At 28.9% G+C, this 57671-nt stretch carries 62 protein-coding genes and 1 pseudogene (1 of these 63 running past the window's edge); 22 read left to right on the top strand and 41 right to left on the bottom strand.

The genetic code is table 11. The features are described 5' to 3' along the window. From EYW44_RS17990 to EYW44_RS17975, 4 genes are all read left to right on the top strand, one after another. Positions 1-489, top strand: partial view of a Crp/Fnr family transcriptional regulator gene (locus tag EYW44_RS17990; protein WP_132725887.1) — the 3' portion only. It extends 72 nt beyond the left edge of the window; only the last 489 of its 561 coding nucleotides appear in the window; its start codon lies beyond the left edge, outside the window; the stop codon is at positions 487-489. A 6-nt stretch (positions 490-495) separates the two neighbouring features. Continuing rightward, positions 496-819 carry a hypothetical protein gene (locus EYW44_RS17985; protein ID WP_132725884.1) on the top strand — a complete coding sequence of 108 codons (324 nt, stop codon included), beginning with the start codon at positions 496-498 and terminating at the stop codon, positions 817-819. 20 nt (positions 820-839) lie between these two features. Continuing rightward, a complete protein-coding gene (locus tag EYW44_RS17980; protein ID WP_132725882.1) occupies positions 840-1475 on the top strand; it encodes a transglutaminase-like domain-containing protein in 636 nt (211 codons plus the stop codon). 93 nt (positions 1476-1568) lie between these two features. After that, positions 1569-3932 carry a hypothetical protein gene (locus tag EYW44_RS17975; RefSeq protein WP_132725879.1) on the top strand — a complete coding sequence of 788 codons (2364 nt, stop codon included), beginning with the start codon at positions 1569-1571 and terminating at the stop codon, positions 3930-3932. Between the two features lie 70 nt (positions 3933-4002). Here the strand turns inward: EYW44_RS17975 and lysS are convergent, their stop codons facing one another. Together lysS and EYW44_RS17965 are read right to left on the bottom strand one after the other, a co-directional pair. Next, on the bottom strand, positions 4003-5697 hold the full coding sequence (lysS, locus tag EYW44_RS17970) for a lysine--tRNA ligase (RefSeq protein ID WP_132725876.1): 1695 nt from the start codon (positions 5695-5697) through the stop codon (positions 4003-4005). A gap of 316 nt (positions 5698-6013) precedes the next feature. Next, the gene (locus EYW44_RS17965; protein WP_132725873.1) at positions 6014-6502 is read right to left on the bottom strand and encodes a DUF456 domain-containing protein; all 489 of its coding nucleotides are present in this window, start codon (positions 6500-6502) and stop codon (positions 6014-6016) included. Between the two features lie 169 nt (positions 6503-6671). On the opposite strand from EYW44_RS17965, the gene EYW44_RS17960 reads away from it, so the two are divergent. The 6 genes from EYW44_RS17960 (at position 6672) to EYW44_RS17935 (ending at position 12316) form a co-directional block, all read left to right on the top strand. Further along, positions 6672-7040, top strand: coding sequence for a BlaI/MecI/CopY family transcriptional regulator (locus EYW44_RS17960; RefSeq protein WP_132725870.1), 369 nt, complete (start codon positions 6672-6674; stop codon positions 7038-7040). A 5-nt stretch (positions 7041-7045) separates the two neighbouring features. Continuing rightward, complete coding sequence (locus EYW44_RS17955; RefSeq protein WP_132725867.1) at positions 7046-8362, top strand: M56 family metallopeptidase; 1317 nt, start codon at positions 7046-7048, stop codon at positions 8360-8362. A gap of 4 nt (positions 8363-8366) precedes the next feature. Beyond that, positions 8367-9680: a M56 family metallopeptidase gene (locus EYW44_RS17950; protein WP_132725864.1), complete on the top strand. Its 1314-nt coding sequence runs from the start codon at positions 8367-8369 to the stop codon at positions 9678-9680. Beyond that, a complete protein-coding gene (locus tag EYW44_RS17945; protein WP_132725861.1) occupies positions 9680-10552 on the top strand; it encodes a DUF4350 domain-containing protein in 873 nt (290 codons plus the stop codon). Before EYW44_RS17950 ends, EYW44_RS17945 begins: the two co-directional genes overlap by 1 nt. A gap of 5 nt (positions 10553-10557) precedes the next feature. Then, the gene (locus tag EYW44_RS17940; RefSeq protein ID WP_132725858.1) at positions 10558-11808 is read left to right on the top strand and encodes a tetratricopeptide repeat protein; all 1251 of its coding nucleotides are present in this window, start codon (positions 10558-10560) and stop codon (positions 11806-11808) included. Between the two features lie 64 nt (positions 11809-11872). After that, positions 11873-12316 carry a hypothetical protein gene (locus tag EYW44_RS17935; protein WP_132725856.1) on the top strand — a complete coding sequence of 148 codons (444 nt, stop codon included), beginning with the start codon at positions 11873-11875 and terminating at the stop codon, positions 12314-12316. Positions 12317-12583: 267 nt separating this feature from the next. Here EYW44_RS17935 and EYW44_RS17930 read toward each other — a convergent pair whose 3' ends face one another. Further along, entirely contained in the window at positions 12584-13117 is a 534-nt protein-coding gene (locus EYW44_RS17930; protein WP_132725853.1) for a hypothetical protein, read from the bottom strand. Between the two features lie 180 nt (positions 13118-13297). Between EYW44_RS17930 and EYW44_RS17925 the strand changes: the two genes are divergently transcribed. From EYW44_RS17925 to EYW44_RS17910, 4 genes are all read left to right on the top strand, one after another. Then, positions 13298-14413, top strand: a complete 1116-nt coding sequence (locus tag EYW44_RS17925) for a hypothetical protein (protein WP_132725850.1) — start codon at positions 13298-13300, stop codon at positions 14411-14413. A 110-nt stretch (positions 14414-14523) separates the two neighbouring features. Next, on the top strand, positions 14524-15348 hold the full coding sequence (locus EYW44_RS17920; RefSeq protein ID WP_132725847.1) for a mechanosensitive ion channel family protein: 825 nt from the start codon (positions 14524-14526) through the stop codon (positions 15346-15348). Positions 15349-15423: 75 nt separating this feature from the next. Further along, a complete protein-coding gene (locus EYW44_RS17915) occupies positions 15424-16104 on the top strand; it encodes a DUF547 domain-containing protein (protein ID WP_132725844.1) in 681 nt (226 codons plus the stop codon). A gap of 195 nt (positions 16105-16299) precedes the next feature. After that, positions 16300-17346 (top strand): FG-GAP repeat domain-containing protein, encoded by a 1047-nt coding sequence (locus EYW44_RS17910; RefSeq protein WP_165872267.1) that lies wholly within the window; start codon positions 16300-16302, stop codon positions 17344-17346. 70 nt (positions 17347-17416) lie between these two features. Here the strand turns inward: EYW44_RS17910 and EYW44_RS17905 are convergent, their stop codons facing one another. The 10 genes from EYW44_RS17905 to EYW44_RS17860 form a co-directional block, all read right to left on the bottom strand. Then, positions 17417-18124: a YqjF family protein gene (locus tag EYW44_RS17905; RefSeq protein WP_132725838.1), complete on the bottom strand. Its 708-nt coding sequence runs from the start codon at positions 18122-18124 to the stop codon at positions 17417-17419. Continuing rightward, entirely contained in the window at positions 18121-18510 is a 390-nt protein-coding gene (locus EYW44_RS17900; protein ID WP_132725835.1) for a hypothetical protein, read from the bottom strand. Before EYW44_RS17900 ends, EYW44_RS17905 begins: the two co-directional genes overlap by 4 nt. A gap of 3 nt (positions 18511-18513) precedes the next feature. Continuing rightward, positions 18514-18984 (bottom strand): SRPBCC family protein, encoded by a 471-nt coding sequence (locus tag EYW44_RS17895; RefSeq protein WP_132725832.1) that lies wholly within the window; start codon positions 18982-18984, stop codon positions 18514-18516. Between the two features lie 92 nt (positions 18985-19076). Then, on the bottom strand, positions 19077-19973 hold the full coding sequence (locus EYW44_RS17890) for a TIGR01777 family oxidoreductase (protein WP_132725829.1): 897 nt from the start codon (positions 19971-19973) through the stop codon (positions 19077-19079). Between the two features lie 77 nt (positions 19974-20050). After that, positions 20051-20875, bottom strand: a complete 825-nt coding sequence (locus EYW44_RS17885; RefSeq protein WP_132725826.1) for a hypothetical protein — start codon at positions 20873-20875, stop codon at positions 20051-20053. A 63-nt stretch (positions 20876-20938) separates the two neighbouring features. Continuing rightward, the gene (locus tag EYW44_RS17880; RefSeq protein WP_132725823.1) at positions 20939-21337 is read right to left on the bottom strand and encodes a hypothetical protein; all 399 of its coding nucleotides are present in this window, start codon (positions 21335-21337) and stop codon (positions 20939-20941) included. A 2-nt stretch (positions 21338-21339) separates the two neighbouring features. Then, positions 21340-21684 carry a hypothetical protein gene (locus EYW44_RS17875; RefSeq protein ID WP_132725821.1) on the bottom strand — a complete coding sequence of 115 codons (345 nt, stop codon included), beginning with the start codon at positions 21682-21684 and terminating at the stop codon, positions 21340-21342. Positions 21685-21728: 44 nt separating this feature from the next. Further along, the gene (locus EYW44_RS17870; RefSeq protein WP_132725818.1) at positions 21729-22085 is read right to left on the bottom strand and encodes a hypothetical protein; all 357 of its coding nucleotides are present in this window, start codon (positions 22083-22085) and stop codon (positions 21729-21731) included. A 38-nt stretch (positions 22086-22123) separates the two neighbouring features. After that, a complete protein-coding gene (locus tag EYW44_RS17865; protein ID WP_132725815.1) occupies positions 22124-22630 on the bottom strand; it encodes a GbsR/MarR family transcriptional regulator in 507 nt (168 codons plus the stop codon). Between the two features lie 55 nt (positions 22631-22685). Continuing rightward, positions 22686-23072: a hypothetical protein gene (locus tag EYW44_RS17860; RefSeq protein WP_132725813.1), complete on the bottom strand. Its 387-nt coding sequence runs from the start codon at positions 23070-23072 to the stop codon at positions 22686-22688. A gap of 203 nt (positions 23073-23275) precedes the next feature. On the opposite strand from EYW44_RS17860, the gene EYW44_RS17855 reads away from it, so the two are divergent. Continuing rightward, the gene (locus EYW44_RS17855; RefSeq protein ID WP_132725810.1) at positions 23276-23758 is read left to right on the top strand and encodes an RNA polymerase sigma factor; all 483 of its coding nucleotides are present in this window, start codon (positions 23276-23278) and stop codon (positions 23756-23758) included. Next, entirely contained in the window at positions 23742-24362 is a 621-nt protein-coding gene (locus EYW44_RS17850) for a hypothetical protein (protein ID WP_132725807.1), read from the top strand. The genes EYW44_RS17855 and EYW44_RS17850 overlap by 17 nt, the downstream gene beginning before the upstream one ends. 50 nt (positions 24363-24412) lie before the next feature. Here EYW44_RS17850 and EYW44_RS17845 read toward each other — a convergent pair whose 3' ends face one another. The 7 genes from EYW44_RS17845 to EYW44_RS17815 all read right to left on the bottom strand — a co-directional run bounded on the left by EYW44_RS17845 (position 24413) and on the right by EYW44_RS17815 (position 31724). Further along, a complete protein-coding gene (locus EYW44_RS17845; protein ID WP_132725805.1) occupies positions 24413-25669 on the bottom strand; it encodes a hypothetical protein in 1257 nt (418 codons plus the stop codon). 182 nt (positions 25670-25851) lie between these two features. Further along, positions 25852-27957, bottom strand: a complete 2106-nt coding sequence (gene recQ / locus EYW44_RS17840) for a DNA helicase RecQ (protein WP_132725802.1) — start codon at positions 27955-27957, stop codon at positions 25852-25854. Positions 27958-28017: 60 nt separating this feature from the next. Continuing rightward, the gene (locus EYW44_RS17835) at positions 28018-28851 is read right to left on the bottom strand and encodes a hypothetical protein (RefSeq protein WP_132725799.1); all 834 of its coding nucleotides are present in this window, start codon (positions 28849-28851) and stop codon (positions 28018-28020) included. A gap of 44 nt (positions 28852-28895) precedes the next feature. Beyond that, entirely contained in the window at positions 28896-29867 is a 972-nt protein-coding gene (locus EYW44_RS17830; RefSeq protein ID WP_132725796.1) for a type I phosphomannose isomerase catalytic subunit, read from the bottom strand. 143 nt (positions 29868-30010) lie between these two features. Continuing rightward, positions 30011-30565 carry a TlpA family protein disulfide reductase gene (locus EYW44_RS17825; RefSeq protein ID WP_132725793.1) on the bottom strand — a complete coding sequence of 185 codons (555 nt, stop codon included), beginning with the start codon at positions 30563-30565 and terminating at the stop codon, positions 30011-30013. Positions 30566-30675: 110 nt separating this feature from the next. After that, positions 30676-31341: a metallophosphoesterase family protein gene (locus EYW44_RS17820; RefSeq protein WP_132725790.1), complete on the bottom strand. Its 666-nt coding sequence runs from the start codon at positions 31339-31341 to the stop codon at positions 30676-30678. Between the two features lie 41 nt (positions 31342-31382). Continuing rightward, positions 31383-31724: a hypothetical protein gene (locus tag EYW44_RS17815; protein ID WP_132725787.1), complete on the bottom strand. Its 342-nt coding sequence runs from the start codon at positions 31722-31724 to the stop codon at positions 31383-31385. A 144-nt stretch (positions 31725-31868) separates the two neighbouring features. Between EYW44_RS17815 and EYW44_RS17810 the strand changes: the two genes are divergently transcribed. Next, entirely contained in the window at positions 31869-32528 is a 660-nt protein-coding gene (locus EYW44_RS17810) for a DsbA family oxidoreductase (RefSeq protein WP_132725784.1), read from the top strand. Positions 32529-32612: 84 nt separating this feature from the next. Here the strand turns inward: EYW44_RS17810 and EYW44_RS17805 are convergent, their stop codons facing one another. The 12 genes from EYW44_RS17805 to EYW44_RS17750 all read right to left on the bottom strand — a co-directional run bounded on the left by EYW44_RS17805 (position 32613) and on the right by EYW44_RS17750 (position 44375). Then, on the bottom strand, positions 32613-33875 hold the full coding sequence (locus EYW44_RS17805; RefSeq protein WP_165872266.1) for a DoxX family protein: 1263 nt from the start codon (positions 33873-33875) through the stop codon (positions 32613-32615). Between the two features lie 4 nt (positions 33876-33879). Then, positions 33880-34650, bottom strand: a complete 771-nt coding sequence (trpA, locus tag EYW44_RS17800) for a tryptophan synthase subunit alpha (protein WP_132725779.1) — start codon at positions 34648-34650, stop codon at positions 33880-33882. Between the two features lie 152 nt (positions 34651-34802). Further along, entirely contained in the window at positions 34803-35981 is a 1179-nt protein-coding gene (gene trpB, locus EYW44_RS17795; RefSeq protein WP_132725776.1) for a tryptophan synthase subunit beta, read from the bottom strand. A gap of 37 nt (positions 35982-36018) precedes the next feature. Then, on the bottom strand, positions 36019-36795 hold the full coding sequence (locus tag EYW44_RS17790; RefSeq protein ID WP_132725773.1) for a hypothetical protein: 777 nt from the start codon (positions 36793-36795) through the stop codon (positions 36019-36021). Positions 36796-36842: 47 nt separating this feature from the next. Then, on the bottom strand, positions 36843-37490 hold the full coding sequence (locus tag EYW44_RS17785; protein ID WP_243643694.1) for a phosphoribosylanthranilate isomerase: 648 nt from the start codon (positions 37488-37490) through the stop codon (positions 36843-36845). Then, positions 37487-37996 carry a hypothetical protein gene (locus tag EYW44_RS17780; protein ID WP_132725770.1) on the bottom strand — a complete coding sequence of 170 codons (510 nt, stop codon included), beginning with the start codon at positions 37994-37996 and terminating at the stop codon, positions 37487-37489. Before EYW44_RS17780 ends, EYW44_RS17785 begins: the two co-directional genes overlap by 4 nt. Before the next feature lie 13 nt (positions 37997-38009). Further along, positions 38010-38798 carry an indole-3-glycerol phosphate synthase TrpC gene (trpC, locus tag EYW44_RS17775; protein WP_132725767.1) on the bottom strand — a complete coding sequence of 263 codons (789 nt, stop codon included), beginning with the start codon at positions 38796-38798 and terminating at the stop codon, positions 38010-38012. Between the two features lie 71 nt (positions 38799-38869). After that, positions 38870-39229, bottom strand: coding sequence for a four helix bundle protein (locus EYW44_RS17770; protein WP_132725764.1), 360 nt, complete (start codon positions 39227-39229; stop codon positions 38870-38872). Positions 39230-39366: 137 nt separating this feature from the next. Further along, positions 39367-40353 carry an anthranilate phosphoribosyltransferase gene (gene trpD / locus EYW44_RS17765; protein ID WP_132725761.1) on the bottom strand — a complete coding sequence of 329 codons (987 nt, stop codon included), beginning with the start codon at positions 40351-40353 and terminating at the stop codon, positions 39367-39369. 83 nt (positions 40354-40436) lie between these two features. Beyond that, positions 40437-41018, bottom strand: a complete 582-nt coding sequence (locus tag EYW44_RS17760; RefSeq protein WP_132725758.1) for an anthranilate synthase component II — start codon at positions 41016-41018, stop codon at positions 40437-40439. 74 nt (positions 41019-41092) lie between these two features. Next, positions 41093-42484, bottom strand: a complete 1392-nt coding sequence (locus tag EYW44_RS17755) for an anthranilate synthase component I family protein (protein ID WP_132725755.1) — start codon at positions 42482-42484, stop codon at positions 41093-41095. Between the two features lie 187 nt (positions 42485-42671). Then, on the bottom strand, positions 42672-44375 hold the full coding sequence (locus EYW44_RS17750) for a glycoside hydrolase family 9 protein (RefSeq protein ID WP_132725752.1): 1704 nt from the start codon (positions 44373-44375) through the stop codon (positions 42672-42674). A 234-nt stretch (positions 44376-44609) separates the two neighbouring features. Between EYW44_RS17750 and asnB the strand changes: the two genes are divergently transcribed. Next, complete coding sequence (gene asnB, locus EYW44_RS17745) at positions 44610-46271, top strand: asparagine synthase B (protein WP_132725749.1); 1662 nt, start codon at positions 44610-44612, stop codon at positions 46269-46271. 197 nt (positions 46272-46468) lie between these two features. On the opposite strand, the gene EYW44_RS17740 is transcribed toward asnB, so the two are convergent. Next, the gene (locus EYW44_RS17740; protein ID WP_132725746.1) at positions 46469-46834 is read right to left on the bottom strand and encodes a DUF3127 domain-containing protein; all 366 of its coding nucleotides are present in this window, start codon (positions 46832-46834) and stop codon (positions 46469-46471) included. Positions 46835-46843: 9 nt separating this feature from the next. After that, complete coding sequence (locus EYW44_RS17735; RefSeq protein WP_132725743.1) at positions 46844-47704, bottom strand: flavin reductase family protein; 861 nt, start codon at positions 47702-47704, stop codon at positions 46844-46846. 88 nt (positions 47705-47792) lie between these two features. Between EYW44_RS17735 and EYW44_RS17730 the strand changes: the two genes are divergently transcribed. After that, positions 47793-48938 carry a sensor histidine kinase gene (locus EYW44_RS17730; RefSeq protein WP_132725740.1) on the top strand — a complete coding sequence of 382 codons (1146 nt, stop codon included), beginning with the start codon at positions 47793-47795 and terminating at the stop codon, positions 48936-48938. A 91-nt stretch (positions 48939-49029) separates the two neighbouring features. On the opposite strand, the gene EYW44_RS17725 is transcribed toward EYW44_RS17730, so the two are convergent. Both EYW44_RS17725 and greA read right to left on the bottom strand, forming a co-directional pair. Beyond that, positions 49030-49422: an HIT family protein gene (locus tag EYW44_RS17725; protein ID WP_132725737.1), complete on the bottom strand. Its 393-nt coding sequence runs from the start codon at positions 49420-49422 to the stop codon at positions 49030-49032. An 88-nt stretch (positions 49423-49510) separates the two neighbouring features. Continuing rightward, positions 49511-49984, bottom strand: coding sequence for a transcription elongation factor GreA (gene greA, locus EYW44_RS17720; RefSeq protein ID WP_132725734.1), 474 nt, complete (start codon positions 49982-49984; stop codon positions 49511-49513). 218 nt (positions 49985-50202) lie between these two features. On the opposite strand from greA, the gene EYW44_RS17715 reads away from it, so the two are divergent. From EYW44_RS17715 to purE, 3 genes are all read left to right on the top strand, one after another. After that, the gene (locus tag EYW44_RS17715; protein WP_132725731.1) at positions 50203-50610 is read left to right on the top strand and encodes a Rieske (2Fe-2S) protein; all 408 of its coding nucleotides are present in this window, start codon (positions 50203-50205) and stop codon (positions 50608-50610) included. Between the two features lie 109 nt (positions 50611-50719). Further along, positions 50720-51877, top strand: a complete 1158-nt coding sequence (locus EYW44_RS17710; RefSeq protein ID WP_132725729.1) for a 5-(carboxyamino)imidazole ribonucleotide synthase — start codon at positions 50720-50722, stop codon at positions 51875-51877. A 214-nt stretch (positions 51878-52091) separates the two neighbouring features. Then, complete coding sequence (gene purE / locus EYW44_RS17705) at positions 52092-52571, top strand: 5-(carboxyamino)imidazole ribonucleotide mutase (RefSeq protein ID WP_132725727.1); 480 nt, start codon at positions 52092-52094, stop codon at positions 52569-52571. Positions 52572-52609: 38 nt separating this feature from the next. Here the strand turns inward: purE and EYW44_RS17700 are convergent, their stop codons facing one another. The 5 genes and pseudogenes from EYW44_RS17700 to EYW44_RS22805 all read right to left on the bottom strand — a co-directional run. Beyond that, a complete protein-coding gene (locus tag EYW44_RS17700; protein WP_132725724.1) occupies positions 52610-53446 on the bottom strand; it encodes a hypothetical protein in 837 nt (278 codons plus the stop codon). 57 nt (positions 53447-53503) lie between these two features. After that, complete coding sequence (locus EYW44_RS17695; protein ID WP_165872265.1) at positions 53504-55051, bottom strand: DUF5018 domain-containing protein; 1548 nt, start codon at positions 55049-55051, stop codon at positions 53504-53506. A 187-nt stretch (positions 55052-55238) separates the two neighbouring features. Next, a complete protein-coding gene (locus EYW44_RS17690) occupies positions 55239-56801 on the bottom strand; it encodes a DUF5018 domain-containing protein (RefSeq protein WP_165872264.1) in 1563 nt (520 codons plus the stop codon). A gap of 58 nt (positions 56802-56859) precedes the next feature. After that, the gene (locus tag EYW44_RS17685) at positions 56860-57480 is read right to left on the bottom strand and encodes a Crp/Fnr family transcriptional regulator (protein WP_132725717.1); all 621 of its coding nucleotides are present in this window, start codon (positions 57478-57480) and stop codon (positions 56860-56862) included. 75 nt (positions 57481-57555) lie between these two features. Next, positions 57556-57671 (bottom strand): annotated as a pseudogene (locus tag EYW44_RS22805) (IS5/IS1182 family transposase); the annotation flags it as partial.

Here is a 57671-nt window from a genome sequence, read left to right as displayed (position 1 = left end):
GTGGCAATTCCTATGACTTTTAAAAAAGGAGAAATAATGCATCATTCAAACACTATTTGTAAACATTTTTATTTGTTATTAGATGGTGTAGCCCGTGTTTTTTATTACAGAGACGGAAAAGATGTAACCGTTCATATTGCTCAAGAACAAGAAAGTATTACTGCTATAGACAGCTTTATTCAGCGAAAAAAAAGTAAATACAGTATAGAAGCTATGGAAAACATAGAGTGTATTGCTATTTCTAGAAATGATATTGAAGAATTGTCTGCTAAAAGTCATCAATTTGAACACTTTGGTAGGTTATTTTTAGAAAAGATTTATATCGATTTAGCTGAGCGTTTAGATAGTTTATTACTACATACTTCTCATGAACGTTATGAAGATTTGCTTCAAAAAAAACCTGAACTTTTTCAACGTGTGCCTGCAAAACATTTAGCTTCTTTTTTAGGCATGACTCCTGAAACATTTAGTAGAATTAGAGGGAAATAAGGTATTATGAATAAAATAGTCTTATTATTTTACCTTATATTGTTATGTGCTAGTTGTTCACCAAATACAAAAACAGAAAAGTTTTCTACTGAAAAATGGAAATCTGGTTCGCAATTAGAACGAGGAAACATGGTTACTGATTTGGTAGAAAACAATGTCTTAATTGGTAAAAGCAAAATAGAAGTTACTAACCTTTTAGGTATTCCAAAAGATAGTTCAAAAACCAACTACTTATATTTAGTTGATTTTGGATATATGACTCCTTTCTACCTTGATATTGAATTTGATTCTACTACTAAAAAAGTACAAAAGGTTATTTTAAATGACTGATGCAACTTAATACTTAAATTATGGATTATTTATCTGCAACTTATTTTTTTGATTATGAAAGTGATGAAATTCAACAGCTAATCTCAAATTATAAAGATTCTTCATTATCTAAAAAAGAACAGGCTGTAGCTTTGTACTTAAAAATTCGTGATTCATGGAGATATAATCCTTACAACTTAAGTTTATCTAAAGAAAATTATAAAGCAAGTACAATTGCTAAAAAGCCTACAGGACATTGTGTTGAAAAATCGATTTTACTTATTGCTTGTTTACGTGCTTTAAATATTCCTGCCCGTCTTCATTTAGGCAAAGTAAAAAATCATATTGCTGTTGAACGATTGATTGAAAAATTTGGCACCAATGAATTAACACCACATGGAATGGTTCAAATTTATTTGAATGGTCAATGGTTAAAAGCTTCGCCTGCTTTTAATGCTGCTTTGTGTAAAATGTGTAAAGTGGCTCCTTTAGCCTTTGATGGCGAAAACAATTCTTTTTTGCAAAAATTTAATGATGAAGGAAACCTTTTTATGGAATATATTGATGATTATGGGTATTTTGAAGACGTTCCGGTAGACTTTATGATTGCTAATGTAAAAGAACATTACCCACATATTTTTATTACAAAAGATAATACTACCGAGTTTAAGCTTTAATTGGATACAAATACCAAAAGTTTCCTAACGAATAAATATTGAGGTACTTCTATTTGTTATGAATAAAGTAATTTGGTTAAAATTTTAATTCAAATGAAAAAGATCAAAACATTCTACTTAAACTTCATTGTACTTACACTAGTTTTTATTCAGAATAGTTTCTCTCAAACTGAAATTAAAGACACTGTATATTACGATAAGCATTGGAAAGTTTCCACTAAAGACCAACATGCTTTTTACAGACCATTACCTTTAAAAAAGGTAAAAAACCTTTCATTAATAATTGATTTCCATAAAAACGGAAATATGCAAATGCAAGGTTATGCTTACACAGATTCATTAAAAGTTTTTGTGGGAGATGTTTATTGGTACAACAAAGATGGTTTTGATACTTCTCACGAACAAAATTTCAACCTAACTAATCTACCTTTAAAATATTACCACCATAATGGTACTCTTTGGAAAACGATTACCTATAAAAATGGCGTGAAAAATGGTAAAATTGATCTTTTAAACAATAAAGGTAATTTGATATTATCTGAAAATTACAACAATGGATTTACCTCAAATAATACCATTGGTAGTTTTGAAAGAAAGTATTATTCAGGAAAAAGCTCTTTAAAACCAAAAAGACCTTATTCTACTAGTTTCTTAAAAAAAACGTATTGGATGAACAGTGGTAACATTGCCAAAACTGTAGACTATGCTAATAAAAAAATCACAGAGGTTCATTTATACAACCAAAGTAGTAAATTGATTCAAAAGTTATACAAAAGAGATTTTATAGATGACAAACAAGTAAATGGTAAACATTATAAGTATAAGACTAAAAATGGTTTTGTTACTGAATTAGACTCTGTTAATGGAAATAGTCAGACTAGTAAAATAATACATTTAAACAACATCAATCTAATAGGCACTGATAAAAATGGTACTCTTGAATTTTATCAAAAAAAAGGAACTGATGCATACTTAGAAATAAACCACAACTTACTATACAATCCTTCAACTCCTTTAAAATCATTTTGGTCTTATCGTAACGTTAATAGAAGTTATTCTTTAGAAACTGTCACAAAATATTCTGATCAAATTATTAGGGTCAGTGATATTAAATCGCAAACAGTAGAAAGTTTATTGAAATCCATTTCAAAAAAAGAATGGAGTAATGACTATTCAGAATCTCAATCTTACTCTAAAAATAGGGTAAAACATAAAATAATTTTCAAACAATTTAATTCAGATTTTTTTGTTCATCTTGATTTGAATTTTAAAAAAGTTAATCATGGCGGATTTGGATCCTCATACACCTACAAAGATGACGACTTGAAAAAATGGCGTGTAGAAAATGCTAACTTTTATACTATAAATGTGTTACTTATCAATAATGAAAAACCAATATTGATGTTAAGCTATGAAGACGAAATAGCATATTATATCATCCCTACAAAAAAAGGACTTGTTGTAAATTTCAACAGAGAAAACAACGCTACAGAAAATGTTAACTCTAAGCTAAGTAATGATATTTTAAAACAGTTAATACAATACTCCAATGCTACTATTTTTTATGGTATAACATCTCAAAACGAAAAAAAGTATATCACAAATTCTTTTAATGAAATAGTCATCAATAAAGCCTACGATTATATTGAAAGAAACAATGCTTACATCATCTGTAGAAATAAAAATGATATCGATATTTACAACTCTAAATTAGAAAAACTTCCTATTCCTAATATTAGACAAGTTTACTACGACAGAGGTAATTTGCAAATATTAGCGAATAACAATGTCTCTTTTATTGATGTTTTAGGAAACAATACTGAAAAACAACAAATATCATATTTATTTTGCGGCACAGTTGGCTATACCGATTTTAATATTGTAACTGAAAAAACAGCTAGTAAAAAGCTTGTGAATGCTATAAAAATAACCAATGGCGAATTTGGTCATAAACCTATGGAAAACAATATATTACTTCTTGAAAATTTAGACCATAAATACGACATCACTTTTCTTAATAAAACAAAATCTGAAGGCTATAATGGTAATAGTAGTTTTGTTGATGGTTATCAAAACAGAACAAATTTGTTAGTTGTAAAAAGAAGAAAAAAAGTTGGCTTGTTCTCTTATAGTCATGATGTAAAATTCAACTATTTAGATAAAGAAACTCCTAAAGAGGATGCATTATTAATTCCTGAAATTATAGACATTAATGCTCCAAAATATGGAAAAGCTATAGCTAAAGAATTACTACCTGTACAATATGATGAAATTGAATTAAGAGAACCTTTAATAATTGTAAAAAAGGATGACAAATATGGAATTTATTCTTTTAAAACAGTACTTAAATACAAAACACTAGGTAAAGTTAATACTAACTTTATGTCTTATGAAGCTTTAACTGGTGAAAAAGGCTGGATAGATGTTCGAACTTTGAAAGAGTATCCGAATAAATAAGAGATAAATGTATTTAAAACAAAAACAGGTTGTCAAATGACAACCTGTTTTTGTTTATGTATTCTGATAACTATACTATTTCTACAAATAATCCTTCATCAGTTTTAGAAACCTTTGCTAAATTATTTTTAGTTAAACCTTTGATAGTTTTATCCCATTTCTTGTTACTTAATCCTGACTGAGATTTTAATGCATTTAAATCAATTTTCTCAGCTTTTTCAATTAATGCTAATAAAGCTTTCTCTTCATCATTTAAAGCTACAGAAGGCGCTTGTCTTTCTGGTTTCATTTGAGGGAAGAATAATACTTCTTGAATTGATGGATTGTTTGTTAAATACATAATTAAACGATCCATTCCAATACCTAATCCTGAAGTTGGAGGCATACCATACTCTAAAGCTCGTAAGAAATCTTGATCAATAAACATTGCTTCATCATCTCCTCTGTCAGCTAATTTTAACTGTGCTTCAAAACGCTCTCTTTGATCAATTGGGTCATTTAACTCAGAATATGCATTGGCAATTTCTTTACCACATACCATTAATTCGAAACGCTCTGTTAATTCAGGATTATCTCTGTGCTCTTTACATAAAGGAGACATTTCTTTTGGATAATCTGTAATGAAAGTTGGTTGTATGTAGTTTCCTTCACACTTTTCACCAAAAATCTCGTCAATTAACTTTCCTTTACCCATGGTTTTATCAACCTCTATCCCCATACCTTTAGCAGCTTCAAACAACTCCTCTTCAGATTTACCATTAATATCGAAACCTGTAAAGTGTTTGATAGAATCAGCCATTGTTACACGTGCATATGGAGCTTTAAAATCAACTTCATGCTCGCCAAAAGTAGCTTTCGTTGTTCCGTTTACAGCAATAGCACAATGCTCTAATAACTTTTCTGTAAACTCCATCATCCAATTGTAATCCTTATAGGCTACATAAATTTCCATTGCTGTAAATTCAGGATTATGAGTTCTATCCATTCCTTCGTTACGGAAGTTTTTAGAAAACTCATAAACACCATCAAAACCACCAACGATTAATCTTTTTAAATATAATTCGTTAGCAATACGCATATATAATGGAATATCTAATGAATTATGATGCGTAATAAAAGGTCTTGCTGCTGCTCCTCCAGGAATTGGTTGTAAAATTGGTGTTTCAACTTCAAAGTAACCAGCATCGTTAAAAAACTGACGCATAGCATTGAATAATTTTGTTCTTTTAACAAATACCTCTTTTACATTTGGATTTACTACTAAATCAGCATATCTCTGACGGTAACGCATTTCTGGATCTGTAAATGCATCGAATACATTACCTTCTTTATCTGTTTTTGGTAATGGTAATGGTTTTAAAGCTTTACTTAATAACTTAAAGTCTTTAACCATTACGGTAGTTTCACCAACTTGAGTTTTGAATAACTCTCCCTCAATTCCAATGAAATCTCCAAAATCTAATAATTTTTTAAATAAGTCATTGTACTTCATTTTGTCTTCTCCAGGACAAATTTCATCACGATTGAAGTACACCTGAATTCTACCTTCACTATCTTGCAATTCTGCGAACGAAGCTTTTCCTTGTACTTTCTTAGACATTAATCTACCAGCAATAATAACCTTTTCACCTTCCTTATAGTTCTGTTTAATCTTTTTCGAATTAGAATTTAAAGGAAATAAGTCTGCTGGATATGGATTAATCCCTAGCTCACGTAATTTTGCAAGCTTTTCTCTACGTACAATTTCTTGTTCTGATAATTGCATTACTATTTTGTTTAAGTGATTTAAATTAAAGGCGCAAAGATACGATCTATTACATAACTAGACAATGAAGTATATTTTAAATACACTACTGAATTTATATTTTTTTAAAGAAAATGAGAAAAAAACCAAAAAAAATTTGGTGAGTTGTTTTTAAAGCGTATATTTGCAGGCTGCTTTTTATGAAAGCAGCGTTTAGTTGTGTTGTTGGCAAGAAATTGCCAAAGGTTTTGTTAACCAATGGAAAGCTTCCCAAAAATGGGTTGCTTTTTTTTTACCTATTTTTTGCGAAAATATATCTTTTTCTTAACATATACAACTAAAGAACCGTAATCAGATCCATTATAAATAAAATAAAGTACAATATAGCTGTAGAAAATTTAATGAAGGTTGACGTTAAAAACCCAATAAACGCTCCAAATGAAGCTTTTAGCGCTCTATTTATATCTTCACTATCATACAACAACTCCCCTACCAACGCACCTGAAAAAGCACCAATTACAATACCAAAAGGAATTGGAGACAATAATCCTACTATTAAGCCTATGGTGGTTCCGTAAGCTCCATATTTTGAACCTCCAAACTTTTTAGCTCCGATGGTTGGTATAAAATAATCTAAAATAAAAATGAAAACTGCAACAAACAATGTAACTCCTAAATACATCCAGTTTTCAGCAATAGGCGATGTTAATTGAATTAATAATAATCCTACCCAACTTGTAATAGGCCCCGGTAATACAGGTAAAAAAGATCCTACAATTCCCAAGCAAACAAACACAAAACCTAAAACTGTTAAAAATACATCCATCTTTTTAATACTTAATTTATAAATGGAAAATGAAATTTTTTCTTTTCCTCTTCTTCTCTACTTATTAAGACGCTCAAAAGTTCAAAATGTTACTTTTTAACTAAAAAATTAGTTTAAACTAATTTTTTAGTTATATTTGTAACCATAACAGATTCAATATAAAAAGTCTATGAATAAACAATTAACAAAAGCAGAAGAACAAATAATGCAAGTTTTATGGGAACTAGAAGAAGCTTCTGTGAAAGAAGTTATAGAAAAATTACCCATACCAAAACCTGCTTACAATACAGTATCAACAATCATCAGAATTTTAGAAACGAAAGAATTTGTAGCTCACAAACCTAAAGGTAGGGGCTACGTGTATTATCCTATTATTCCAAAATCTGATTACAGCAATCAGAGTTTACATAAATTAATGAATGGATATTTTGGCGGCTCTTTTAAAAATATGGTTTCTTTTTTTATGAAAGAGAACAAAATGGATATAAATGAATTAGAAAGTATTATGAGGGAGGTAAATAAAAGTGAAAAAAAATAATTGCTATGATTTTTTATATTTTACAAGTCGTTTTATTTCAAGTTTTATTTTTACTTGTATATGATATTGCTCTTAGTAAAGAAACGTTCTTTACTAAAAACAGGTTGTATTTATTAAGTACTACGGTTACCTCTTTTTTTATTCCTCTTTTTAAAATTGAAACATTAAATGAAGTCGTTTCTCAAGAATATACTGTTTTACTACCTGAAATAGTATTATCTCCTCAAAAGGTTATCGAAAAAACGAGTTGGTACCAATCCATCAATTATGTAGAAGTTTTATTCGTTTTGGGTATGATGCTTTTTGCTGCTATTTTTTTTATCAGACTTTTTAAGTTGATTCGTTTAATTCACAATCACAAAAAGAGTTCTTACAAATCTTACACACTAGTTTTACTACCTAAAAACACAAAAGCTTTTTCTTTTTTCAATTATGTTTTTATTGGAGAAGAACTTACTGGAGAAAAGAAAAACAATATTATTAAACATGAACTAGTTCACTGTAAACAAAAGCACACGTTAGACTTACTTTTATTTGAATTATTAAAAATTGTAATGTGGTTCAATCCTATGATTTGGATTTTTCAGAAAAGAATTTCACTAGTTCACGAATTTATTTCTGATGAAGTTGTGAGTAAATCTTCAGAAAAAAACAATTATATCAATAATTTATTATCCGAAATATTTCAGGTTGAAAACATATCTTTTGTTAATCAATTTTATAAAAAATCGCTAATAAGAAAAAGAATTACCATGATTACTAAAAAAAGATCTAAGCAAATTAAAAATCTTAAATATTTTTTATTAGCTCCAATAGTTGTTATTATGTTATTTTATACTTCTTGCTCAAATAATCAAAAAAGTAACATCGTAGTAACGTCTTATTCAAAAGAAGACTCCTTTACATATAACGATAACAGACTTATGTGGCCATCTACCCCGTTCTACAACATAAACATTAAAAATAAATATGCTTTATATGACGTTCCTCTTTCTATGACTGGTGTTATTCCGACATATCCTGGTTGTGAAGAAGGTGATAGAGATTGTTTTAATAATAAAATAAAAGAGTTTGTAATTGAAAACTTTGATTTTGATTTACTTACAAAGAGTAAACCTCACAATGAAGTTTATGTTCATTTTACAATAACTAAAAAAGGGACTGTTAAAAACATTAAAACAAAAACTGAATTTCCTGAGATAGAAAAACATGCTATTGAGGTGTTAAAAAAATTACCTCGAATGAAACCAGCTATAAAAAAAGGAAAAATAGTAGAAATTTCATACTATTTGCCATTGATGTACAAAATTAAAAAAACATAAAATTATGCTTACTTATGTTTTACAAGTCGTTTTATTTCAAGTTTTATTTTTACTTGTATATGATATTGCTCTTAGTAAAGAAACGTTCTTTACTAAAAACAGGTTGTATTTATTAAGTACTACGGTTACCTCTTTTTTTATTCCTCTTTTTAAAATTGAAACATTAAATGAAGTCGTTTCTCAAGAATATACTGTTTTACTACCTGAAATAGTATTATCTCCTCAAAAGGTTATCGAAAAAACGAGTTGGTATCAATCCATTAATTATGTAAAAGTTTTTTTCGTTTTGGGTATGATACTTTTTGCTATTATTTTTTTTATCAGACTTTTTAAGTTGATTCGTTTAATTTATAATCACAAAAAGAGTTCTTACGAATCTTACACATTAGTTTTACTACCTAAAAATGCTAAAGCTTTTTCTTTTTTCAATTACATTTTTATTGGAGAAGAACTTACTGGAGAAAAGAAAAACAATGTTATTAAACATGAATTAGTTCACTGTAAACAAAAGCACACTTTAGACTTACTTTTATTTGAAATATTAAAAATTGTAATGTGGTTCAATCCTATGATTTGGATTCTACAAAAGAGAATTTCACTAGTCCATGAGTTTATTTCTGATGAAGTTGTGAGTAAATCTTCAGAAAAAAACAATTACATCAATAATTTATTATCCGAAATATTTCAGGTTGAAAACATATCATTTGTCAACCAATTTTATAAAAAATCGCTAATAAAAAGAAGAATTACCATGATTACTAAAAACAGATCTAAACAAATTAAAAATCTTAAATACTTGTTACTAGTTCCTGTTATGGTTAGCATGTTATTTTATACTTCTTGCTCTAATAATCAAAAAAGTAATGTAGCTGCATCTTTTACAAAGAACCTTTTCATTGACTATACCGCTAATTTAAATGATATGAAGGAAGATTTACCTCATTATAAAATCAACATTAAAAACAAATATGCTCTAAACGATGTACCCCTTTCTATGACCGGTATTTTCCCAACATATCCTGGATGTGAGGAAGGTGATAGAGCTTGTTTTAATAATAAAATAAAAGAGTTTGTAATTGAAAATTTCGATTTTGATTTACTCGTAAAATACGATTCTTATCATGAAATTTATGTTCATTTTACTGTAAACAAACAAGGAAATATTGAAAATGTTAGAACAAATACAAATTATCCTGAGTTAGATAAACATGCGGTAAATGTTGTAAAAAGATTACCAAAAATGAAACCAGCAATAAAAAATGGAAAAGCTGTTTCAGTGTATTATTCATTACCTGTAATGTATAGAATCAAACAATAATGAGATTAATTTTAATTACACTATTAATAAGTTCTGCTGTGTTTTCTCAGCAAATACCAGATACTTTATATCAACCTAAAGTTGAAAAGAAATACAATTCAACTATTTATGTAGATCATGCACATCGTAATTTTCATCGAATTGATAATCGTTTTTTACCTTTTGCAAAAGTATTGAGAAATGCTGGATACAATGTTAAGGCATCTAAACATAAGTTTTCAAACACTTATTTAAAGACTATTAAAACCTTGGTTATTTCTAATGCCCTATCAGAAAACAGTCGTCCTCCATTTGTTATACCAACACCAAGTGCCTTTACAGATGAAGAAATAAAAAACATCACAAAATGGGTAGCTAAAGGTGGGCATTTATTTTTAATTGCTGATCATATGCCTTTTGCAGGAGCTAGTGAAAAACTTGCCAAAGCTTTTGGTTTTACTTTTTATGACAGCTTTTTGTTTGATGAAAATAGAGGTGGAATTATTGACTATACAATAAATGAAAATACTTTAGAAAATCACGAAGTAACTAACAACATCCAGAAAATAGTTTCTTTTACTGGACAAGCATTTAAAACTCCTGAAAAAGCAATTTCCATTTTAAAACCTAAAGAAAAATATATTATACACTTACCTGACACTATGTGGCGATTTTCAGAAAAAACAAAACGATTATCTGCAAAAGGTTTATCTCAAGGAGCAATTATGCAGTTTAAAAAAGGAAAAGTAGCAATATTTGGAGAAGCAGGAATGTTTACTGCTCAACTAGCAGGACCCAATCAATTTAAAGTAGGAATGAACTCACCTGATGCTACTGAAAATTATAAATTGTTACTTAACATTGTTAGTTGGTTGACTAAAGAAGAAAAATAAAATACATGAACATAAAAATTTTAACTATTGTTTTTGCAATGGTAATTACACAGATTAATGCTCAAAACAACATTGTATCAATAGATAGTTTAATAAAAACAGGAAGGTATAAACAAGCATTATCTATATTGGATAAATCAGAAGAAACATTTAAGAGTAACAGTAAAATTGCTATAATATATGAAGCCATAGATAATCATAAAAAAGCATCAGAATTTTATAAAAAAGCGCTTACGTTTAAAGATGATTATCGTACAAAAATTAAGTTAGGTAAATCATTAATAAAACAACAAAAGATAAAAGAAGCGATTACTTTATTTGAAGAGGTTTCGGTACAAGATGAAAATAATTTATTTGTAAAATATATGTTAGGAAAACTGTATTTACAACGTAAAAAAGCTAAAAAAGCCAAAATTATTTTCAATGAATTAATTAAGAAAGATCTTAGAAATGCCAATTATCACTATCAATTAGGTTTAGCAAATATGCTTCTAGGAGAAAAAAATAAGAGAATAGATAACTTTTTAGCTGCGTATGATTCAGATAAAACACATTTTAAAGCTATAGAGAAACTAGCTAGAGTTTACACAAAATTAAGAGATAAAGATTCCGCAAGGTTATTTACAGAAAAAGGGTTGTATTTAAACCCCAATCACATTAATTTAAATAGATTAAAAATTAATGCCTTGTATCTAGAAAAAAAATATAAGCAGAGTATTCTTCTGTTAAATAGAATAGATTCTTTAGCTCCCAAAGAACATTATACAAATAAGATGTTAGCTAAATGTTATTATCAATTAAAAGACTATGAAAAAGCTGCAAAGTATTTTTCTATTGCTACTAAGTTAGATTATGAAGACTTTAAGAGTCATCGTTATTTAGGAGATATCTATTATGAACAAGATAAGACACAAAAAGCAATGTACAGCTATTTTTTGTCGACTTATGTAGGTAAAAAAACAAGAGATAAAGGATATATGGGCTTGGCAAAAGTGTATTCAAGAATGAAACTACCAAAGCGTGTAATTGAACAATATAAATTAGCAATAAAGGAAAATAGAAAAAATCACTTAGCATTATATGAATTAGCTAGAATATCAGAAAACTTTTATAAAGATAAAAAAATAGCATATAATCTGTTTACTAAATATATAGCGCAATTTGAAGGTAAGGATAAAGATATAGATGCTTTTGTAAAAAATAGGTTAAATGCAATAAAAAAAGAATACTTCTTAAAAGGAGAACCTCTAAAATAGAACTATTTTTTATATTTTCACTTTGTAATTTTTTGATAAGGTGATTTATAGGATTATTTGTTTATTGGTAGTAATACTTGTTTATACATCGTGTAAACAAGTTTCTAGTACAAAAGCAACTCCTGTAAAAGATACTATTGTTGATTTTTCATCTGTAGATGAATCACCTACTTTTAAAGAATGTGAATCATTATTGGGCAATGCAAAAACCAATTGCTTTAGAACCAACATGAGAAAAACATTTACAAAAGCCTTAAAAAAATATACCATCTCATCTAGAGAATCTTTAGAAGAAACTATACTAGTAACATTGGTTATAGATAAAGAAGGCAAAATGTATGTAAAAAATGTTGATGCATCAGAATTACTAAAAAGTCTATTACCTCAAATAGATACTATTTTAGAGCATACAACAGAAGAATTCCCTAATTTATTTCCAGCTACTAAAAGAGGAATTCCTGTAACAACACAGTACACTTTACCTATAAATATAAAAACAAAGGAATAAAAACTTATTCCTTTGTTTAATTTTAATTTTTTAATTCCTTTCAGTACAAATATTGAGTTTTATAAAAAACTAGTACAAAGGCAAATAATAACATCACGTTTTTTGTTGTTTTGATTCTCATTTTTAGTCAATTTACATTATTGAGATCGCAAAACTACAACGCTTCTTTGCCTAAATTCACCGTTAAAAAATGGAGAGTTTCATGGTAATTTCCCCTTTAATTTTAAGTCTTTTTCTTTTTACCATACGAATACTTTCACCTTGTTGTTAACTTAAAACCCAAACCAACAACACTACCATTAAAGGAAAGAAAAACACACACTCTGCAATAAACAACCAAAAAATAAAAATTAAAAAATTGAATTGAGTAGGCTTCTTTTTTAAAACTAACTTTCTAACCTCTTCTAATGGTAATTTTAAAAGTTCCTCTTTACTAATATCTAAGTCAATAATTCCATTATACTTTAAACCTGTTTTATAACCTCTAATCATTTCTTTCGGATAATTCAAAAAACTAAATCCTGCTGCCCAAAAAGCCATAATATTAATCGGAAAATGCTTCCATATTCCTGTAGCAATTTCCCAACCCGCTATAAAACTTTCTCCTTTCCATGAAATATCACAGTCGAATAAAACATGTTGAATATCATGAATGTATACTACCTTTTTTCTAAAATCAGAATTTGGTAGCTTTAATGAGAATAATCGAAATTTCAGAATAAAAAAATCTTGATTTTCACCACCGTCAGTATCTAAATTATTATTGTTATAAAATTGTTGTAATTTTTCAGAGACAATCATACTTACTATTTGTTTTTAACAAAGCTACAGTGCGATTTCTATTTAAATCTTGACAATTATCAAGAAAACTACAACGAATAATAGTTGTTATGATTTTATAGAAGAAATAAAATATAATTTTGCTTTCACAAATCCGTTTATAGTGGATTCAAAAACTATAAGAAATAGAAGAAACTAAACATGAAAACAATATATTATATAATTACAGCTTCACTCCTATTTATTTTAACAGCCTGTGGAGAAGATGACAAAAAACAATCAGAAAAAAGCATCTTAAAGCACAAAGTCAATAGTGGAAAAGAAACTATTGTAAAAATAAAGAACACCTTTGAAAACGAAGAGTTAGATACTTCTAGTATTATTGAAAAACTTCAAAAACAAGCTGAAGACTACAGTATAAAACCAGTAAGTTATTTTAAATATGTTACTGCTGAAAATGGTCTTTTATACAGAGAGGCTCCTGGTGGTAAAAAACAGCAAAAATTTTCATTTGCTACAAAAGTAGAAGTGGTTGCTGAGACTAATAAAGAAATGGCAGTTACTGATAAAGGTGAAGAAATTATTGGTAAATGGGTAGCTGTAAAAAAGGATGAATTTTCTGAAGAAATTGTTTTTGTTTTCGATGGTTTTTTAGGTGATTTAGAAGATATAGACAGAGAAAAGGTTATTAAAAAATCGCCTATTGCTTTTGAAAAAGTTTCTCAAAGAGGAATTATATTACCTGGTACACACTCTATTTACAATAAAAAATTGAAAAAAATAAGTCAGTTAACTGTTGACAAAATTGGTAGTGTTTATGTTGTTGAAAAAACAATGTATAAGAGACCTGAACAAAAAGGAAAAGATTATTGTGATTGGGCTAATTATGTAGAAGTAGTATATGGTAGGGATAAGTTTATCTTATTTGGAAAAAACATTTTAAAAGTATTACACAGTAAAGAAGCTAAATTCGCTAATAGAGAGATCGATTTTTTAGTGGCTAAAAATTACACCACCTCTGCTAACGATGAAAGCGGTAAAACTTTTTGTAATGATTTTAATGATATTATTATTAAAGAAAAAAATAATTATCAGTACATACAACATCAACCATTTGATGGCGAAGAAAACAAAGGAAAAAAAGTTTTAATGAACGATGGAAGTATCTCTGAAAAAATATCTCATGTTCAGGTAGAAAATGATGCTATAATTATTCAAGTTAATCAAAATTTTCAAGGAAGTATGAGTACTTACCAATTAAATATTTTTGAAAATAATGGTTGGAAATTTACTCAATCAACTACTCAAAACAAATAAGACCTATTAAATTAACTTAATACCAAAAACTTAAAATATGTTTTAGAAAATTGTCTGATTAAATTTTACGTATTATCTTTCTTTTAATTTTATTTCCTATTCAATTAAATATGAAAAATATAGACATTCAAAACATTATCAGTTTAATTCAACAAAAAGCTATTATTTATGTTCCTAAATTATTGTTAGGCGGACTTATTTTATGGCTTGGTATGAAATTAATTAAACGATTGGTTGTTGTATTAGCTAAAGTGATGGAAAAAGCAGGCTTTGATGATACTATTCGCCCTTTTTTAATTTCAATGATCAATTTTGTTTTAAAGGGAGCTTTATTACTAACTATTGCATCTATTTTAGGAGTAAATTTATCTAGTTTAGTAGCACTTTTAGCAGCAGTTGGTTTTGCTATTGGTATGGCTTTACAGGGAAGTTTAGGGAATTTTGCTTCTGGAATTCTTATTTTAACATTAAAACCATACAAATCTGGTGATTGGATTCAAGTAGAAGAGAAATTTGGTAAGGTAGAAGAAATTGGAATTTTTAGTACCAATATTGTATCTCCTGGTCATAAAACATTAATTATTCCAAATTCAAAAATTACTGATGGAGTCGTAACTAACTTTTCAAAAAAAGGTATGGTTCGTTTAGAAATTAATGCAACAATGCCTTATGCAGAAAGTTTTCCTCGTGTAAAAAAAATAATACAAAATGCTATAGCTAAAATTGATAATATTTTAGAGGAACCTACAACTGAAATTGGTATTGAAAACTTCGATTCTCATAGCATAGAACTAAGCATTCGTCCATATGTACACCCTGAAGACTTTTGGCAAGTTACTTTCGATACTCATGAAGTTATAAAAAAAGCATTTAGCGACCACAAAATACAGGTAGCTTATTCTGAAGGTGTTGAACTCGGAAGTATTGGCGAATAAAAAAAAATATTTTTTTGTAAGGAATCGAAAAGACTACGTCTAAATTGACATTTGACTGTCAATTTTTAATGTTTAATGTATCTTTTCGATAATCTTTCTAAATTACTTTTACTTTCTGTTAAAGAGCAAAAGCCTACGGATAAAATTCAAACGGAAATTTCGAAAATACCTTTAAAAAAACTTAAAGAAAAACTAAACAACGATACTGAAAAAAAGACTTTTTGGATCAATTTATACAATGCTTATTTTCTAATTTTAAGAACAGAATTAAACCTTACTAAACCTAAAATATATACCGAAAAGGTTATTACAATTGCTAATCATAATTTTAGTTTAGACGATATAGAACATGGTATTTTAAGAAAGTATCGTTATAAATATTCATTGGGATATTTTCCTAACTTTTTTACTCGAAAATTAATTAAAGAACTTGCTGTTTCTAAAATAGATTATCGTATTCATTTTGCTCTTAACTGTGGCGCAAAAAGTTGTCCTCCAATTGTTTTTTATAATTCAGAAAAAATTGCACTTCAATTAGATGATGTTACTCAATCTTTTCTTGAATTTGAAACAGATTTCGATCATTCAAAAAAAGAAGTGTATACAACTATGTTATTTAAATGGTTTTTAGGTGATTTTGGTGGAACAAAAGGCATTAAAAAAATATATCAACAGCAATTAAAAAAAGACATTTCTGATTATAAAATTAAGTTTAAACCTTATTCTTGGGAAGAAAACTTAAATAACTTCATATAATCATTTAATAATACTTACGTAACAAGACTTCGTTGTTTTATTTATTCTTTGAAAGCTAAAAATAAATGCTAAATAATTATGATTTTATCATTGTTTTAGAGTTAATTTTTATTCAAATCTCGCACTACGTTTATAAGGTCATATTTATTTTTTATATTTATGAGATAATTAACCATTTACTAAAAATCAATTATGATGAAAATTTTTAAATCAAAAATTAATTTAACAAAAACTCTTGTTGTAGGGTTGCTATGTTTAACTTCTTGTACTCAAGAATCTGTTATTGAAAAAGACATTGAAACAAGCACTGCAAAAGAAGAAAACACTTTGCAAAGAGCTGCTAATGGAAATCTTAATTTAGTAGTTAGAAACAATAGTTCTGAATTACTTTTCTATCCTTTTAGGAATAATACATTCTACAATAATGGTGGTGGTGTAAGAGTTGGACATAATTGGAATTTTACGCACTACTTTCCTGCTGACTGGAATGGTGACGGAAATACTGATTTAATTGTTAGAACTTCTAACGGTGATTTACTTTTTTACCCTTTCGTAAACAATACTTTTTACAATAACGGCGGTGGTATTAGAGTAGGTCATAATTGGAACTTTACGCACTATTTTGCTGCGGATTTCACAGGTGACGGTACTCCTGATTTAGTTGTTAGAAAATCTAATGGTGATTTATTATTATATCCTTTTAAAAATAATACATTCTACAATAACGGTGGTGGTGTAAGAGTTGGACACAACTGGAACTTTACTCATTACTTTCCTGCTGACTGGAATGGTGATGGTACAGCGGACTTAGTCGTTAGAAATGCTAATGGTGATTTATTACTGTATCCTTTTAGAAATAATACATTTTACAATAACGGTGGTGGTGTTAGAGTTGGACATAACTGGAATTTTACGCACTACTTTCCTGCTGACTGGGATGGTAATGGTACTCCTGATTTAGTTGTTAGAAAGTCTAATGGTGATTTATTATTATACCCTTTTAGAAATAACACATTCTATAATAACGGTGGTGGTGTAAGAGTTGGACACAACTGGAACTTTACAGATTATTTTCCTGCTGATTGGAATAGAGATGGTACGGCTGATTTAGTTGTTAGAAAATCTAATGGAGATTTATTATTTTACCCTTTTAGAAATAATACATTCTACAATAACGGTGGTGGTGTAAGAGTTGGACATAACTGGAACTTTACTCATTACTTTACTGTAGAAACTAGATAAGCATACTTATTTATACTGTATATAACAAACCAGAAGTAACCACTTTACTTCTGGTTTGTTGCTTTTATTCTTATAAATTACTTTTTCCTTCTACTGAAATTTCTGCCCCTTCTAACAACATAACTGAACTTGGTTCAATAGAATTTAAAAACTCAAAATTATCTCCATACGTTTCTTTAAAATCAATTTTCATATTGAAATTATTTATTGGATAATATTGCCATCTAGGATGTCTTACTTCATATTCTGTTGTTTTCTTTTCTGATTCTTTTGCATAGCCCCAATAATGTTCAGAAATAAATTCTATAACAGAGTTCTCTTCGATATTTGTTGGTATATTTTCAGCAATTACCTCAATTGAATTCCAATTGTTGTTTTTCTTCCACTTATACACCACTTCTAATTCATTCTCTTTTTCTTTCCAAAGATGCTGCATCGGTAATGTTTCGTAATTTTCATTATAAACAGTATTAGCTACAAAAGTAATCGCTGGCTTTGGCACTATTTCTTTTATAAAAACCACACCTCGCTTTACTTCACTTGCTGTTTTTCTTTTTACATAAAATCGGAGGTTTACTTCTTCAAAATTAATATGAAATGGAATTTTAACTCCTAATAACTTCGTGTTTTTAAACATAAAACCTACCACGCTAACATAACAAACATCTTCAAAAAAATCGAGTTCTGTTCCTTTTGGTACATATGGCTGAAGTACTACAGGTTTTACAGCATAGTTTACCATCACTAATTTTCTCCATTCTGCTTTTAAAAAACTCATACTTTTTGTTTTTCTAATTTATAAACTTGTTCAACTATATAGGTAAAAAAGAAAGCTAAAATAATAGGTATCATAAAAAATAAATACTCTAAAATATCTGTTTTAAAAGATATATAATCCGAAGAAAAACCAAAAATCATTCCTACTAAAAAATAAAGCAATACCATTTTTATATAAAACCTTATTCTTTTTAACCATTTTTCTTCAGTTATAAAACTCAAATTTATTCCAGCTAAAAATTGAAAAGCCCCTAAAACAATTGATAACATTAAACTCCAAAATAATAGCAATTCTTCTTTAAATAAGAATCCATATAAGAACAATCCAAAAGTTAATAGTATTAAAACTCTATTAACCCAAGTTGTTATTAAAACACCTTTTATCATTTTTTACAGTATTTCTCTCCACTTATCAGACTCTGCATACTCTTTGATTGTTTTATTTCTTAGCTTTAAAAAATTAGTCATATACTTTTCTAAAAAAAGAAAATCTACAAACTTACCTATAAAACCAAGTGGCGAATGATATTCCATTACATCCACCAATGTTGTAATATTATTTTTGAACGAAAAAAAATGTTCATGTTTAAAACTTTTAAACGCTCCTGAAAGCATTATATCGGCAAAATAATCTGAATCTCTGCAACCTGTTACTTTTGATGTAAAATTTTGATACACTCCTAAATACTTTGCTCTCCAAGTTACTGTTTCGTTTAAATTAATTAATCCTTCAGTTTTACCTGCAATCGCTTTTTCATTAGTGCTTTCTGTTGAAATTTTATGTAAATCGATACTTCTTGATAAATCAAAAACTAACTTTTTAGCTGCTTTTATTTTGGTAAATAATACAATTGTTGGCATAATTTTACTTTTTAAGTTTATTATTCATCAGGGGAATGAAGCGGGAATATATTTGTCGTAAACACACTCATTTTCTTTCTCCATTCTTATTATTATTGGATACTAAACTCTTTGAACGTTTTAGTATCAAACTCAAAGCCTAAATCCAATAATTTTTCTGGATATACATTTCTACTTTTTAATAATAACTCTGTTTCTGTTCCTATTATTTTTGCTCCTATTTTTAACATCCATTTGGTGGCACTTAATCCAAACGGTGCTTTAATTTTTTTTCTTAATTCTTTTTGAAACTCTTTATTTCTAATCGGATTTGGCACACATATATTATACACACCAGATTTTTTAGTCATTAAAAAATCAATTGCTTTTATATAATCTTTTTCTGTTATCCAACTTATAAATTGATTCCCTTTTCCTTGCTTTCCTCCTAATCCAAGTTTTGTCATTTTTTTCATAATTGGAAAAGCGCCTCCGTTACTTCCCAATACAATAGAAGTTCTTGTTATTATTTTTTTTGTTTTTGAAAACTCATAATTATTAAACACTTCTTCCCATTTCTTACATACATCCATAGAAAAATCAATTCCTATTTCTCCTTTTTCTTCGGTCATCTGTACATCTTCAGAATGCCTGTATATCGTCGCTGAAGAAGACTGGATAAAAACTTTCGGCGGAAACGCTAGTTCTTGAACAATTTCACATAACAAAGCTGTACTTTGCAATCTGCTTTGATAAATTTCTTCTTTATTTTCTTTAGTATATCTACAATTAACCGATTTTCCCGTTAGATTAATTAATACATCTGTATGTTCTAATAAAGAAGTCCAATATCCTTTTGTTTTTCCGTTCCATTGTAAATAGTGAACGTTTCCTGAATTTAACTTTTGTTTTCTTGTTAAAATATATATTTGATTCTTCTTTTCTTTCTTATAATAATTGGTTAGCAATTCTCCCAAATATCCAGTTCCTCCTGCGATGACTATTTTCATAATATTTATTTTTAAATTACGAATTTTCTTAACTCTCTATTCTTGGTTCTCTTCACTGTATTCTGTTTTTTATTTCATTAAATACCAAATAATAATACTAGCAATACAATGATTCTATACAACACCCAGGTGTATGATAAGTAACTTGGTAACTCTAACAATTTCACTCTTCGTTTATGCTCAAAAAACATCAACGAAACAATTCCAAAAAATGAAATGATAATAAATGTTTGAGACAAAGGAATTATCATATTTAATAACTGTAATTGAAATAATCCAATACATCCTATTAATGAAATTGTCATTAAATTTCCTGCATAGTTCATGATTGTTTTAGCATCTTTCTTCAGTAAAAACAAACTCTGAAATATTATTTGAGCTGCAGCAATAAACAACTCTGTTTGAAAACTTGTTTTAGGTAAATCACTAATCAAATTAGAAAAACTAAAAAGACTATACCCTGTTATAAATACTGAAATAAGTATAAATAATAATCTGTAGGTTAAATTAAAGCTAGGTACACACGTTAATTCTTTTGTTGGCTGTACCTCTGAAGGCATAATTACTTTTCTGTTATAAGAAACAAATGAATACAACTTTGTCAATCCGAAATGTATGAATGAAACCTTGCCTATTCTCTCTATCATCGGATATGAATTCCCTATCACCTTTAACAAACTATCAATGCCATAAATTACTTTTTTGTTTTCCTTATCAACTAAAGCTATTTCGTTAGCAGCTCTTTCTATATCTACAAATGTTCTTTCTTCTGTTGTTAACTTTTCAAATGCTTTTCTTCCGTTAACATCTAACATTTTAGTACTAATAAAGCCACTTGTATATAAATTACATAACGGACATTTTGTATCGTATAGTAAGGTGTGATTGTTAAGTGTGTTCATAATGTTTCTTTTTAATTGCGAATTAGAAGAGGTAAACTATATGTCTTAGTTACTCTTTATATTTTAGTCTTCTCTACTATCCATTTCTCTTATACGTTGTTGTCTTAAATTTTCTTTTTTACTTGCTTTTCTTCCATTTAGAAAAAACACAATAAAAATGATCATTATTACTCCTAGATAAATTGAAAAACCACCAATTTTTGTACTCAAATCTTCTACCAAATCTTGATAGCTATGCATACCATACATTTGAATTATTTTTAAAGCAAAACCTACATTGATTAAATAAAATCCAATTTTAAATAGTTTATTAGTTGCTAAAGCTATTTCTGTTTTCTGATTAAAAATATCTAGCATAAATATTTTACTGTTTTTAAATAAATGTTGTGCTACTAAAGTGGTTAATCCAATACTCACCGGTAAATAAATAGCATAAGCAATTAGTGTTAATGTAGTTTCCATGATTATTTGTTTTTGTAATGTTTATGTGATTTATAAATTGTTATTAAATTGATTATATGTAAAAACGCTATGATTAATAATATAAAACTCAGCCTACTACTTACCTCTTCTATTAATTGCTGACAAGTTGTAATATTGTTTAATGAACTTAAGGTCCATACTACTAAGCCCAGATTTAAAAAGTAATAAGCAGTTCGTAATACATTGTTTATTCCATTAGCAAACTTTTCATCTTCCGGAAAATAGTTTGATATGTAAATTTTCCCATTCCTATAGCATTCATTACCAACGTATACAATACTCATGCTTGCTAATAGAATATATATGATGTAAGTAATTGTATTCATTTTCTTATTATTTCAAATTTTCAGAAATTATTGAAAGTTTATATTTAAATTTTTTTGTCTTGTATTTTCAGTTTTTCTAAGAAAACAGTCACTCCGTATGCTAATACTACAGGTAGTCCGAAAAAGAATAGCTCTACAAAAAGGTTATCCATACTTCCATTAGACAAACTATCCCAAAACGTAAAATATGTTATTACAATTGTAAAATATATTCCTTCAAACAACTTTTCTTTTTTATTTAAAACATCCCAATTGAAAAGAACTATTAAACAAAATAACACTTGTAAAAAACCTAAAGGTATAGCAAATAAAGCTGCTAGAGCCAAGCTATCAGTTTCAGAAATACTTGCTAAAAGTAGTATTGTAAAAATTATGATTAAAAATCTATTTATATGTTTCATATTTTCAGAAATTATTGAAAGTTTGTGTTTAAATTTTTTTATTTTTTTAAAAGCTTAGTAAAATTAGATAATAACCAATGCTCATCTGCCTTAATAGCTTTATCTAATAATCCATTAAACATGCCTGTTACAGAAAGAATATCATTCATTAGTTTTCTGAACACCTCTGCCTCGTTAGAATCTTCTGTTACATCATTTTGTAATTCATCTAACACCTTTAATACAGGCTCTATTTCTCTTTTCTTTCGCTCTTTAGTTACTTGTTTAAATAACTCCCAAATGTCTTTGTCTGCAACAAAAAATTCTTTACGCTCCCCTACTACAAATTCTTTACGAACAATTCCCCAATCAATTAGCGCACGAACATTCATGTTTACATTTCCTCTTGATATTTTTAAGGTTTCCATAATTTCATCAGCAGACATTGGGTCTACAGAAACTAGCAACAACGCATGTACTTGAGCCATTGTTTTATTAATACCCCAAGAAGTTGCTAAACTTCCCCATGTTTGAATGTACTTTAATTTTGCTGCTTCTAATTCCATGGTACAAACATATAACTTTTTTCTAAACTTTCAAAAATTATTGAAAATAAAATATTCATTCTTTTCTCTCTACTCTATTCTCAGCATACTTTTTCTCCATAAAAAAAGTGATATATAAAGCTAAAAAGACTGGTATTACTGACAAAACATACTCATTGTAAAAAGGAATATACTTCCATAAAAAACCGAAAAAGAAAAATAAATATATAAGAACTGACACAAAATAAACTAGAAAAACACCCTTTAGTGGTTTAAAATTATTCTTTGTTAACAATAATGTAAGTGCTAATAATACTTGATAAGCACCCAAAACAATAGCCGATATTAATGCTAATATTTGGTAATTAATTCTCCCATTTATTGCATAACAACCAAATAAAACACCTGTAACTATCATTATTAGCCTATTCAGGTTTATACCTATTTTTAATACTGTATTCATATTATTAATTTTTATTTCAAAAAAAAGAGTTTTTATTCATAACTAATACTGTTAATTGATATTTGTAAACTAGTAATCAATATGCGTGTCAATCAATCAGTTTTTTTTATCTATTTATGCATACTCTCTATGTTCTATAAAAAGTTTTTTATTTTTCTTGTAATATTTTTAATTCTCGATTTACTAATCAAGAAAACACAATTTTGAGTAACGATTTTTATACCACTTCTATTTTACCTCATGCAGGAATCATTATTAAAATATGCAGAGCATATACTGATTCGCAAGAGGATTTTGAGGACTTTTATCAGGAGGCTTGTTTACAAATTTGGAAAAGTAGAACGGCTTTTAAAGAAAAGTCTAAGTGGTCTACTTGGATTTATAGAATTACACTAAACGTGTGCTTAACCTTGGTAAAAAAAAATAATCGTAGAGCAAGACCTATAGAGGTGATTCAGGAAGATTTTGATAATAACAAAGCCTTTGAAAACGAAAATCTGAATTTGTTATATGAGGCTATTAAAAAACTCTCAGAATTGGATAGGGCAATTATTCTATTGTATTTAGAGGAAAACCCTAATAAAGAAATTGCTGTAATTATTGGAACTAGCGCTAACAATATTGCAGTACGTATTAACAGAATTAAAAAACAATTAAAAATATTATTAGATGGAAAAATCAATTGAGAAAATATGGAATGAATCTTTTATTAAAGAAGAATCGTTCATTGCTCCTAAAATAAATGATTTGTATAACAAAAAATCAAAATCTGTGATTAATAAAATTAAAAGAACTTACGAAATTGATAATAAAGGACTAATTCCAATGGCTATTTTAGTATTGATTGGTATGATCGCTTTTTCTGAATTTATTATTGGAATTTACGGCTCTTTTTTAATTATTTGTCTGTACTTTTTTAATAAACGATTACTAAGCAGATTTGAAACTATTGATATTAAACTTGATAATTTATCGTATCTAAAAAAATATCAAAGCATTGTTGCATCTATCATTAAATCAACAAAAAAGCTTTTTATGTTTGGCTTACCTGTTGCTGTAATGTCAATATTTATACTAGCATATTTTATTAAAGAAGATAGTTTTTTATCTAATGTTTTATTGAATGAGCTCACTTTTATTGAAGCAATGGGAATTGGTTTGGGTATGACCGTTTTTATGTCAATTCTTTGTACAATTGTTTACACTATATCAACTAACTTAGTATATGGTAGACAACTTCGTAAATTGAATGAAATTATTTCAGAAATGGAAAACTTAAAAAGCTTATAAATATACACTTCGTCATTGTGTAATATTATTTATACAATGACGATTTTTTTTTAATTTCTACTATCACATAAAACTTTTACTGGCAAATCTGAAGTATTTAAAAATCGTATTTCTTCACAGCCAAAAACCCAATTCTGAAACCCAAATACAACTGGAGGCATATTTTTAAAGAGTTTTCCTGTCCATTGTCTGTGAAAAAATTCTTTTTCATTTTCTAAAATAGGTAGTGTTAAATTTGCATTTACACCTGAATAAAAAGTGTGATTGTAAATAATCTCTTTCTTTTCTCTATCTATAACAAGAAGGTTTTCTTTATTTATTAAGTAGTATTGTAGTTCGTTTAAAACATAAGATAAAACAAATCTAACTTCATAATTAAACTCAGCTGGTACTTCATAAATATCTAATTGTCCTCTAAATCTATCAGGATTTAGCCTTTTCCATACAAATGGATTTAATTTACCTACTACAAATGGATTTTGTTTTCCAATAGTTGCAAAATTAATATGACAGTTATATTTTAAAACATCTCCTAAATCAAAACCAAATTGATACTGTTTCTCTGTTTTTTCATAATGATTTTCGTCAAAAAAAGCATTAATACAAGCAATTACAGGTAACGAACTTACCTTTAAAGTATGTACTTTCTCATTATTTACATCATAAATAAAAACATTGTCAGACTCTGAAACATTTATAATATCCAAAAACTTTTTTCGCTGCTCAATATTTAATCTAACAGTATCTTTTAATATTTCTTTAGGCAAAACCTCTTCTGTATCTTTTTTATTTGAAAAATAAACATTAGAAGCATTTAAAAAACCTGTGCTAATTTCTCCATTATCTTTTTCGTCATATTGAGTTGCAGTATACACCTCCATTTTAGAAAAATTGTACGAATCAGATAATAACGAATTTAATACATAAACAGTATCTTGTTTTTGTTTTACTCCTAACCACTCTCCTTTTAGTGTTTGATTATTTTCAACTGCTTGACCAAAAATTTTAGTGTTTTCAACAATCTCTAATTCAGTATTCAAAGGAAAAGTTCCTAATATTTTTCCTTGAGGAGATTTTCTATATTTTAAACCAGTTGGATTGCTAACGTATACGTGTGTGTTTTCTTTTTTTGAGTTGATTTCTTTAAGTCTGTCCTTGATTTTATCAATAGCTTTACTTTGTTTTTCCTCAACTTTTTTATCTTTATTTTCTTTTTCCAAAGATTTTAGTTCTTTACTTTCCTTTTGATTTCCTTCGCATGCAAAAAGAATAAGCACTAAAAATATTTTTAAAAAGTTTTTTATCATTTCAAATCAAATTAACTAATCAACTGTACTGCTTTATTAGGGATAATTAAGTTTTTGAAGAAGTATTTATGCTTTATAAAACAGTTTTGACTCGTAAAATACAATTTTTGAATCATTTATTAAAAAATCATACCAATTATATGGTTTTTAAACATTTTCATCATTCTTTTAAATCACAACAACTATCTCTTTTTCTGTAAAATAGTTAATCCTATTCTAATTTGTTCATATGGAATTTTTTCTTCTAAAAATTCAAAATAAGGTTTTAAAGCTGTTTCGTTTTTAAGAACTTTTTTTGCGTTTGCTATTAATTTTAATTGATTTGCATCTATAAATTTATCTAAGGCAATATCTTTTCCTTCTAAATATAATTTAGATAGATGTGAAAAAATTGTTTGTGCTTTTAAGCCTCTTGCTTCTGCTATTTCCTCAATCGTAAAACCTTCTTCATACAATTTATAGGTTTCTAATGTAGTATCTTTTTTATTCTTCTTCTTTTCTTTTAGAAATGTTTTTATTTCTTCCATAAATTCTCCTCCATAAACTTCTAACTTACGTTGTCCTACTCCACTTATGGCTAAAAATTCATTATCGGTTTGTGGTCGTTCTTTTTCTATTTCTCTTAAAGTTGCATCGTTAAAAACTAAGTATGCCGCTATATTTTCTTCTGTAGCAATTCGGTAACGCAGTGCTCGTAAACGATCGAATAAACTATTTTTTGATGTGCTCTTAGTTATTTTAGTTACTTTTCTTTTTTCTTCTTTTTTAACTTCTACAGGTGTTGTTAATTGTACTTTTTCATTATTAAATAAAACTTTAGATGAAAAATCTGTTAACTGTAAAGCATTATTCTCATGAAATGCTATTTGACAATATCCTTGATTTATCAATTGAATAATATAATGTTGCCAATCTTTCCATGATGTTTCTTTACCTACCCCATAAGTTTTTAACGTGTTATAGTTTTTATCTAACACTTTAGCATTTTGCGCTCCACGTAGTACATCTACAACTGTACCTAAAGCTTCTTTTCCTTTTAACCTGTAGATAGCAGAAAGTGCTTTTTGGGCAATTACTGTTCCGTCAAAAAACTTAGGCGGATTTTTACATACATCGCAATTACCACAATTCTCTTCAATCAATTCTCCAAAATAACTTAACAAAATTTTTCGCCTACACACAGTTGCTTCTGCAAACTGCTTCATTCTATCTAATTTTGCTTCTTGTACTTCTTGATTGCTGGTACCTTCTATAAACTTTCTTAACTGAATTACATCTGCATAACTATGAAATAATAATGCATGTGATTCTAAACCATCACGCCCAGAACGTCCAATTTCTTGATAATAACCCTCGATGTTTTTAGGCATATTGTAGTGAATTACCCAACGAACGTTAGACTTGTCTATTCCCATACCAAAAGCAACTGTTGCGCATACTACCTGACAATTATCTTTTATAAATGCTTCTTGAGTTGCTGCTCGCTCATCAAAAGTTAATCCTGCATGGTAGGCTCTTGCATCTATATTGTTTTGTTTTAATTTGGCAGCTAACTGCTCAGTAGTTTTTCTACTCAAACAATAAATAATACCAGCTTCGTTTGCTCTCTTTCCAATATAATCGATTATTTGTTGTATGCGCTCATTGGCTGGTCTTACTTCTAAGGTAATATTCTCTCTATTAAAAGAACTAATAAAGCGAGTTGCATGAGGTATGGACAATTGCTCCAATATGTCTTCTTGGGTTGCTTTGTCTGCTGTTGCTGTTAAAGCTATAATAGGCACCTCTGGCAACGTTTTTTTTAGAAAAGCCAACTGTTTATACGAAGGTCTAAAATCATGTCCCCAAGAAGATATACAGTGAGCTTCATCAATAGCTACACACCCAATATAACTCTGATTTAATACATTTTGTAAAAGAAGTAAACTTTCTGGTGCTACATAAAGCAGCTGTATTTTTTTATCGGCAATAGCATTAAATACTTCTTGTTGTTCTTCGGAAGACTGACTACTATTAAAAAACATAGCAGGTATACCATTTGCCTTTAAACTATCTACCTGATCTTTCATTAAGGCAATCAATGGAGAAATTACCAAAGTAACTCCTTCAATAAATAATGAAGGTAATTGAAAACAGATTGATTTTCCACCACCTGTTGGCATAATTACCAATGTATCTTTCTTGTTTAATACATTTTCTACAATAGCTTGTTGATTTGATCTAAAACTATCGTATCCGAAGTTTGTTTTTAATTTTTTTAGAAGCTCTTTTTCGCCGATATCAGTCATACCGCAAAAGTAAACAAAACGAAGAATTTGAAGCTCGCTTTTTTACAAAGAAACAGATATTTATACCAATCCTCTTCTTCTTAAAGAAAGATAGTCTATCCAATTTCTTTCTACCGTGTTATCAAAGAATTCTCCGTTATAATACAGCCAATGCTCACCCGTTTCAATTCTTTTTACAACTCTATTGTTATAACAAATCTGAATTTCGTGCAAATGTTCTCTATTCCATTCAAAATCTTTAAATTTATCTTTTAAACAGGACGTTAACATTTTTTTAACTCCATAACTTCCATTGTCTAAAAATAAAAACTCTGCTTCTAAATAGAATACTTGCCTTGGTTCAAAAAAAGCTTCTTTAGTCATTAATTCTGGTACCCTTGAAAACTCCTCTCCAACATCATAGATAGTACCTGCATTGTAAACACCATTTACATGAAAAGAAAGTACATTCTGTTTTATTTTTTCAAAAGCTCCTGAAAATTGATAGCCTGTGGTATGAAAAAAATGATTGTGAAAATCTTTAATTAATTCATTGTGATTTCCTAAAACCCTAATTTCATCAAAACAATATAGATTTACTAAATCATTAGACATTTTCATATCATACTGTCTTTCATTTAAAAAATGTAAATAATCATGTCCTCCTTCTCCATTTTCAATAATCCAAATATCAAATTCATCTAGTTTATTTTCAATACCTAAATCACCTCTTCCTTTTCTCGACTTATATTTAATATCTAAACAATTTTCTTCTTCATTTACATAATAAATAACCTTCTCCCAAAGCTCTCCTCCTGTATCTGCTAAATGAGCACATATAGCAAAACAATCTACCTCAGTAACTTTTTGCTTCTTAGGAAAAACTCTCAACATTTTATTTACAATCGTAGCCATACACCAACAAATTTTATTTGTTAAAAATAGACGATAATTTGAGACTATAAATAAACTTCTAAAATTTTGGCTGATTGGCTTTTTAAACTGATTTCTTGAATACTTGCTGGTAATAAAATAGTTTCTCCTTTTTCTACTGAAAAAACCTCATCGTTTGCTATTACTTCAAAAACACCATCTACACACATATAAATCACAAAAGAATCTAGCTGGCTATAATCTTTTAATATTGTCGTATTTAACTGAATTACATCAGTTTTAAAATAAGGTGAATGTATCAATTTAGAAGACTGGTTTTCTACCAATTCATAATCTGTTTTATAAGATTCATGCACTCTGTAATCGATAGCATCTAAAGCTTGTTCAGTATGTAACTCTCTTTGTTTACCTGAGATTTTATCTACTCTCTCGTAATCATAAATACGATACGTAATATCTGAAGTTTGTTGAATTTCTGCTAAAACTGTTCCCGCTCCAATCGCATGAACTCTTCCTGTTGGAATGTAAAAAGCATCTCCCTTAGTAACTTTCTCAGCATTTAAAATATCTAAAATTTTACCTCCTTCTAATGCTTCCACATATTCCTTCTGCGAAACCTCTTCATTAAACCCAATAATTAATTCAGCAGTAGCATCGCTATCCATAATGTACCACATTTCATTTTTACCAAAAGAATCATGACGTTCTTTGGCTAATTCATTATTCGGATGTACTTGAATAGATAAAGGTGTTTTCGCATCTATAAACTTTATTAAGACGGGAAAATCTTCTCCAAACTGTTCGTAAACCTTATCTCCAACAAATGTTCCTTTATATTTTTGAACCAATTCTTTTAAAGATGTTCCTCTTAAATCTCCATTAGCAACTATTGATACATTGCCTTTAACATCAGAAATCTCCCAACTTTCTCCTATGTTATTTTTTTCTGACTTTTTTTTGAATTTTTGAACCAGCTTTTCACCTCCCCAAATTTTTTCTTTTAAAATAGGAGTAAATTTTATTGGATATAGTTTCATATTTGTCTCATTATTAATCTAAAAAAGGCATTTTTCAACAGTTAACTGATTAAATATAAAGCTTTTTAAGCACTTTATCGATATTTTAATCTTCTTTTAACTCCTAATAAAAAAATTTCTTCTGGTAATAAAGACAGATCTATTTATTCCTGTAAAATAAACTCAATACTTTCTAAGAAATTTTTATCACTCCAATTCGCCGCTCCAGATTTATCTACACGAATATTTCCATGCTTATCTATGATAAAAGTTCTTGGAATTGATGTTATTGACGGAAGCTCTTTTAAATATCCTTGCTTAGCTTGATATACAGGGAATTCATAACCTTCTTCTTTAAAAAACGTACTTACATCGTTCCAGTTTTCATTGGTAATTGTTATAAACACAACATCATCTTTATAATCATTATAAAACTTTTGAATTGAAGGCAATTCTGCTACACAAGGCGGACACCAAGTTGCCCAGAAATTTAAAAATATCACTTTTCCTTTGAATTCAGAAAAATTTGCATTGTATGTATTTACACCTGTCAATTCCCAATTATAATCAAAAACACGAGCTCCTCCTTCTATCTTCTCTACTGTTGGAGCAAAAGAAACTTGTCTTATAAACCAAGCACGTGTTGGTTTATAAATCAGCAAAAAAATAGCTAACCCAAAAATAAAGTTTGATAATGTCAGATGTTTTTTAAAATTCATATAAGTTTTTTGTGATTGGTCGTTGTAAATGAACTAACATATCAGTATACCATGTTATATTTTTCTTAATAAACGTAATCATTATTTTTTTTCTCTTAAATCTTAAAATTTTATAGCTTTCCTTTTTTCACTCTTCCTTCATTATTTGCTTTTATATACTCATTTGTTTCTACATTTAAACATGTTAACCATTTTCCTCCATAAGCATACGTATCAATACAAATAGTATGACCAAAATTAGCTATTTCTCCATTTTTTCTAGAAGTATGTCCGCAAATTACTTTTTTAGTTTTACTATATTTCTCAGGAATTTCAAACTTTTTCCAAAACAAATGATACTTGTTCTGTGCTTCTAAATTCTTTCCTTTTTCTAATCCTGCATGCACAAAAATATAGTCATCAATTTCAACATATGGTTTACAGCTATCAATAAACTCCCAATGACTTTTATCTATTTTATTCACCCAATTAAGATCATCTCCTATTTTATATGAATTTAACGTTTCAGCTCCTCCGAAGTATAACCAATCTTTTAATGTATCATGATTATTTCTGGCTGTCTGCATCATTATTTCATGATTTCCTAAAATAAACTCAAAATGATACTTTTCTTTATTCTTAATTAACCAATCTATTACTCCTTTACTATTAGGTCCTCTATCAATATAATCTCCAAGAAAAACGACAGTATCTTCCTCTTGTATAATGTATTGTTTAAAAATAGTTTCTAATGCAGTAAAACATCCGTGTATATCTCCTATTACGTATATAGCCATTTATTTTTATTTGGTTCTATTGAATAATATCGTTTTAAATTTTAATTTTTCTTTAAGCTTATGTATTTTCCATCTATTACACTCTTCTTTGGATTTTTCTTATCATAGATTACAAAAAACTCCTCTCCAATACAATCGTTCTTTTTATTAGCACAATCAAATCTTGCAGATAATACTTCTCCTTTATACTTTCTCCCTTTTACATAAAAAACATAGACTAATCTTTTTTTACGACCTGACAATCTTGCATCTATAATCTTTCCTTTCGCTTCTCCCCTTTCATTTGATAAAGACTTTTCTTTTCTATATACATAAAAAAATATTCCCATACCAATTAATAGAATTACTAAATATCCTAAAGAATTATCTGTCGTCTCTTTCATTTTTACAACTCTTAATTAATAGGGTAAAAATACTCCAAAAAAACATGTAAGAAAATCTTAATTATTCCTACAAATACATAGATAAAATTGTTTGAATTGTATTTCTTATAAATACTGTTCATTTAATTCCTAAATTTATCACTTATGGAAAATAAATTAAAAATAGATATAGTTTCTGATGTTGTATGCCCATGGTGTACTGTTGGATATAAACATTTACAAAAAGCCATTACCGATTTAAATATTGAAGATCAAGTAAGCATTGAATGGCAGCCTTTTGAACTGAACCCGAATATGCCCGAGGAAGGACAAGATTTAACTGAACATATCACTCAAAAATATGGTTCTACTAAAGAACAACATGAAGCTTCTAGAAATAGATTAGTAGAAGCTGGTGCTAATGTTGATCTTAAATTTGATTTTTATAACGGCATGCGAATTGTAAATACATTTGATGCACATGTTTTACTTGAATATGCTAAGAAGTTTGACAAACAAACTGAGTTAAAAATGCGATTAACTACAGCTTATTTTAGTGAACAAAAAGATGTTTCTAAAAAAGATGTTTTGAAACAAGCTTTGTTAGATGTTGGCTTAAATGCTGAAGAGGCTTTAGCTACTTTAGAGAATGATGATGTACGTTTTGAAGTACAAAGAAATAAACAATATTGGCAAAACTTAGGTGTAAGATCTGTTCCTACCATTGTTTTTAATAGAAAAGAAGGTGTAACGGGTGCGCAACCTATTGAAGTGTTTAAAAGTATTTTAACTCAATTTACTCAGACTGCTGAAACGGAGTCTTAAATAAAACTAAGATTTAAACCTAAAAAACAGCCTCACAAATTTTTATTGATTATTGAGGCTGTTTTTTATCAAGCACAAATAGAACTAAAATTTAAAATCTCCATAATCAGTAATCCACCTAATTTCTTCCATTAGTCTGTACTCATTTAATTCATGAACTTTTGTTTTAATAAAAATAGAATCACTCTCTAATTTACCTTTAAAAACAAACTCTTTCTTTGATCGTTTTTTATAAACGAATACTGCTTTAACTTCAGATGTATCTCTAAAACTATATAATGTAATCTCTTTTTTTAGAGTATCTGCTTTAAGTGAATAATAATTATTCTTATTACTCTCATTTATTACTTTTACACTTCCAGGTAATCTAGAGTCACTATTAAATAATATGGACTTCCATTTATAATCTGCTTGTTTTATCGTATCTCCATTTATTAAAAATTGTTGTACTACATGGTTCCCTGTGAATGTAGGAGCTACTTTTGTATATCTTCTTTCAATTCTTTCAGAAAAACTCATAAAGAAAGAAGTCCCTATCCCAACACAAATTAGAAGCTTTATCAACTTTGACGCTTTTTTACCCTTTGAAGTTATAAACAAAGGCTTTTCAACTATTGGTTCAGTAGATTTATTGTAAATAAAAAGGTTTAATAAATTTTTAAAATATGGACTAAGTAACATAATTGTCATTAACAATAAATGTATTGCGAACATTTTTACTCTAACATCATAACCTATATCAATAATAACAACATTAATCATCGCTATTAACAAAATAAAAGCGCCTAAAAAAGTAAATCTTCTAAATAACAATAATATTCCTCCAACCACTTCAACCCATCCTGTCGTCATAGTATATAACTTAGAACTACTCATAAAAGCCCACAGAAAACGCATTCCTGTATAATCTCCCATTTTACTTTCTAACTTATTTAAGTCCATTTCTCCAAATTGCAACATAAATACTTTAGACAATCCATAGAGGATCAATGTAAAACCAACATGATATCTTAGTATAACTCTGGTTAAGTTATTTAATTTAAAACTATGATTTACCTTTAACTTAAAGTTTATAAATTCCCAGACTGCAGCTACAATTACCGAAATAATTGTTATTAGTAAAAACCTACTGAAATCATATTTTGAGTCGAATCCATTATATAAAAGATTCTCATTTAATTCCCAACCTATAACAGTTTCTCCAAACCATATAGTTATTTTCTCCCAAAAGGATATACTATCAGTATTTAAACCTTTTATATATTCAAATCCGTAAGGGTAAATATAAAATACAATGTATAAGAATAGGAGTTTTATTAAAAATGATTTAACTCCTATTCTATTCATCGATTTATCCATTTTTTATTGTTTTCACAAACTCACCAATGCCTTCAACTCCATTCTTATCTAAACTTTTAATAAATGCTGATCCTATAATAGCTCCGTTACCATATTCACAAGCTTTTGAAAATGTTTTATTGTCAGAAATTCCAAAACCGATAATTAACTTACTTTGTAAATTCATTGCTTTTATACGCTCAAAATAATCGATTTGTTGTTGAGAAATCTCTCCTTTTGCTCCTGTAATTGAAGAAGAGGCAACCATGTAAATAAATGATTCTGTCAATGTATCTATTTTACGAATTCTTTCCTCTGATGTTTGAGGCGTAATTAAAAACACATTTGTAATTCCGTATTTTGCAAACAAAGCTTTGTAATGACTTTCATACTCTACCATTGGTAAATCTGGAATAATAATGGTATCAATACCACAATCAACTACTTTTTGACAAAAAGCTTCTTCACCATATTTTATAATTTGATTTACATACCCCATTAACACTAAAGGAGTCCTGTTGGTATCTTTTATTACTTGTAATTGTTCAAAAACAACATCTAAGTTCATTTCATTTTTTAATGCTACAGAACTACTATGTTGAATTGTTGGTCCATCTGCTAATGGATCTGAATATGGTAAACCAACTTCGATAAAATCTACTCCATTTTCTTCTAAAGAAGCTATTGTTTGTTGAGTTGCATTTAACTCAGGAAAACCTGCCGTAAAGAATATTGATAATAAATTTTTATCGTTCTTTTGAAATATTTGTTGAATTGAATTCATTTTTCTGATATTAAATATTTGATATTAAATAGTAGAAGTTTCTTTACTTGAACTGTTCTCGATACGTTTTGTATTACGTTATCACTTCATAAGAAAACACTCGAACTGACAAGCTTTACTTCTTACATCTAATATTCTATTTCTAAAATTTATTAATCTTCTAAATACTTGATAAATGTTGCCAAATCTTTATCTCCTCTACCAGACAAATTAATAACTACAGTTTGATTTGGTTTTAAATCCATTTTCGGTAATACCGCCAAAGCATGTGCCGTTTCTAACGCAGGAATAATACCTTCTAACCGTGTTAACTCATAGGCTGCTGTTAACGCCTCTTTATCCGTCGCATTCATAAATTTAGCCCTTTTCGAATCGAATAAATAGGCATGTAAAGGTCCAACTCCAGGATAATCTAATCCAGCAGAAATAGAATACGGTTCAACAATCTGTCCATATTCATCTTGCATTAAAATCGTTTTACTTCCGTGAATTACTCCAACTTCTCCTAATTGAGAAGTAGCAGCGCTTTCTCCTGAATGTACACCTAAACCAGCTGCTTCTACAGCTATTAATTCTACATCTTCATCTTCTAAATAATGATAAAATGCACCTGCTGCATTACTTCCGCCTCCAACACAAGCTACAATGGTATCTGGATTTTCCTTGCCCGTTTTCTCTTTTAATTGCCATTTCATTTCTTCTGAAATAATCGCTTGTAAACGAGCTACCATATCTGGATGTGGGTGTGGACCTACTACTGAACCAATTAAATAAAATGTTTCAGGATTCTGAATCCAATAACGAATAGCCTCGTTGGTTGCATCTTTCAATGTTTTACTACCACTTGTTGCAGGTACTATTTTTGCACCTAACATTCGCATACGAGCTACATTTGGTGCCTGACGTTCAATATCTACTTCTCCCATAAATACCGTACAATCTAACCCCATTAATGCGCATACTGTTGCTGTTGCTACTCCATGCTGTCCAGCTCCTGTTTCTGCAATAATATTAGTTTTACCTAACTTCTTCGCTATTAAAATCTGACCAATGGTATTATTTACTTTGTGAGCTCCTGTATGATTTAAATCTTCTCTTTTTAAATAAATATTTGCTCCATATTTTTCTGACAAACGTTTTGCTAAATACAATGGACTAGGACGACCAACGTAATCTTTTAACAACGCTTTATATTCATTTTGAAACTCTTCAGATTCTATTATTTGAATATAATTGTCTTCAATCTCTTTTACATTTGGGTATAACAATTCTGGAATAAATGCTCCTCCGAATTGTCCGTAGTAACCGTTTTTATCTGGATTAAATTTCATCTTTTATGGCTTTTGGCATTAGGCTATTGCCTCTATTTTATTTCTTTACTATTATTATCTCTTCTTTATGTATCCATTTTTTTAATAAACTTTTATTAGTACTTAACGGCACTATATAAAATTTTGAATACGATTTAAATACAGTTGATGTTTCAATTGATTCTATTTCAACCTGCATCTTTCCTGTATAATTTGAGTGTATTAAATACAACCGCTCCTTTTCTTTTAGAATATATCCTACATGACTTTCATCAAAGCCTATAAAATGAATTCCTTCTGGCAATTTTTCAGTTATTGATTTAATGTTCTCTTCAACTGTTTTTTCTGAAACTATTAAGATTTCACTCTCTAAAACTAGACTTTTCGCTTCATTTATAGGGCTCTGTTGTGCTAATTGATATCTATTTATATTGAGTCCAATATGTCTCAACGTTGTTGATACAAAATATCCACAAGCTATCTCTCCTTTTTGTGGTTGAGAAGTATGTCCTTCAAATGACCACATTGTTCCTTCCCAAAATGGAATCACTCTATGTAATAGCGATTCTTTAAATTGTCTACTTAATGAATCTAACTCATCTTTTGAACGTAATTCTTTTCTTTTAGCTTCTACACTTTTTCTTACTTCCTGATAACTTCTTCCTTTATCTTTTTCTAATTTGAATTCCTGTAATGATAAAGTATCTTTTACTGTTTCTTTAATTTCTATCTCTTCAGATGAGGCAACCCTAGTTTTACCTTCTTTTATTTGTCCTTTACAACAAATACAAATTAGTAAAACACTAAAACTTATCATTAATTTATACCTCTTCATTTAAGCTTATTTTTCTAAATCTTTCTTTTTAATTTTTCATATTCATCTTACAAACTCAAGTCTTTTTTAAACTTTTGTAAGTCTTTTATTGATTTTAAACCTGGTTTTGTTTCAAACTTGCTGTTTACATCTAATGCATAAATAGGTAAATCTGTTTTTAAAATTTCTTTTACAGACGCTGCTTCATTTAAGCCAATTCCTCCACTTAGAAAAAATGGCTTTGTTGAATTGTAATCTTTTAAAACGGTCCAATCAAACGTAACTCCATTACCTCCTCGTTCTTTTCCTTTGGTGTCAAACAAAAAATAATCAACTACTTCTTCATAAGGTTTTAACACTGAAAAATCGAATGTATCTTTAATACCAAAAACCTTAATTATTTCAACTTTCTGTAATCGTTTTTCCTGTCGACTGCGCTCAAGGTGATCTTTTAATTCTTTGATATATGCTACAGATTCATCACCGTGTAACTGTAATGCATTCAATTTGTATGCTTCCGCTAGCGATAGTACAATTTCTAAATACTCATTTACAAAAACACCTGTTTTTTTTATTCCCTTTGGAATTTCTGGAATGATTCCTTCAAAATTTCGTTTCGATCTGTCATAGAAAATAAAGCCTAAATAGTCAGGATTGAGCGCTGCTACTTCTCTAATATTTTCTACATACTTCATTCCGCAAACTTTCAATTTCATTCTTTGTTCTTTTTGTAATAATTATATAATAAACTTATTGACCTAAAGTAATCTGAATCAAAAGAGATCGTTCTTATATCTTTTATTTTAAAAACTTCATCAAAATCTAAATCTATCATCCCATCAGATTTTATAGAATCTATAGAGAAACTTTCAATATCATAATTATCTAAAACACCATAAAACAGCTCTTCTTCAACTTCATCTTGAAATTCAAAACAACCATACTTACTTTCAGACCACTTTAAAATTTCAATAGTACTTCCAAACTTAAAATCATCAGGTTTTTGAATTTCAATTTCTTTTAATTCTATAACTTTTTTGATAATATGAGCATTTTCTACCTCATATCGTTCTTCAACAAAATTCTTTCTTAGTAATTTATATCCGTCTACTTGATAATCACCAGGAATAGATTGTATTAAAATCCAATCATCGTTTTCATCTAACAAAACTCCTACTTCATTATCTTCCCAATCACGTATTTGATAACTCTCTATTTTCAAACTTCTCTTTTTATTATCTAATCTGACTAATAAATTCTTGACAAGCTACACCAGGATTTTCCTCTTTCATAAAGTTTTCTCCTATTAAAAATCCTTGAAAACCAAATTCTTTTAAACCAGTAACAATTCTAGGATTGCTTATTCCACTCTCAGAAACTTTAATGGCACTATCTGGAATTTGGTTTGCTAATGCCATCGAATGCTCTAAATCCACTTTAAACGTTTTCAAATCGCGATTATTAATTCCGATAATTTTATTATCTAAATCAGAGATCTTATCCAAATCTTGTTGGTTGTGAACCTCGTATAAAACATCTAATCCTAAATCATTTGCTAATTGTCCGTAGTTTTTTAATTCTTCTGCTGTTAAACACGCTGCAATTAATAAAACTACATCTGCTCCAATAGCTTTAGCTTCTACAATTTGGAACCCATCTACTACAAAATCCTTTCTTAAAATTGGTCTAATTGAATTTACAGTTCTGGCTTCCATTAAATCAGCCATCGTTCCTCCAAAAAATGATGTATCTGTTAAAATAGATTGTGCCGCAACATTGGCTTCTAAATATCCATTAGTTACATCTGTTACAGATACTTTATCATTGATCACTCCTTTAGACGGAGATTGCCTTTTAAATTCAGCTATAATTCCTGTTGATCCTTTCTCTGTTAAAGAGGCTTTTAAAGAGATTGGTGTTCTTTTAAAATTAGGACTTTCTACTAACTTTTTTACTGGAACTTCTGCTTTTATTTTAGCAATTTCTTGCTTCTTAAAATTTATTATTTTCTCTAAAATTGTCATTTTATAAATTATGAATTTTAAATTACGAATTACGAATTGTCTATTATTCCTCTACTCTTAAATCCTAATTCTTAATTATTAATTTTGGTTCTCATTGTTTTTTGAATACTACCTATTATTTTCAGAAGTTCATTTATATCCTTTAATAAAGATTTTGCTTCAATATCCTTTAAATAATTAGTGTCTCTTAATAAACGTATCCAATAATTTGTTTCTCTTGCTTCTTTATATGCTATAGTTAATTTTGCATAAAAATCTTTTTTACTTTGTCCTCCTATTGCTTCTTCAACATTAGCTCCTATTGATGTTCCTGAACGTAATAATTGTTTACTTAATGTAAACTCTTTCTTCTCTTTTGATAAATGTTGATACAGTTTTACAACTCTAACAGCAAAATCATAGCTTTTTATTTGAATAACATTTTCTTTCATAGTTTCTTTTCTTATTAATTTTCACTCTCTTTTTCTTTCTTTATATTGATACTTTCAATTGTAAATTGAAATAAAAAATTCCCAATTCCCAATTCCCAATTCGTAATTCGTAATTCGTAATTCGTAATTCAAAAATACTATCCCACTAATTTTTCTAAACAAGCTTTTGCTTTTCCTCCAAACAACGAGCTCTTTGCTTCTTCATACCCTTCTTCAAAACTTTTCGTATCATCAACAATTGTTAGTGCAACAGCTGCATTGGTAAGGACCACACTATTTTGTGCTTCTGTACCTTCACCATTTAAAATGGTTTTAAAAATCTTCGCTGCTTCTTCTACAGAATTTCCACCGTAAATATCTGATTGTGCTACTCTCTCTTTCCCTAAAGATTCCGGAGTAATTAATTGCTCTCCTTTTTTTGAAAAGAATTTGAATCCGCCAGTTAATGAAATTTCATCATATCCATCTAAAGCATGTACAATTCCGTAATTTGTATCTTCCTCTTGTAAAATATAATTATACAATCGAGCAACCTCTAAATTAAAAGTTCCTAATAATTGATTTTGTGCAAAACTTGGATTTACCAAAGGACCTAGCATATTAAAAAACGTTTTTAATTTTAATGCTTTTCTTATTGGTCCTACTGCCTTCATTGCTGGATGAAACTTTGGCGCGTGTAAAAAACAAATATTTGCTTTTTCTAATTGCGACTTTAAAGTTGCTTCATCATTGGTAAACTCATAACCAAAGCTTTCTAACATATCTGATGAACCAGACTTTGATGACACTGAATAATTACCGTGTTTAGCTACTTTTTGTCCTGTTCCTGCTACAATAAATGATGTTAAAGTTGATATATTGAAAGTATCTTTTCCATCTCCTCCTGTACCTACAATATCAATCGTATTAAAATCAGATAAATCAACTTTAATTGCCAATTCTAAAAGTGCCTCTCTAAAACCTGCAAGCTCATTTACAGTAATCGGACGCATCATAAACACTGTTAAAAATGAAGCTAAATGCGCATCATTGTATTGTTCTTTTGCAATATCAATCAGAATTTGTTTTGCTTCTGACTTTGATAATCTTTTATGTTGATATAAATCGTTTAAAATTGCTTTCATCTACGAATTGCGAATTTTCAATTACGAATTGCGAATTATTTTTAACTTCTGAAAATCAATTCGCAATTCATAATTCCTAATTATTAATTACTTTTTACGCTATTGATAAAATTACGTACTAACTGTTCTCCAACTTCTGTTAAAATACTTTCTGGATGAAATTGTACTGCGCTTATTGCATGTTCTTTATGACGAATTGCCATAATACCTCCTTCTTCATCTACCGCTGTTACTTCTAACTCAGCTGGTAAATGTTCATTAGATGCAATCCATGAATGATAACGAGCTGCTGGAAAAGTTCCTGGAACACCTTCAAAAATAATTGCTTCTGGCTTGGTTACTTTCATATCAGTAGCAACTCCATGAAACACTTCGTTCATGTTTATAATTTTACCACCAAAAACTTCTGTTATTGCTTGTAAACCTAAACAAACTCCAAAAATTGGTTTCTTTCCAGCATATGCTTTAATAACTTCTTTTAAAATTCCAGCTTCATCTGGAATTCCAGGTCCTGGTGATAACATAATTAAATCATAGTCAGCAATCTCCTCTATAGAAATTTCATCATTTCTATACACATCTGGATATTCATCTGTGATTTTTTCTACCATATGCACCAAGTTATAGGTAAAAGAATCGTAATTATCTAATATTAATATTTTCATTTTTTAAGTATTGAGTACTTAGCACTGAGTATTAAGACCAAACTTATGTCTTAATACTTTTTACTTAATACTGTTTATATTTTCTCTGCTAAAATCAATGCTTTCTTTAAAGCTGCTAGTTTATTATTTACTTCTTGTAATTCTTTTTCTTCATCTGAATGAATTACAATTCCTGCTCCTGCTTGGTAGTACAACACATTATTTTTACTTACAAACGATCTAATTCCAATTGCCAAATTCACATCGCCGTTTAATCCTAAAATTCCTACAGCACCACCATAAAAACCTCTAGATTGGTTTTCATATTTATTGATTAACTCCATTGCCTTGTATTTTGGTGCTCCACTTAAAGTTCCCGCAGGAAAAGTATCTCCAACAATTTTAATTGGATCTCCTTTTATTTCTCCTTGAACTGTAGATACTAAATGTATTACATGACTAAAATATTGTACTTCTTTAAATACCTCAACAGTCACATTTTCTGCATGCTTACTTAAGTCGTTTCTAGCTAAGTCAACTAACATTACATGTTCAGCTGTTTCTTTCTTATCGTCAGATAATTTTTTACCTAACTTTATATCTTCTGCCATATCTCCTGTTCTTCTGAAAGTACCAGCGATCGGATTTATTATGGCTTTTCCTTTGTTTATTTTAATTTGAGCTTCTGGTGAAGACCCCATTAATTTAAAACTTCCATAATCAAAGTAGAATAAATAAGGTGATGGATTGATAGATCGTAATGCTCTATACACATTAAACTCATCTCCTTTAAATGATTGTTGAAATTGACGTGATAAAACTAATTGAAAAACATCTCCTCGTTTACAGTGAGATTTTGCCTTTCTCACATTCTCTATAAACTCTTTACTAGTAACATTTGAAGTTTCTAATCCTTCTATTTCAAACTTTTGTGTATTAAAAGCCTGTGCTTCAATAATTGTTTCTATTTCTTTTAAACGAGAAGCCTCTCCTTCTTGTAAGTTTTCGATTAATTGCATTTCATCATTAAAATGATTAATAGCAATAATGAATCTGTAAAAACTATACTGCATCATTGGTATTGCAGATGGAGCATCAGGATTATCTAAAGTAATAGTTTCAAAATACTGAACACTATCAAAAGTAGTATATCCATACAAACCATTAAAAGGTTTCAAGTTTTCATCGCAATCTAAATCAATTAAATTGGTAAAATCATTGAATAAAGCATCAAAATTTCTTCCAATATTACTTCTTTTTACCTCTTTGTTTTTTACCGATATTGAAAACTCATCTTTATCAGCTACAAAAGACACCATTGGCTCTATACAAATAAAAGAATAACTCTCTTCTTTACTATGATAATCAGAACTTTCTAACAATAATGTATTCGGATATTTATCTCTTAAACGAAGATACAATCCTACTGGAGTAACCGTATCTGAAATCTTTTGTTTAGTTTGTGTTTTAAATTTTATTGGTGTCATTTTTCAATTTGTTCAAAAAAAAAGGCTTATCATGAGATAAGCCTTTTTAGTTATTATATATACATAACAAGATGGTCTCACTAACGTAAGTTAAGAGATTTCCACCACCAGTTATTTAATTGTATCGTTTTCATTTGCAACAAATTTATAAAGTCATTTTATTTTGTCCAAATTTTTTTTCTCTTTTTTATTTAGTTTCAGTAAAATTCAAAGCACTCATAACATAAACCATTGGAGCATTCCAATTAATTGTTACTTCGTTTGATGCATATGAGCACCAAGTATCGGAATATGATTTAGCGGCATAGGTACTTGGATACTTACATTTATCTTGCTGTCCTGGTTGTGGACCACCAACAACCATACCTGGCACTGCTTCTTTTATGTCATCTGCTTCAGAGATTCTGTGATGTGGATTTTTAGCAGCGTTTGTACCAATCCCTGTAATAAAAGAAACTCCTAATCCATTTCTTCCAACTAAATAATCCATACCAACAAAAACAGCGTCTAAAAAAGAGGCCTTTTTAGATATTTCATACGCTTTCATTAAATACATTAATTGGTTTCCGGCAACACCATTACTCCCCCAAACATAATCAGGAGTAGTCATTGCAATTCTCATAGGAGACTTCTCTACACTTTTCTTTAATTCCTTTGCTTTTGCTAATAACTTTTTTTCCGCTAACGAAACATTTACATCTTTTTTTAATTGATTTTTAAAATTTGTGATAGAATATAATGCTAATGCACTAGCATCTTTCCACCAAGGCACTTCATTAGATATACTTTTTATATTGATATCTTTTTTATAGATATTCTTTTTAGTAGTAATAAACAACTCAACAGCAGCCCATTGAAACTCCCCAAGAACATTATCGTCTTCATATTGTCCAGTTTTCACTCCTTTAGGATTCAAATAATATGCTTCTGGATTTTTTTTAGCCCATTCATAGGCTTTCTTTGAAGCCTCTAACAATCTTTTACTATAATTTGGTTTTTCTTTTTTAAATTCTGAAAAAATTCTTGCTGCCATAGCTGTTACTGCTGCAAAATTCAAAGCAGCTCCAGTACTTTTCTTTACAACATATCTATCTAAATTATATGCTTTAGGCATTACAACTCCAGAAAAATTTAATCCTGTTAATTTATGATACACTCCCCCATCATTCGGGTCTTGCATTAACAGCATCCAATCTAAATTCCAAATTACTTCATCTAAAATATCTGGAAGATCATTGTTAGATTCTGGAATATTAAATTTTTTGTTTTTAAAATACTCAGGAAAATTCTCATAAGCACTTAATAATGTATAGGTACTAATACCGCTGTTTACAACATACTTATTATAATCTCCAGCGTCGTACCAACCTTTTGAACCATTAATAATAGTTCCTTCTGGTCTTTCTTTGGTAGCTGCCGATACATGCACTTTTATTTTATCATCCATCATAGCCAATGGTCTAGACCATTTACCAGCAAACTCAGGTTCTATTTCAATCCCTGATCTATTATAGTAATAGTATTTAAAAACATCATCTACTGCTTCTGTATAAACTGAAGAACCAATTGAAAACTCTTTTTGCTGATTATTTACTGAAACAACATACTTACCTTCTTTGTTTACCTCTGAAAAATCGATTTGCCCAACATATTCGTTAGCGTCTTTCCAAAGATTTCCTTTTAGTATTGTACCCGATTTAATTATCTCGCCTTTGTTATCCTTTATTTTATAGTTAACAGGAAAAACATTTGAAGACGCATTTAATGAAATAAGCTTGGTTTTACCCAAAGTATAACCTAGTTGATTTATTCTGATGTCTATTTTATCTTCAACTTGCTGAGCACTTATCTGAATTGCTAAAAGAAACAATAGAGACTTTAATATTTTCATTGTTTATATCATTTGTTCAATAATTTTTACAATTTAAAACAAAAAAGACATTAAAATATGTCAAACTTTAATTCAATTCACACAAACTCCTTAAAAAAGTAACATTAAAAAACAAATAACAACTAAAAAACAACAATATGTAACTGTTTTTTGTTTTTATGTTTTTATTTAAAACCATAATACGGTAATTTGAACCATAATTAAAACTGAAAGATAAAATTAAAAGATATAGATATGTGTGGAATTGTTTGTGCTTTTGACCTAAAAGAAAAAACGGCAGCTTTAAGACCTCAAATTTTAGAAATGTCTAAAAAGATTAGACATAGAGGTCCAGATTGGAGTGGAATTTACAGTGACGATAAAACAATCATGGCTCATGAAAGACTGGCTATTGTAGACCCTACTTCTGGACAACAACCTTTATTTAGTAAAGATAGAAGGTTTGTATTAGCTGCTAATGGTGAAATATACAATCATCAAGAATTAAGACAACAATTTGATGATAAATATGAGTTTCAAACAAAATCTGACTGTGAGGTTATTATCGCATTATATGAAGAAAAAGGAGTTGAGTTTTTAGACGAGTTAAATGGAATATTTGGATTTGCTGTTTATGATGCTAAAACTGATGAATATTTAGTTGCCAGAGATCATATGGGAATTATTCCTTTATATATGGGATGGGATAAAAAAGGTACTTTTTACGTTGCTTCTGAATTAAAAGCTTTAGAGGGCGTTTGTAATAAAATAGAAGTATTTCCTCCAGGACACTACTACACAAGAGAAGACGGTTTACAACGTTGGTATTCTAGAGATTGGATGGAATATCAAGCTGTAAAAGAAAATCAAACTAGTATTGATGAACTTCATGACGCATTAGATGCTGCTGTTCACCGTCAATTAATGAGTGATGTACCTTATGGTGTATTATTATCTGGTGGATTAGATTCTTCTATTACTTCTGCTATTGCAAAAAAATATGCATCAAAACGTGTAGAAAGTGATGATAAAGATGAGGCTTGGTATCCGCAATTACATTCTTTTTCAATTGGTTTAGAAGGATCTCCAGATTTAGCTGCTGCTAAAAAAGTATCTGATCATATTGGAACAATTCATCATGAAATTACCTTTACTATTCAAGAAGGATTGGATGCTATTCGTGATGTAATCTACAACTTAGAAACCTACGATATTACAACAATTAGAGCCTCTACTCCAATGTATTTAATGGCACGTGTTATTAAATCAATGGGAATAAAAATGGTATTATCTGGTGAAGGTGCTGATGAAATTTTTGGAGGATATTTATACTTCCACAAAGCACCAAGCGCAGAGGAATTCCATAAAGAAACTGTACGTAAATTAGATAAATTATATCAGTACGATTGTTTACGTGCTAACAAAAGTTTAATGGCATGGGGAATTGAAGGACGTGTTCCATTTTTGGACAAAGAATTTATGGATGTTGCCATGAGAATTAACCCTGAAGATAAAATGATCAACGGTGAACGAATGGAAAAATGGGTATTACGTAAAGCTTTTGAAAGTTATTTACCAAAAGAAGTAGCTTGGAGACAAAAAGAGCAATTCTCTGATGGTGTTGGTTACAACTGGATTGATACTTTAAAAGAGTTAGTTGATACAGCTGTTACTGATGAAATGATGGCTAGCGCTGCACACAGATTCCCTACACAAACACCAAGAGCAAAAGAAGAATACTATTATCGTTCTATTTTTGAAGAGCATTTTCCAAGTGAAACAGCTGCATTAACAGTTCCATCTGTACCTTCTATTGCTTGTAGTACTCCTACAGCATTGGCATGGGATGAAAGTTTTAGAAACCAAAACGAACCAAGTGGTCGTGCTATAAAAATGGTACACGAAGACGCATATTAATTCATTTATTGATATATTTTAGTGTAAAACTCCCAAATAAAATTAATTTATTTGGGAGTTTTTTCATATCTGTAAATCAATTATAACTGTATAAAAAAACCACAAGTATTTATTAAATAAGCTACTTGTGGTTTTTAATGTATAAGAATAAAACTAATCGAATATTTCTATTCAACTAGCTCATAACTAAAATCTATTTAGAATGGTAAATCATCAGGCTCATTTTCATTTAAGTCTGGTGCAGGCTGAAATTGATCTACTGGAGGTAAATTTTGTGGAGCTCCTTGTTGTAAATTTTCTATTCTCCATCCTTGAATAGAGTTAAAATACTTAGCAACACCTTCTGGATTAATCCATTCTCTACCTCTTAAGTTAATAGAAACCTTCACATCTTGTCCTACTTGAAAACTATTTAACAAATCACACTTGTCTTGAATGAATTCAATCATTAACATTTGCGGATATTGCTCGTCAGTAGTTACTACTAACTCTCTTTTTCTAAAACCGTTACTACCAAATGTTTGCGTCTCGCTAATAAGTTTAATCTTCCCTATAACTTCCATAATCTTATCTTATTTAATTAAAAGTACTTTCCAGGCACTTTCTACGTCGTTCTTTAATAAATATTCCTGTGCAAATGTATGCTTTTTTTCTTCTGAAACATTCACCAATTCAGGATGTTCTTTCGCAAAGTTATCAACACTTTCTTGTAAAGGTAATTCTTCTACATTACCTAACATTCCTAAGTTATTACCTGTTAAAACGGTACTATTCTTAATATTTTCAGGCATTTGATCTATTCCCATTCCTAAAGTAGAAATTGGTTTTGGTATTTCAAAGAAACCATCTCTTGCCCTTGAATAATAACTTCCACCTGCTCTTGCTACTAAATCTATTTTGTGCTGATCAATTAATCCTTCCTCATTTAACACCTCTTCGTTTATATGTATTTTTACTACTTCACAAACAATCAAGTTTCCTGCACCTCCTTCATTTCCTGTGTAAATAATATCATTTACTTTACATTCAAACTGAACTGGAGATTCTGCAACTCTAAAAGGTTTTACAACATCTGAAGGCAACATGGTTAAACCTGCTTTTTCAAATTCATTTACTCCTTTCGGATACATGGTACTACTTAAAGACATTTGTTGAACAATATCATAGTTCACAACATTAATAACAACTTCCTTTGTCTCTTCTGAATTATCTAACGTATGTTTTGTGGTATTATTTCTTACGCTTCTAGCTGGAGAAAAAATCATTATTGGCGGATTTGCTCCAAATACATTAAAAAAGCTAAATGGCGATAAATTCGGATTCCCTTCTTTATCTATGGTGCTTGCAAAAGCAATGGGTCTAGGAGCTACTGCTCCTAGTAAATATTGATGTAATTTTCCCGTAGAAATCTCTTTAGGATCTATACTTAACATAAAATTCTTTTTAAAAAAAATGGTTATGTAAATATACTACGCTTTTGTCAATAATGTTATTGATAAAAGAATAGTTTATATTTGGAAAATGAGTTTCATTAAAAACACCTTAAGCTACAAACAAGTCATAATTTCTCTTTCCTTTTGTATCGTTGCTTTTATTTTATGGAATACTTTTATCTTTTTTAACAAGTTTAAAAAAGAAGAGCGTGCTAAAATGGAATTATTTGCTACTGCCATTGAAGAACTTAGCAATAATCAGAATTTAGACGCGTATACCAATCTTGAATTTAAAATTCTAGACAACAATAATACTCCTTGTATTTTAATTAGTGAAAGTGGTACTATTGGTGAAGATCATAATTTAGATCCTGAAAAAGCTAAAGATCCATTATACCTTCAGAAACAGTTGGAAATAATGAAAAAGCAAAACGAACCAATTGAAATTAATTATCTAGGACAAAAAGAGTATGTTTACTATAGAAACTCAGATCTTTTATATAAACTTACCTACTACCCTATTGCTTTAATCACTATTTTAGGATTATTTTTAACTGTAATATTTCTGTTTTTCAATTCTAATAAAATAGCTGAGCAGAATAAATTATGGACAGGTATGGCTAAAGAAACTGCCCATCAGATAGGGACTCCTTTATCTTCTTTATTAGGATGGGTTACCATTTTAAGAACTGCGCCAATAGAACAAACCTACGTTGATGAAATTGAAAAAGATGTAGATCGATTAAAAACAATTGCCAATCGATTTTCAAAAATTGGTTCTTCTCCACAATTAAAAAGCAATAATATTGTAGCTGTTACCAAAGATACTTTTGATTATTTACAAACAAGAAGCTTTAAACAAGTTGATTTTTCTTTTTCTACTTCTAGTAAAGAAGTTCTTATCGATTTAAACAATGAACTTTTTGGTTGGGTAATTGAAAACTTGCTTAAAAATGCAATTGATGCAATGGCAGGAAAAGGTAAACTAGATGTTGTTATTTATGACCAAACAGATAAGGTTGTCATAAGAGTAACCGACACAGGTAAAGGAATTCCTAAAGCAAATTTCAAACAAGTTTTTAAACCTGGATACACGTCTAAAAAAAGAGGTTGGGGTTTGGGATTATCTTTATCTAAAAGAATTATTGAAGATTATCACAAAGGAAAAATCTATGTTTTAAAATCTGAAATTGGTAAAGGCACAACCTTTGAAATTGTATTCTTTAAAGACTAAACCTTCAACAAACTAATAACTTTGGACTAATTTTTAGAGAGTTATTTTCTGTAATAAGTATCAAAAACAACTCTCTAAACTTATTCTAATATTATGCAAAGTTAGCAGCAATCCCTTCCGCTAAACTCACAAACTCTTCATTTGATAATTTTGCTTTTCTTGTAAAACGCATATCATCCATTTCATTAATTGGTATTAAATGTACGTGTACATGAGGCACTTCTAAACCAATTACACTCATTCCAATGCGCTCACATGGTATTGTTTTTTCTATTGCTTTTGCAACATCATAACTAAAGTCCATTAATCTATTGTATTCCTCTTTAGATAAATCAAAAAGTTTGTTTTCTTCTTTCTTCGGAATTACTAAGGTGTGTCCTTTTGCATTTGGATTGATATCTAAAAATGCATAAAACTCCTCGTTCTCTGCTACTTTATATGATGGAATTTCTCCACTAACTATTTTCGTAAAAATACTTGCCATTTTTTATTTTTAGTTGATTTTGCCATAAAAATAAATCGGATTTTGAAAGTATCAAAATCCGATTTATTGTAAATGTTATTTTTTGTCTTTATCTAGAAATATCTAAAACTTCAAATTTCATCATTCCATTAGGTACTTGAATATCTACTACATCTCCTACTTTTTTACCTAACAAACCTTTTCCTATTGGTGAATTTACAGAAAGTTTACCATTACGGATATCACTTTCACTATCTGCAACTAACGTGTATGTAAACTCCATTCCGTTAGTAGCATTTTTTAATTTCACTATAGAGTGTATTAATATTTTTGAAGTATCTAATTGGCTTTCATCTATAATTCTAGCACTAGCTACTACATTCTTTAATTTTGCTATTTTAGTTTCCAACAAAGATTGCTCTTCTTTCGCGGCATGATACTCAGCATTTTCACTTAAATCACCTTTATCACGTGCATCAGCTATTTCTTGTGAAACTTTTGGTCTCTCTACCTGCTCTAAATGGGCTAACTCATCTTTAAGTTTTTTTAACCCTTCTTCTGTGTAATAGGATACGTTACTCATAACTTCTAAAATTTAAAAAATCCCAGTCCGCCTTGGAATGAGATTGTCTTACAAATGTACAAAATATTTACATATTAGTTACGTTCCCTTTGTAGCGACTTTAATTTTTTATGAAAATTTATGTGTTTTTGTTAAAAATTACAAAATAATACAACTTACGTATTCTCCTGAATTTCATAGATAAAATTAAGCTCGTAAATTGCACTCAAATATTTAACATGAAAAAAGTTTTTTTAATTCTTATTTGCTTCATTTTTTTCAACTGTACCAATAATGACAATTTAAACAACTGTTTCTTTGGCATACAACTTAATGAAACAATTAATTTATCAAATCCTCAGTTTATAGACATTCAAGTACCTGGTGGTAGCACTGTTGCCAATATTGGTGGAAGAACGATTTTAATTTTACGTCAAAACAACAGTTCGTATAAAGCTTTTGACTTACAATGCCCTGAAAGAGATTGTAATTCTATGATGACATTTGATGGTTTAAAATTAACATGTCCGTGTAGCGGTAAAGAATATGAAACTATTAATGGTGGAGCTATTGATGGAGAAGGATGTCCTGCTTTGAGATATATTGCAGTACTATTAAACAATAACACACTACAAATAAGTACTTAATTTAGATAGTAGTTTTAAGTATTTTTTTATTGTAAATCTCTGTTATCTATTTTATTGATCCTAAAATAAAAGTGCTTACTTTTGCAGCAACAACACAAACTATTTAATCGTGAAAAATTTTTTTTCATCTAACTTTAGGTTAGGGGTTTTAGGAGGCGGACAACTAGGAAGAATGTTGCTTTCTGAAACTCAAAAGTTCGATATTTTTACAGTAATTCTCGATCCTTCTGCTGAAGCACCTTGTGCTCAAATATGTAATGAGTTTCATCAAGGAGATTTACTAGATTTTGATACTGTTTACAATTTTGGTAAAAAAGTAGATTTACTTACTATAGAAATTGAAAACGTAAATATAGATGCTCTTGATAAATTAGAACAAGAAGGTTTAACTATTTACCCAAAACCAAGTAACTTAAGAGTTATTCAAAATAAAGCGCAACAAAAGAAATTTTATGTAGATAATAATATTCCTACTGCGGAATTTAATCATTATGCATATATAGATGAATTGAAACACTCTTATGAAAATGGTGTTATCAATTTCCCTTTTGTATGGAAAGCTGCTCGTTTTGGATATGATGGTAATGGTGTAAAAGTTGTAAAAAACTATACTGATTTAGAAAACCTTCCAGAAGGAGAATGCATCGCAGAAAAACTAGTTCCTTTTAAAAATGAATTAGCTGTTATTGTTGCTAGAAACGAAAAGGGCGAGCTAAAAACATATCCTGTGGTAGAAATGGAGTTTCATCCAGAAGCTAACCAAGTAGAATATGTGATTTGTCCTGCTAGAATAGATGATACTGTAGCAAAAAAAGCAAGAGAAGTTGCACTAAAAGTTGCGGATGCTTTTGATTTTGTAGGATTATTAGCTGTTGAAATGTTTCAAACAGAAAATGACGAAATATTAGTAAATGAAGTAGCTCCAAGAACTCACAACTCTGGACATTATAGTATTGAAGCTAGCTACACAAGTCAGTTTGAGCAACATGTAAGAAGTATTTTAAATCTTCCTTTAGGAAACACAAACAGTAAAGTGGCTGGGATTATGGTTAACTTAGTTGGTGCTGAAGGTTATACTGGAGATGTCGTTTATGAAAACATTGATAAAGTGTTAGAAATTGACGGAGTAACTCCTCATTTATATGGAAAAAGCTTTACAAAACCTTTCCGTAAAATGGGACATGTAACTATTGTTCATGAAGATATTAATGAAGCTAGAAGAATAGCACAAGAAGTAAAATCAACAATAAAAGTAATAAGTAAATAACAACAATTATCGGTGATCATTTATCAGTGATCAATAGACTTTTTTTATGTGATTTTATATATCTAAGTATCTGTTTAAAGTGAAGGTTTGAGTGAAAAACCTCAAAAAACAGCCACTAACAATCATCTACTTAAATAATAAAAACAATTACAATTATAAAACTATCTACTGCTGACTGAATAATTGATAATTGACAATTGATAACTGAAAAAATATGGTAGGAATTATCATGGGAAGTGACTCAGATCTTCCAATAATGCAAGATGCTATTGATGTATTAGAAAGTATGGATATTCAAATTGAAGTTGATATCGTATCTGCTCATAGAACTCCTGAAAAACTTTTTGATTACGCTAACAATGCTCATAAAAGAGGTGTACAAGTAATTATTGCTGGTGCTGGTGGTGCTGCTCATTTACCAGGAATGGTAGCAAGTATGAGTCCATTACCTGTAATTGGCGTACCTGTTAAAAGTAGAAATTCTATTGATGGATGGGACTCTGTGTTGTCCATTTTACAAATGCCTGGTGGTGTACCTGTTGCAACTGTAGCTTTAGACGGAGCAAAAAATGCAGGTATTTTAGCTGCTCAAATTATTGGAGCTTCTGATAAATGTGTTTTAGATAAAATTATTGCTTACAAAGAAGGTCTTAAATTGAAAGTTGAAAAAGCTTCTGAGCGAGTTAAGAAATAAATAAAAACGCAAGCTAATTAGCTTGCGTTTTTTCTTTATTACATTCCTATAAAACTATTTCCTTTAGCATCTTTTTTATTAGGAATATCGGATGTTAAAACTACATCATCAACCCATAAGCTTTGAGTTTTTGGTGCTCCTCCGTTCCAGTATGTAAAAATTAAACTTCTACCTACTTTAGCTGTATCAAATTTTAATGTTTTTAAATGCGTGATTTCTTGTAGTAATTCTCCATTTTTCCAAAACCTTACGATTCCCTCTCCTCCTTCATCTTTAGATTTAGAATGAAATCTTATGTAAAACTCATACGTTTCCCACTCATTAAATTTTGGTAAATGTTCTGGAGTACCAATATTAACCCACTGCTGCCTTCCTTCATAGATATACTTAAACGGATTATCAGAACCTTTCATATCAACATACACATCATTATACCCAATATTTTCACCATCGCTGGTTTCTGAATGAACTCTCAAAAATTTCAACCTATTCCCCTCACCATAAGAATAATAATCGAATCCTTCGGGAAACAATATTCGAATTCTAAACCATAATTCATCTCCTTCTAGTAACTTTTCTGGATGTGGAATATATCCTCCCCAATAACCAAAACCTGTCTCTCCTTCTTCAATAGTCATTTTACAAGACATGCTTCCCTCAAAAACATGTTCATTATCATAAACACTGTTACCTTGAGCTGATAAATTTACTTTTTCTCCTAAAGTTCCATTATTAAAACCTCTAGTTTCTTTCCATCTTCTTTCTTCGGCAGTAGAACCTAGATCTTCATTAACTTCTATTGTAGTTTCGTTTTTACTACATGAAAACATTGCTATGAATAGTAGGATATAGTATACAAAACTGTTAGATCTCATAAAATTTTATTTTGATTTGAAATATAAATAACTACTTAATAAAATAAATATTACTTTCTACATACATTCATCTTCTGCATCTTTAACAATAGCTATTCCTACTCCATTACTTGTAGTCATATCACAAATCACTTGGGGTATTATGATTAACGGATTGTTTTTTATATCAAGTGATATAAGGTTTGGTATATTAGAAATTTCAACAGGTAATTCTTGTAAATTATTCCCCCTAACATTTAGAACATAAAAACTATCAGGTAAATTACCTATTTCACTTGGTAATTCTTCTAAAAGATTATTTTTTAAATATATTCCTCTTATAGATGTTAAGCTACCTATTTCTTTTGGTAATTTAGTTAATCTATTATCATTTAAAGTTAATACCTCTAGGCTTTCTAAACTGCCTATTTCTGCTGGTAAACTAGCTAAAGCTCTACCGGAAATACTCAAAACTCTCAGCCTATTAAGATACTTTATACTTGTAGGAATTTTATAAATATTTACTGCAGCAATAAAAAGTTCAGACACTCTACCATTAGAAACTGTAACTCCATTCCAATTCCCCATTGTTGGAGCTTCTAAATCCCAATTTAAATATGTAAAGGATGTATTATATTGTTCATTAGCTCTATAAAACTCTTCTAAGAAAAGTCGATCTAATTCTAAAGGACTTAAAAAACTCACATAAACAGTATATTCTTTTTCTGAACCATCTTCAGCTGTTACTGTATAGTTCACAGGGTTAGAAAAGTTTTGAGGTGTACCACTTAAAGGAGAGACTTCAGCTTCATCAGACAATAGAATTTCTGGAGTTAAATTAGTAATATCTGTACCTTCAGGAACTTTCAATCTAATCTCATTTAAATCATTATTTATAATTGCTTCAAATGTTTTATCATCAATAGTAACCTCAAACTTAACAACATCTTTAACATTTCTTAATCTTATTATTTTTACTATATACTCTTTTTGAGTTTCACCGTTTTCAGAGGTTACAGTAAACACAACATCTCCTCTAAAGTCTATACCAGTATCAATTGTTGGTGATATTGAAGCTCCTTCGGAAATTTCAATTGTTGGAATAATGCTTTGTAAATCTTCTATTTCTGATATTTGTAATTTAATCTCATTATTTTCAATTACAGCTTCATAATTATCAGATAAATTAACATTATTTTCCTTTAAAAAAGAAAAGTTTAAAATTGAAGCATCACTTTCTTCAGGCTCTTCTTCTAATATTACAATAACTGAATAAGTTACATTATCAAATCCTTCCTTAGAAATTACATAATCTACTGAAGAAGAAAAATCTTGTACTGAATTATTACTAGGGGTTATTGTAGCGCCATTAGTAATGGCTATTGTTGGGATTAATGAAGTTACAGATGTATTAAATGGTAAACTTAAATAGATCTTATTTTCATCTTCATTAACTTCTCCTATTACGTCATTTGATATTGAAGAGTTCTTGTTTGCTAAAAATTGAAAACTTAATATTTGTAAATCTTCATTAACTGGATTATCAGGTAAAGCTTTATCATCATCTGCACATCTGGAGAATAATAGTAAAGAAAAAAATACGATAACCAAATTTAAATATTTCATAATTGTATATTTTATGTTTAAAAACATGACAAAACAACTTATTTCAATCCAACAATAAGTTATGTACAGATAACTAAACTCTATTAATTAAAAAAATGGCTAAGAATATGTTTTTGTTTAAGAATTACACACTAGTTCAACGATCATCACTTCTGTAATGCAGTTTTTATTCTAGTAAATTTATTATCTACATACATTTATCATCATAATCATCTATATACACATTATTATTACTCCTCATATTACAAATTACCTCAGGAATAACTGTTATAGGATTGTTTTTTAAATTAAGGACACTTAGGTTAGATAAATTAGAAATTTCAGTTGGTAATTCTAATAAACTATTTTCACAAACATCCAAACGATATAAATTAGATAGGTTACCTATCTCTTTTGGCAACTCTTGTAATGAATTATCTTTTAAGTTTATTCCTATTAAAGCGTTTAAATTTCCTATCTCTTTAGGTAATACCGATAAATTATTTTGTTTTAGAGATAACACCTCTAAATTTTCTAAACTACCTATTTCTGGAGGTAAACTAGTTAAGTTTGCACTTTGAATAATTAATAACTTTAACTTATCTAGATAATTTATACTTGAAGGAATTTCATTAATATTTACGTAAGCTACTACAAGTTCTGACACCCTGCCATCAACAATTGTTACCCCTGTCCAATTTTCCATTGTTGAAGCTTCTATATCCCAGTCCAAAAACAAATGATACATCGTTAATGAATTATATGCTTTATTAACTCTATAAAACTCTTCTAAGAAAAGTCGATCTAACCCTAAAGGACTTAAAAAGCTTACATAAACAGTATATTCTTTTTCTAAACCATCTTTAGCTGTGATTGTATACGTTACAGGAATAGAAAAATCTTGAGGTGTTCCACTTAAAGGAGAGATCTCAGCTTCGTTAGACACTTGGATTTCTGGAGTTAAATTGGTGACATCTGTGCCTTCTGGAACTTTTAACCTAATCTCATTAAGATCGTTATCAATTGTTGCCTTAAATGTTTTATCATCAATAGCAACCTCAAATTTAATATCCTCTTTAACAATCATTAACCTCACTATTTTTACCGTATACTTCTTTTGTGTTTCTCCATTCTCAGAGGTTACAGTAAATACAACATCATTCCTAAAATCTATACCAGTATCAATTGTTGGTGATATTGAAGCTCCTTCGGAAATTTCAATTGTTGGAATGACAGATGTTAAACTTTCATAACCTGATATGAATACTTTTATCTCTTCTCCTTCAATAATACCTTCATAATTATCCGATAATTGAAAATTATTATTTTCTATTAAAAAAGAAAAGTTTAAAATTGAAGCATCACTTTCTTCTTGCTCTTCTTCTAAAGTTACAATAACTGAATAAGTAACGTTATTAAACCTATCTTTAGAAAGCACATAATCTATAGGTTCTGAAAAATCTTGTGTTATATTATTACTAGGAGTTATTGTAGCACCATTAGTAATTGTTATAGTTGGAGTTAATGAAGTTACAGATGTATTAAATGGTAAACTTAAATAAATTTTATTTTCATCTTCATTAATTTCACCTATGATGTCGTTTGATATTGAAGAGTTGTTATCTGCTAAAAACTGAAAGTTTAAAATTTGTAAATCTTCATTAACTGGATTATCAGGTAACGCTTTATTCTCATTTGTACACCTAGAGAATAATAGTAAAGAAAAAAATACTATAACTAAATTTAAATATTTCATAATTGTTTCGTTCATGTTTAAAAACATGACAAAACAACTTATTTCAATTCAACGATAAGTTATGTACAGATAACTAAACTCTATTCATTTTAAAAAAATTATTTTTCTCTTTACTGTACTGCTGCGGATTCATTTTTAAATACCTTGCAATGTATTTATCTGGCGTATGTTGTAAAATTATTTTTGATCTTTTTACGTTTTCATAAAAAATCCTAAATCTTTCTGTAGCACTTCTGTATTGTAGTAAATGCATTCTATTTTCTCTATCTAGTAATATGTCTTCATGAATTCTATACAAGAGCATTCCTACTTCGTTGTGATTTTTCAAAATTTCTTCTATATGCTCTTTCTTTAAACTTATTAATTCAACATCTGTTAATGCTTCTTGTATTTCTAAAGAAGGAGTTTTATTAACATAACTAGCCAAACTATTAAATCCCAACCCTACTGGAGTCAAGTTTGTTGTTACTTCTTTATCTACATCAATAATGTATTGATGAACAACTCCCTTAATAACTATATTTGAGTATAATTCTACATCACCTTCTTTAAGAATACATTCTCCTTTTTTATAAACTCTTTTTATACAAAAAGACTTTATTGAATCAGACAACTTTTGATCCACTGGAAATGATTCATTCAAAAAATTATTAAAAAGTTTAAAATCTCTATCTTCTATTTTTTGTAACAACATGTTTTTAATGCCAAAAATATTTGTTCGTTCAAATATACTTACATCTATTGACGTTAAGTTATCTTAAAACTGAAGTCATCTTGACTTTTCAATTTTATGAAATTTCTTTAATCCGATTACAATAAATGCTAGGAAATTAAAGCCTTTCCAACTAGTAATTGTGGTGTCAAATCTATTCAATAAAGAACGAA

This window comes from Tenacibaculum sp. M341 (assembly GCF_004337695.1).
Taxonomy (GTDB): Bacteria; Bacteroidota; Bacteroidia; order Flavobacteriales; family Flavobacteriaceae; genus Polaribacter.
The sequence above is the reverse complement of the archived record's forward strand: the minus strand, read 5'-3'. Positions and strand labels throughout refer to the sequence as shown.

Bases quoted from the DNA above. Each gene is read 5' to 3' on its own strand.
- EYW44_RS17985 (WP_132725884.1), top strand. From the start codon at position 496: ATGAATAAAATAGTCTTATTATTTTACCTTATATTGTTATGTGCTAGT.
- EYW44_RS17980 (WP_132725882.1), top strand. From the start codon at position 840: ATGGATTATTTATCTGCAACTTATTTTTTTGATTATGAAAGTGATGAA.
- EYW44_RS17975 (WP_132725879.1), top strand. From the start codon at position 1,569: ATGAAAAAGATCAAAACATTCTACTTAAACTTCATTGTACTTACACTA.
- lysS (WP_132725876.1), bottom strand. From the start codon at position 5,697: ATGCAATTATCAGAACAAGAAATTGTACGTAGAGAAAAGCTTGCAAAA.
- EYW44_RS17965 (WP_132725873.1), bottom strand. From the start codon at position 6,502: ATGGATGTATTTTTAACAGTTTTAGGTTTTGTGTTTGTTTGCTTGGGA.
- EYW44_RS17960 (WP_132725870.1), top strand. From the start codon at position 6,672: ATGAATAAACAATTAACAAAAGCAGAAGAACAAATAATGCAAGTTTTA.
- EYW44_RS17955 (WP_132725867.1), top strand. From the start codon at position 7,046: ATGATTTTTTATATTTTACAAGTCGTTTTATTTCAAGTTTTATTTTTA.
- EYW44_RS17950 (WP_132725864.1), top strand. From the start codon at position 8,367: ATGCTTACTTATGTTTTACAAGTCGTTTTATTTCAAGTTTTATTTTTA.
- EYW44_RS17945 (WP_132725861.1), top strand. From the start codon at position 9,680: ATGAGATTAATTTTAATTACACTATTAATAAGTTCTGCTGTGTTTTCT.
- EYW44_RS17940 (WP_132725858.1), top strand. From the start codon at position 10,558: ATGAACATAAAAATTTTAACTATTGTTTTTGCAATGGTAATTACACAG.
- EYW44_RS17930 (WP_132725853.1), bottom strand. From the start codon at position 13,117: ATGATTGTCTCTGAAAAATTACAACAATTTTATAACAATAATAATTTA.
- EYW44_RS17925 (WP_132725850.1), top strand. From the start codon at position 13,298: ATGAAAACAATATATTATATAATTACAGCTTCACTCCTATTTATTTTA.
- EYW44_RS17920 (WP_132725847.1), top strand. From the start codon at position 14,524: ATGAAAAATATAGACATTCAAAACATTATCAGTTTAATTCAACAAAAA.
- EYW44_RS17915 (WP_132725844.1), top strand. From the start codon at position 15,424: ATGTATCTTTTCGATAATCTTTCTAAATTACTTTTACTTTCTGTTAAA.
- EYW44_RS17910 (WP_165872267.1), top strand. From the start codon at position 16,300: ATGAAAATTTTTAAATCAAAAATTAATTTAACAAAAACTCTTGTTGTA.
- EYW44_RS17905 (WP_132725838.1), bottom strand. From the start codon at position 18,124: ATGAGTTTTTTAAAAGCAGAATGGAGAAAATTAGTGATGGTAAACTAT.
- EYW44_RS17900 (WP_132725835.1), bottom strand. From the start codon at position 18,510: ATGATAAAAGGTGTTTTAATAACAACTTGGGTTAATAGAGTTTTAATA.
- EYW44_RS17895 (WP_132725832.1), bottom strand. From the start codon at position 18,984: ATGCCAACAATTGTATTATTTACCAAAATAAAAGCAGCTAAAAAGTTA.
- EYW44_RS17890 (WP_132725829.1), bottom strand. From the start codon at position 19,973: ATGAAAATAGTCATCGCAGGAGGAACTGGATATTTGGGAGAATTGCTA.
- EYW44_RS17885 (WP_132725826.1), bottom strand. From the start codon at position 20,875: ATGAACACACTTAACAATCACACCTTACTATACGATACAAAATGTCCG.
- EYW44_RS17880 (WP_132725823.1), bottom strand. From the start codon at position 21,337: ATGGAAACTACATTAACACTAATTGCTTATGCTATTTATTTACCGGTG.
- EYW44_RS17875 (WP_132725821.1), bottom strand. From the start codon at position 21,684: ATGAATACAATTACTTACATCATATATATTCTATTAGCAAGCATGAGT.
- EYW44_RS17870 (WP_132725818.1), bottom strand. From the start codon at position 22,085: ATGAAACATATAAATAGATTTTTAATCATAATTTTTACAATACTACTT.
- EYW44_RS17865 (WP_132725815.1), bottom strand. From the start codon at position 22,630: ATGGAATTAGAAGCAGCAAAATTAAAGTACATTCAAACATGGGGAAGT.
- EYW44_RS17860 (WP_132725813.1), bottom strand. From the start codon at position 23,072: ATGAATACAGTATTAAAAATAGGTATAAACCTGAATAGGCTAATAATG.
- EYW44_RS17850 (WP_132725807.1), top strand. From the start codon at position 23,742: ATGGAAAAATCAATTGAGAAAATATGGAATGAATCTTTTATTAAAGAA.
- EYW44_RS17845 (WP_132725805.1), bottom strand. From the start codon at position 25,669: ATGATAAAAAACTTTTTAAAAATATTTTTAGTGCTTATTCTTTTTGCA.
- recQ (WP_132725802.1), bottom strand. From the start codon at position 27,957: ATGACTGATATCGGCGAAAAAGAGCTTCTAAAAAAATTAAAAACAAAC.
- EYW44_RS17835 (WP_132725799.1), bottom strand. From the start codon at position 28,851: ATGGCTACGATTGTAAATAAAATGTTGAGAGTTTTTCCTAAGAAGCAA.
- EYW44_RS17830 (WP_132725796.1), bottom strand. From the start codon at position 29,867: ATGAAACTATATCCAATAAAATTTACTCCTATTTTAAAAGAAAAAATT.
- EYW44_RS17825 (WP_132725793.1), bottom strand. From the start codon at position 30,565: ATGAATTTTAAAAAACATCTGACATTATCAAACTTTATTTTTGGGTTA.
- EYW44_RS17820 (WP_132725790.1), bottom strand. From the start codon at position 31,341: ATGGCTATATACGTAATAGGAGATATACACGGATGTTTTACTGCATTA.
- EYW44_RS17815 (WP_132725787.1), bottom strand. From the start codon at position 31,724: ATGAAAGAGACGACAGATAATTCTTTAGGATATTTAGTAATTCTATTA.
- EYW44_RS17810 (WP_132725784.1), top strand. From the start codon at position 31,869: ATGGAAAATAAATTAAAAATAGATATAGTTTCTGATGTTGTATGCCCA.
- EYW44_RS17805 (WP_165872266.1), bottom strand. From the start codon at position 33,875: ATGAATAGAATAGGAGTTAAATCATTTTTAATAAAACTCCTATTCTTA.
- trpA (WP_132725779.1), bottom strand. From the start codon at position 34,650: ATGAATTCAATTCAACAAATATTTCAAAAGAACGATAAAAATTTATTA.
- trpB (WP_132725776.1), bottom strand. From the start codon at position 35,981: ATGAAATTTAATCCAGATAAAAACGGTTACTACGGACAATTCGGAGGA.
- EYW44_RS17790 (WP_132725773.1), bottom strand. From the start codon at position 36,795: ATGAAGAGGTATAAATTAATGATAAGTTTTAGTGTTTTACTAATTTGT.
- EYW44_RS17785 (WP_243643694.1), bottom strand. From the start codon at position 37,490: ATGAAATTGAAAGTTTGCGGAATGAAGTATGTAGAAAATATTAGAGAA.
- trpC (WP_132725767.1), bottom strand. From the start codon at position 38,798: ATGACAATTTTAGAGAAAATAATAAATTTTAAGAAGCAAGAAATTGCT.
- EYW44_RS17770 (WP_132725764.1), bottom strand. From the start codon at position 39,229: ATGAAAGAAAATGTTATTCAAATAAAAAGCTATGATTTTGCTGTTAGA.
- trpD (WP_132725761.1), bottom strand. From the start codon at position 40,353: ATGAAAGCAATTTTAAACGATTTATATCAACATAAAAGATTATCAAAG.
- EYW44_RS17760 (WP_132725758.1), bottom strand. From the start codon at position 41,018: ATGAAAATATTAATATTAGATAATTACGATTCTTTTACCTATAACTTG.
- EYW44_RS17755 (WP_132725755.1), bottom strand. From the start codon at position 42,484: ATGACACCAATAAAATTTAAAACACAAACTAAACAAAAGATTTCAGAT.
- EYW44_RS17750 (WP_132725752.1), bottom strand. From the start codon at position 44,375: ATGAAAATATTAAAGTCTCTATTGTTTCTTTTAGCAATTCAGATAAGT.
- asnB (WP_132725749.1), top strand. From the start codon at position 44,610: ATGTGTGGAATTGTTTGTGCTTTTGACCTAAAAGAAAAAACGGCAGCT.
- EYW44_RS17740 (WP_132725746.1), bottom strand. From the start codon at position 46,834: ATGGAAGTTATAGGGAAGATTAAACTTATTAGCGAGACGCAAACATTT.
- EYW44_RS17735 (WP_132725743.1), bottom strand. From the start codon at position 47,704: ATGTTAAGTATAGATCCTAAAGAGATTTCTACGGGAAAATTACATCAA.
- EYW44_RS17730 (WP_132725740.1), top strand. From the start codon at position 47,793: ATGAGTTTCATTAAAAACACCTTAAGCTACAAACAAGTCATAATTTCT.
- EYW44_RS17725 (WP_132725737.1), bottom strand. From the start codon at position 49,422: ATGGCAAGTATTTTTACGAAAATAGTTAGTGGAGAAATTCCATCATAT.
- greA (WP_132725734.1), bottom strand. From the start codon at position 49,984: ATGAGTAACGTATCCTATTACACAGAAGAAGGGTTAAAAAAACTTAAA.
- EYW44_RS17715 (WP_132725731.1), top strand. From the start codon at position 50,203: ATGAAAAAAGTTTTTTTAATTCTTATTTGCTTCATTTTTTTCAACTGT.
- purE (WP_132725727.1), top strand. From the start codon at position 52,092: ATGGTAGGAATTATCATGGGAAGTGACTCAGATCTTCCAATAATGCAA.
- EYW44_RS17700 (WP_132725724.1), bottom strand. From the start codon at position 53,446: ATGAGATCTAACAGTTTTGTATACTATATCCTACTATTCATAGCAATG.
- EYW44_RS17695 (WP_165872265.1), bottom strand. From the start codon at position 55,051: ATGAAATATTTAAATTTGGTTATCGTATTTTTTTCTTTACTATTATTC.
- EYW44_RS17690 (WP_165872264.1), bottom strand. From the start codon at position 56,801: ATGAACGAAACAATTATGAAATATTTAAATTTAGTTATAGTATTTTTT.
- EYW44_RS17685 (WP_132725717.1), bottom strand. From the start codon at position 57,480: ATGTTGTTACAAAAAATAGAAGATAGAGATTTTAAACTTTTTAATAAT.